The sequence below is a fragment of the Streptomyces sp. MS191 genome, from assembly GCF_008042125.1.
In the GTDB taxonomy this organism is placed as follows: Bacteria; Actinomycetota; Actinomycetes; order Streptomycetales; family Streptomycetaceae; genus Streptomyces.
The window spans coordinates 2,035,076-2,092,746 of sequence record NZ_RDBI01000040.1; the positions used below are offsets into that span (position 1 = coordinate 2,035,076).

A 57,671-nucleotide genomic window follows, 5' to 3' on the forward strand; every position below is an offset into this window, starting at 1 on the left:
CCGCGGCGGCGGCCCCGGCACCCGGGAGACCGACGCCCTCGACCCCCGCAACGTCGTCCAGCGCGTCGAGGCCGTGGTCCTGACCGGCGGCAGTGCCTACGGGCTGGAGTCCGCCGCCGGCGTGATGGCCTGGCTGGAGGAGCAGCACCGCGGCGTACGGGTCGGGCCCGACCCCGCGCACGTCGTGCCGGTGGTGCCCGCCGCCTGCGTCTTCGACCTCGGCCGGGGCGGGGACTTCCGGGCCCGTCCGGACGCCGGGACGGGCCGGGCCGCGGTGGAGGCGGCGGCCGCGAGCGAGGCGCACGCACCCGTGGGGACGGGCGCGGTCGGCGCGGGCACCGGAGCCGTCGTCGGCGGCCTCAGGGGCGGGGTCGGCACGGCCGGCACGGTCCTGGAGTCGGGCATCACCGTCGGCGCCCTCGTCGTCGTGAACGCGGTCGGCTCGGCGGTCGACCCGGAGACGGGAGTCCTCTACGGGGAGTACTTCCACGGCGGGCCGCCGCACCGGCCGGAGCCCGCCGTGCACGAGGAGGCGCGGCGCCGGCTCGCCGAGGCCCGGGCCGCGAGCACCCCACCGCCGCTGAACACCACCCTCGCGGTCGTCGCCACCGATGCCGCCCTCACCCGCGCCCAGGCCCAGAAGTTCGCGGGCACGGCGCACGACGGGATCGCCCGGGCCATCCGCCCCGTGCATCTGCTCAACGACGGGGACACCGTCTTCGCCCTCGCGACCGGGGAGCGGGAACTGCCCCCGGAGCAGGGGCCGCTCGCGCTGAACGACGTCCTGGCGGCGGGCGCGGACCTGGTGACCCGGGCGATCGTGCGGGCGGTGCGCGCCCCGGCCGAGGGGGTGGCGGGGCCGGGCGGAACCTTCCCCGCGTACCGCGAGCTGTACGGCGACGGTGCCTGAGGGGCCTCGCCGCACCTCCTCCCATCCGACGATCGGGCCGCTCGACTCCCTTGCAGGTCAAGGGAGTTGAAAGTTTCATGACCGACCCGGCCGTTACCGGCGGGAACTTCCCGCACGCGCCCTTCGTTTTGCCGAACCCCGGACACGGTGTCAGACCCAGGGGCTACGTTAAGCAAGCACCGAGTGACATGCGGCGACGGCCTGGAGACCCTCTTGAACGATCCGCAGGATCCTCACGATCCGTACGAGACGACCGAGACGCACCTTGAGCGGCTCCTCGGCAGGGCGCTCAACTCCTTCGATCTGCCCGACACCACGGTCGAGCGCCTGGAGTCGGCGCTCGCCCACTCCAGTGCGCTGTTCTCCTCGCACCACAGCGCCTCGCTGCACCGCACGACCCACCGCCACACCTATCTCCTCGCCGACGGCACCGCACTCAGCCTGTGGGAGCTGGTGCACAACTCGGGCCGGGACGGATCCGAGCAGCACGAGCTGTACACGGACGAGGGCGAGGCCCGCCTGGCCGCGTCCCGACTCCCCGCAGGTCTCGACCCGGGCTGGGGCGCGGACCGCCCGGAGGACCGGGAGTCCGGCGATGACGGCGACCTGGAGCTGCTCGGCACGTTGCTGTCCCGGTCGATACCGGCGCAGCCCCGGGCGTACGTCCCGGACAACTCCGCGGACCACGCGCGGCGGGTGCTGCGGCGGGCGGAGAACGCCGACCGGCCGGGCGAGGAGACCGCGCGTCGGCTGAGGGTGGCGTTCGCCCACCACATCACGCAGGCCTTCGGGCGGCAGTGCCCGGTGCGCAGCGGCCGGGACGCCGGATTCACCCTCTACGAGCACGCGTTCCTGCTCCTCGACGGGAGCGAGCTGAGCCTGTGGGAGGTCGAGCACACGGCGACCCCGGACGGCCGCCACATGTGCGAGGTGTACACCGACGAGCACGTGGCGCGCGAGGCGATGGAGCACCGGGCGCGGGTGCGCTGACGGGCTTGCCGTCCGCGCCCGGCGAGGGCCCCGGGGAGGTCTTCTCCCGGGGCCCTCGCCCGTCAGGCCCTGCGCACCAGGAGCGCCACGGTCACGCCGGTCAGGCGCTCGGTTCCGGTCGCGGTGTAGCGCGCCCGCAGTGCCCGGGCCTGCGGGGCCGGGAGCGCGTCCAGCGGGTCCGGCTGGTTGCCGGCCACCACCAGCCAGATCCTGGCCTCGTTCCGCAGGCACACCGCCGGATCGGGGCACTCCGCCGGCCAGAGACCGGCACGGTCGGCGGCCGACTCCGCGAGGAACACGTCGCGGGGCCTGAGGTCGTCCGGCAGGTAGAAGCGGACGCCGACGTCGAGCAGGCGCCAGTAGTCCTCGCCCCGGTCGTAGACGACCGCGTCCCCGGGCCGGTGGTACTTCCGGACGGTCGACGCGGCGCCCTCGTAGTCGACGCCGTGCCAGAAGTGCGCGTAGGGGCGGCGCAGCGCCTGCTGCTCGGAGAGGGTGAGCAGGGCGAGGGCCACCAGACCCGCCGCGACGACCCCGCGGGCCCGGGCGGCGCACAGGCCCGCCCCCGCCAGGACGGCGCAGGCGGGCAGGGTGAACAGCAGATAGCGGTGGAAGAAGTACGAGACGTCGCCGTGCGAGACCGCCCACAGCAGCAGCGGCGGCAGCACGGCCAGGGCCGAGGCGGTGAGGAGCGGGCCCCGGGTCGCCGGACGGCGCTCGCCCCAGGCCAGTAGGGCGGCCGTGGTCACCGCGCCGGCGGCCAGGGCGGAGCCGTACAGTTGCGGCCAGAGTCCGAGCAGGCTCCACAGGTCGGGGCGGGGGATCCAGGAGATCTGCCGGCCGGCCTGCCCCCGGCCGAGGAGGGCGACGGGGGCCGCGACGGCGACCCCGGCGGCGACCGCGAGGACGAAGCGCCCGACGACCGGCCGCTCCTCGCGGGCCTTGAGGGCCACGGCGACCGACTGCCCGGCCAGGGCGGTCAGCGCCACCAGGTGGAGCAGACCGACCGCCGCCACGCACAGGGCGTAGGCGGCCCAGCGGCCTGCGGCCCGCGGCCGTTCCAGGGCGCGCAGCAGCGTCAGCGTGGCGAGGGCGACGGCCAGGACGACGAGGGCGTACGGCCGGGCCTCGTGGCCGTAGCGGGTCACGGCGGGGACGAGCGCGAGGAGCAGGCCGGCGGCCAGTCCGGCACGGCGGCCGAACAGCCGCTGCCCGATCAGCGCCGTGCAGGCGGCGGCGCCGGCCATGGCGAACGCGGACGGCAGCCGCAGGGCGGTGGCGGAGTCTCCGAAGACACCCATCCAGCCGTGCAGCAGCAGGTAGTAGGCGCCGAGGACGGCGTCCACGTTCCGGAGGGCGTCGAGGAGCTGCCCGGTGGATCGCCCGGCCATGTCCCAGGTGTTGAGCTCGTCCTCCCACAGCTGCGGGCTGCCGATCCCGTACAGGGTCAGCGCGAGCGTGAGCAGTGTGGGCCACAGCCAGACGCCGGGCCCGGCCCGGCCGTCGCGTGCGCCGCCCGGGCGGCCTGCGGACGGCCTCGGCTCCCGGACCGGCGTCGCGACGGCCACGGGGGCCGGGGACGGAGAGGAAGGGGGCGACGGTGAGGGGGTTCCCATGTCGGGGCTCAGTCCCTCGCCGGCACGGCCGCGCCGCCGGCCGCGTGCGGGATCGAGGCCAGGCGCCGGACGGCGAACTCCCGGTTGGAGCGGGTCTGCTCGCGGTACGACTCCGGAAGGTCCGGCATGGCCAGCAGCCGGTCGCAGGCGGCGAGCGAACCCGCGTGGTCCCCGACCCAGTACGCCGTGATCGAGAACTCGAACAGCAACCCCCAGCGGTACACCCAGGGCTGCATGAAGAGCAGGTCGTCCGGCTGCTCCCGGTCCAGGACGGTGGCGACCAGGGCGTGGGCGGTGTGGTGGCGGCTCATCGTGCGCAGCCGCGCGGCCAGCTCGTAGCAGGCTTCGAGGCGCTGCGGGCGGGACTCCCAGGCGCGGGTGAAGGCGTCCATCGCACCCGGCCAGTCGTCGGAGTCGGACTTGAGGATGCCGCACTGGAGCAGCGCGTAGTAGACCTCCTCGCCCCAGCCGCCCATGCGGGCCCGGCGCTCGTAGAGGTCGATCGCCTCGGCGGTGCGGCCCATGTCCCGCATGGTCTGGGCGAGGTAGAAGACGGTGCGGGTGTTCGTGGGGTCGCGGTCGAGTTCGGCGCTCAGCAGCCGGGCGTCGCGTTCGAACTTGTCGTGGCGCGAGCCGCCGTCGGCGAAGTGCTCGATGACGAGCGCGTCGAGGTTCTCCTGGGCGTGGTGCCGGTCCGCGGTCAGGTACTCGTGGGTGACACCCTCGTACCGCCAGGGGATGTCGCCCTTGACCAGGCGTTTGATGCGGTACTCCATGGTGCCCGCGTGCCGCAGCATGTAGGCGTCCGCGGTCAGCTCGGGCAGCGGCCCGGCCCGCCGGATCACGTGGTCGGCGTCGAGGAGCAGCAGGTAGTCGGCCTTGCCGCGGGCGTGGGCGATGTTCAGGCTCCGGTTGTGCCCGAAGTTCACCCAGGACTCCTCGTGCAGCTCTCCGGGGATGCCGTCGAGTGCCTTGCGGATGAGTTCCTGGGTGCCGTCGGTGGAACCCGTGTCGGAGATGACCCAGGTGTCCACCAGGTCACGTACGGAGGTGAGGCAGCGCTCGATGACGGCGGCCTCGTTCTTGACGATCATGCACAAGCAGAAGGATGGCTTCACGGCAACACCACTTCCGGTGGGGAGGTCGGGGGCGACCTTATGCAGGGGATGCGGAGGCCCGGTGACGGCACGCCGAAAGTCGGAACAGAATTCGCTGCTGCGCAGGCACCCATTGGTATTTCGCTCGTAGGCCAAGGTGTTGAGAGTGCGCTGAGACCTTCAAGGCTTTGCATCCGCGATCCGATGATCCTATTAGGAAGCTCGAAACCCGCTTCCGGGACATCATTCGAATCGGTTGAAGAAGGAGCAGTGCATGAGTCCTGATGTCAGGACGAGGTCCTCGCTGGGCCCCCTCCCCAAACGCCGCGCCTGGCTCAACGGCGGCGCGCTCGCCTCGATCGCGCTCGTCATCACGGGATTCGCGAGCCCGGCGGCCGTCGCCACCGGAACGGCCGGCCCTGCCGGCCCGGCGCAGAGCATGGGGGCACGGCCCTCCGGCACGGACACGTCGGGCCCGCCGCGCGGCGACGAGTGCGACGACCACGGCCGCCCCCACCACGAGGACCATGGCCGACCGCCGCACGAGGAGCACGGCCCGTACCACCACGGACAGCCCGGTGCGCGCGACTCCGGCGGGGCGCCCCAGGAGGACGCCCTCCAGAGCTTCCTGGACCAGCAGATGCAGCAGTTCGCCGGGGACCCGGGCCGCTACGTGCGGTCGGCGTCCGGCGGGCACGACGAGTGCAAGGTGGGCCCGACGGGCCCCACCGGACCGACGGGCCCCACCGGTCCGACGGGTGACACGGGCGACACGGGAGCCACCGGCGACACGGGTGACACCGGTCCGACCGGCGACACGGGCCCGACCGGCGACACGGGTGCCACCGGCGACACCGGTGCGACGGGTGACACCGGCCCGACCGGCGACACGGGCACCGACGGTGCCACGGGTGACACCGGCCCCACCGGCGACACCGGCCCCACGGGTGACACGGGACCGACCGGCCCGACCGGCGACACCGGCACCGACGGTGCCACGGGTGACACCGGCCCCACCGGCGACACCGGCGCGACCGGTGACACGGGACCGACCGGCCCCACGGGCGACACCGGCACCGACGGTGCCACGGGTGACACCGGCCCCACCGGCGACACCGGCCCCACGGGTGACACGGGACCGACCGGCCCGACCGGCGACACCGGCCCCACGGGTCCGACCGGCGACACGGGTCCGACCGGCGACACCGGCCCCACCGGTGACACGGGCCCGACCGGCCCGACCGGCGACACCGGCCCCACCGGTGACACGGGCCCGACCGGCCCGACCGGCGACACCGGCCCCACCGGTGACACCGGCCCGACCGGCGACACCGGAGCCACGGGTGCGACCGGAGCCACGGGCGCGACCGGCCCCTGCTCCGACATCGACACCTTCAGCAATTCGGCCACCGAGGACTTCCAGGCCGCGCTCACCGGCGGGAAGGCCTACGTCGGCAAGGCCGCCACGCTGGGCGGAGCGATCACCTGGCAGGACCTCACCAACACCGTCGCGACCGCGTCGGACCCCGCCAACCCGGACTACCCGGCGAACGCCTGCGGTATCGCCATCGAGGCGCGGGGGAATGCCGCCTACGTCAAGGTGGTCACCACGACCGGCACGGTCTGGCAGACGGTAGGCAACCTCGCCATGGGGGGCTTCGTCTGGAACCAGGGCTGGCTCCAGCAGGCGACCCCGACACCGGCCGCCCTCCGCGCGTTCAAGCGCAGCATGGACTCGACGGCGGCCCCGCATCAGGCGCCGAAGGGCCTGAAGGGGATCAAGCGCCCCTGACGGAGCGCTGATCGGTGAACGCGGAAAGGTGGTGCGCTCCGGAGCGCACCACCCCCCGCACGGCCGTTCTGCCTCGATCGCGACGCGGCAGAACGGGGAAGGGACCCGGGGCWWGCCCCGGGTCCCTTCCTTCACGCCACGAGCCCTGTCGGTGCCTCAGGCGTCAGTGCGTCAGCACCGGCTGGTCCTGCTTCCCCACGGTCCCGTCGGACGGCTCCACGCCCGCCTCGGTTCCGTCGGTCGCGTCGGCGGTGTCGGCTTCGGCTGCCTCGTCCACCGCGCCCTCCACGTGCTGCTTCGGCTTCGCCGGCAGCGCGAACATCACCAGGAAGATCACGGCGAGCACCGCCGCCACCCACCACAGCGAGTTCCGGAAGGCGTCCGCGAACGCCGTCCCCACCTCCTGGGGGGCCTTGGCCAGCCGCTCGTCGTCGATCACGCCGAAGAAGACCACCGACACGAGCCCGAGCCCGAGCGCGTTGCCCATCTGGCCGGTCGTGTTGATCAGCCCGGAGGCCGAGCCGGCGTGCTCGCGCGGCACCTCCGAGAGCACCGCGTCGGTCAGCGGAGCCACGATCAGGCCCATGCCCAGGCCCATGACGACCAGCGGCGGGATCATCTGCCAGGAGTGGATTCCGGTCCCGTACCGTCCGGCCTCCCAGAGGTAGAGCAGCACACCGGCGACCATCGTCAGGGCGCCGGCCTGCAGCACCTTGCGCCCGAAGCGCGGGACCAGCTTCTGCACCGACATGCCGGCCGCCACCGAGACGGCGATCGAGAACGGCACACCGGTCAGACCGGCCTTGAGCGGGCTCCAGCCGAGCCCGATCTGCATGTACAGCGTCCAGACCAGGAAGAAGATGCCCAGCACGACACCGAAGGTCAGCTGCACCGCGATACCGGCGGCGAAGCTCTTCACCTTGAACAGCGACAGCTCGACCAGCGGCGAACCGTCCTTCTTCGTCTTGTGCTTCTCGTAGCCGACGAGGGCGGCGAAGACGAGGAGGCTGCCCGCCATGCAGAGGTGCCCCCACAGCGGCCAGTCCAGCTCACGGCCGCGCGTGAGGGGGTAGATCAGCATGAGCAGCGCCAGCGTCACCAGCAGGACGCCGACCAGGTCGAGCCGGAGCGCCTTGGGCGCCTTGGACTCGCTGATGAACTTGCGGCCCAGGATCAGGCCCGCGATGCCGACGGGCAGGTTGATCAGGAAGATCGGGCGCCACTCCATGCCGAAGAGGTTCCACTGCGTGAGCAGCGCGCCGAGCAGCGGCCCGGAGACCGCGCCGAGCCCGATGATCGCGCCGAACATGCCGAAGACCTTGCCGCGCTCGTGCGCGGGGAAGGTGACGTGGATGATCGACAGGACCTGCGGGACCATCATCGCGGCGGCCGCGCCCTGGAGGAGGCGGGAGGCGACGAGCATCTCCGGGTTGGCTGCGAAGCCGCAGAGCGCCGAGGCGAGGGTGAAGCCGGCGGTGCCGAGCAGGAAGAGGCGCTTGCGGCCGTAGATGTCACCGAGCCGGCCGCCCGTGATCAGACCGGCGGCGAACGCGAGGGCGTAGCCGGCGGTGATCCACTGAATGGCTCCGAACGAGGCACCGAGGTCGCGCTCGATGCTGGGGATCGCGATGTTGACGATCGTGGCGTCGACCAGATCCATGAAGGCGGCGGTCATGACGATGGCGAGGGCGATCCAGCGCCTTCGATCGGTGGCTTCGTGTGCACTCATACGATGAAGATAGAGGCCATCTAGGTCAGCTGATGTCCTAGATGAACCGCACCCTGGAGGGCATGACGGACACTCCGGCACGACTTCTGAATCTGCTGTCCCTGCTGCAGACGCCGCGGGAATGGCCGGGCAGTGAGCTGGCGACGCGGCTCTCGGTCTCCGCCCGGACGATCCGGCGCGACGTCGACCGGCTGCGGGAGCTCGGCTACCCGGTCGAGGCGACGAAGGGCGCGGTCGGCGGGTACCGCCTGGTCGCGGGCACGGCGATGCCGCCGCTGGTACTCGACGACGAGGAGGCCGTCGCGATCGCGGTGGGGCTGCGGGCGGGCGCCGGGCACGCGATCGAGGGTGTGGAGGAGGCGTCGGTCCGGGCGCTGGCGAAGCTGGAACAGGTGCTGCCGTCACGGCTGCGGCACCGGGTCTCCACCCTCCAGAACGCGACGATCCCGCTGACCCGCGGCGACGGCGCCACGGTCGCGCCGCAGACCCTGACGACGCTGGCGGGGGCGGTCACCGGGCAGGAACGGCTGCGGTTCGGCTACCGGGCGGGGGACGGAACGGAGAGCCGGCGCCTGGTGGAGCCGTACCGGCTCGTGTCGACGGGGATGCGCTGGTACCTCGTGGCGTACGACATGGAGCGCGAGGACTGGCGGACGTTCCGGGTGGACCGGGTGAGCGAGCCGTTCGCGACGGGCGCGCGCTTCGGCCCGCGGGAGCTGCCCGAGGGAGGCGCGGTCGCCTACATGTCCCGTTCGATGGCGCGGGCCACCGCCGAGCTGGACCTGGACGTCGACTTCGAGGCACCGGCCGAGTTCGTGACCGCCCGGCTCCCCGCGCACCTCGCGCCGGAGGCGACCGGGCCGGGGACCTGCCGACTGCGCACCCGTTCCGCGGACTCGCTGGAATGGGTCGCCCTCCGGCTGGCGCTGGTCGACTGCCCGTTCAGGATCCACGCGCCGGATCCCCTGATCGCCTACGTCCGGGACCTCTCGGCCCGTCTGGGTGCGGCGACCTCCGCCTGACGGAGACCGGAAAGGGGGCGCGCCCGGGGCAGGAACCCCGCACGCGCCCCCGTGTCCCGACGGACGATCCGGTCCGGACAGGACCTAGGCGACCGCGTCGAAGCCGGTGTCCCGCGCCATCTTCTTCAGTTCGAGCAGCGCGTGCTTCTCGATCTGGCGGATGCGCTCGCGCGTCAGGCCGTGCTCCTTGCCGACCTCCGTGAGGGTCCGCTCCCGGCCGTCCTCGATGCCGTACCGCATGCGGATGATCGAGGCCGTCCGGTGGTCCAGCTTGTCGATCAGGTCGTCGAGCTCCTCGCTGCGCAGCAGCGTCAGGACGGACTGCTCGGGCGACACCGCCGACGTGTCCTCCAGCAGGTCGCCGAACTGCGTCTCGCCCTGGTCGTCGACGGACATGTTCAGCGAGACCGGGTCGCGCGCCCAGTCCAGGACGTCCACCACCCGCTCCGGCTTCGTGTCCAGCTCGGCGGCGATCTCCGCGGGCTCGGGCTCACGGCCGTGCTCGCGGTTGAACTCGCGCTGGACCCGGCGGATCCGGCCGAGCTCCTCCACGAGGTGGACGGGGAGCCGGATGGTGCGGGACTGGTCGGCTATGGACCGCGTGATGGCCTGGCGGATCCACCACGTGGCGTACGTGGAGAACTTGAAGCCCTTGGCGTAGTCGAACTTCTCGACCGCGCGCACCAGGCCGGCGTTCCCCTCCTGGATCAGGTCGAGCAGCGGCAGCCCGCTGCGCGGGTAGCGCCGGGCGACCGCGACGACGAGCCGCAGGTTGGACTTGATGAAAACGTCCTTGGCCCGCTCGCTCTCGGCGACCAGCGCCTCGAGCTCCTCGCGGGTCGCGCCGCCCGCCTCGCTGTCCACCTCGCCGTCCAGGATCTGCCGGGCGTACACACCGGCCTCGATGGTCTGCGACAGCTCGACCTCCTTGGCGGCGTCGAGCAGGGGCGTGCGCGCGATCTCGTCGAGGTACATGCCGACCAGGTCGCGGTCGGCGATCTCCCCGCCCACGGCGCGAACGCTGCTTGCCCGGCTGCTTCCGCCAGTGGCGGACGAACGACGGGCGACGGCACGGGTTGCCATGCGAGCTCCCTTACTGAGTAGGTCGCGACACCCTTTCGGGTGCCCTGCATCCGACGGAAACAACGACTGGAATCAGGACAGAATTCCCACACGACGCATTGATTTTCGCGATCATGCAGTACCCTGTGCCGCCAACGAGGGGGTCACATGTCGGCGGATACCGCAGAGGTGCAGGTCAGACCGGGCGCGGAGGGCGACCTGGCGTCACTGACCGAGCTGTACAACCACTACGTCCGTGAGACCGCGATCACATTCGACACCGTGCCCTTCACCGCGGAGCAGCGACTTCCCTGGCTCCGCTCCCATCCTGAAGACGGCCCCCACCGCCTCCTGGTTGCCCGGGACGCCGTCGAGGGGGCACAGGACCGGGTCCTCGGCTACGCGACCAGCAGCCCGTTCCGCCCCAAGCCCGCCTATTCCACGTCCGTGGAGGTGAGCGTGTACCTGGCCCCGCACGCCGCCGGCCGGGGCATCGGCACACTGCTGTACGAGCGGCTCTTCGCGGCCCTCGCCACCGAGGACGTCCACCGCGCCTACGCCGGAATCGCCCTGCCCAACGAGCCCTCGGTCCGCCTCCACGCCCGCCTCGGCTTCCGTCACATCGGCACGTACGGCGAGGTCGGCCGGAAGTTCGGCCGCTACTGGGACGTGGCCTGGTACGAGAAGCGCCTCGAGTCCTAGGCCGGACGGCCGGGCCGGGGCCGCGCGACCTAGGACGCGCGGCCGTTACGGATCTCCGAGGACGCGCCTACCGTCGCCCCCATGGACGACACGACCGGAACTCTCGACGAAGCCCTGGAACGCCTCCACGCGACCGGTCCCGAGCGGAACGGCTGGCTCTCCAACCACGCCCCGATGGCCGTCGAGGCGCTCGTCCGCCGCGGGCAGGCACCGGCCGTGCACCGCTGGCTGGACCGCTACCGGCACAAGCTGGAGGACATGCCGTCGCCGTGCTCCCCGGTCACCGACGGCGACTGGCGCGAGGCGCTGGGCGACCCGTCCCGGATCGCCGACTGGACGCGCCACTTCGAGCGGGCCGTCGAGGAGCGGCCCTGGCGCGAGGTGCTCGCCGAATGGTGGCCGCGCCTGCTGCCCGGCATCGCGGGCGGTGCGACCCACCCGGTGATCCGCACGGGCCACGCCGTACGCACCCTGCTGACGACCGGGGAGACCGCACCGCGCCGAGCCGAACTGGCCCACGCCCTCGGCTACTGGGCCGCCCGGCACCGACCGCTGCGGGCCGTCGCCCCGCTCCCGTCGGCGCCGTCCGCCGCGGCGGCGCTGGACGCCGTTCCGGCCGTGCGTTCCCAGGAAGGCGGGATCCGGGTCCGGCTGGAGCAGCTGACCGCCTTCCCCCGCTGGGGCTCGGCACCCGACCCGGACACCGCGCACACCCGGCTCACCGAGCTGGTCACCGCCGCGACCCACCGGTACGCCACCCACGGTCACGGAGAGCCGGTCATGCTGGTGCACGCGGCGACCGCGCCGAACGCCGTGCTGCGCACGCTGCCCGCGCTGCCGCGCGAGCTGTGGGCCGCGAGCCTGGCGGCGGCCTGGGCGGCCTCCGCCGCGGTGACCGCCGCCTACACGCCGCCCGAGCCGCTGCCGTACACCGCCGGCACCCTCGCCCCGGAGGAGATCTTCGAGCGGGCCGCGGCACACGGCGACGATCACACGATCAAGTTCTGCGACACGGCGCTCGACGTCGGCGACCCGACGGCGATGGCCGCCGCCCTCCGCTCGATCGAGCTCAACGAGCCGGTCTTCTAGGTCCTGTCCTGTCCTGTCCTGTCCGGGCGCGGCCGGCCTGATCCGTCCGCCGCCCCGACCCCTGCCGGCCCCGGGAGGGGTTCCGCGGCTCAGCCGAACTGGACCGAGCGCTTCGCCAGCCCCATCCAGAAGCCGTCGATCACACTCCGCCCGCCGTCCAGGTCCCCGGCCGCCTCCGCCGCGCCGAGCGTCACGAACAGCGGCGCGAAGTGCTCGGTACGCGGGTGGGCGAGCCGGCCGGCGGGCGACTTGTGCTCGAAGTCGAGGAGCGCGTCCACGTCCCGTTCCCGCAGGGCGCGGTCGCCCCAGGCGTCGAACTCGGCGGACCAGCCCGGCACGCCGCCGCCCGTGTGCCGCAGCGCGGCCAGGTTGTGGGTGAAGAAGCCGCTGCCGACGATCAGCACGCCTTCGTCCCGCAGCGGCGCGAGCCGTCGGCCGATGTCCATCAGCCGCTGGGGGTCGAGGGTGGGCATGGAGATCTGCAGGACGGGGATGTCGGCGCCGGGGAACATCTCGACCAGCGGCACGTACGCACCGTGGTCGAGCCCCCGGTCGGGGATGTCCTGGACGGGCGTGCCGGGCGCCTGGATCAGCTTGCGCACGGAGGCGGCGAGCTCGGGCGCGCCCGGGGCCGCGTACCGGACGCGGTAGTAGTGCTCGGGGAAGCCCCAGAAGTCGTAGACCAGCGGCACGGGCTCGACCGCGCCGAGCGCGAGCGGGGCCTCCTCCCAGTGGGCGGAGACCATCAGGATGGCCTTGGGGCGGGGCAGCCCGGCGGACCAGGCGGCCAGTTCACCGGGCCAGACCGGGTCGTCGGCGAGCGGCGGCGCACCGTGCGAGAGGTAGAGGGCGGGCATCCGTTCCAGCGTGGCGTCCATGACGACCGCCTCCGTTCGGGGTCCGAGGAGAAGTTCTTTGAAAGTTCAAGCTCTGAGCTCGTGACGAGCTTAGCCCCGATGTAGTTCAACTTTCAAGGATGGGTCGTACGATGGATACATGACCACGGCATCCACTGAAGGGCCCCGCTGGCTCAGCGACGAGGAACAGCACGTCTGGCGTGCCTACCTCCACGCCACCACCCTCCTCGAGGACCATCTCGACCGCCAGCTGCAGCGCGACGCCGGGATGCCCCACATCTACTACGGCCTGCTCGTGCAGCTCTCCCAGGCGCCCCGCCGGCGACTGCGGATGACCGAGCTGGCCAAGGACGCGAAGATCACCCGCTCCCGCCTCTCGCACGCCGTCGCCCGGCTGGAGAAGAACGGCTGGGTGGTGCGCGAGGACTGCCCCTCGGACAAGCGGGGCCAGTTCGCGCGGCTGACGGACGACGGCTTCGCCGTACTGGAACGGACCGCGCCGGGGCATGTCGCGGCCGTCCGGCAGGCCATGTTCGACCGGCTCACGCCCGAGCAGGTGCGGGAGCTCGGCGAGATCATGAAGGTGATGGCGGAGGGTCTCCAGCCGACGGGCCCGAACGCCGACCTGCCCTGGCTGCGCTGAGCGGAAGCCGGTCGGGGGCCCGGGCCGCGCCGGAACGACCGCGGGACCGGCGGCGTAGGCCGACCGGTCCCGCGGTGGGTGCTCATCGCCCGGGGAGGACCTGGGCGATCACGTACCCGTGGCTCCCCCGTGCCGTCAGTGCGCGACGACCGGGATCTTCACCTCGTCCTCGACACCGTCACCGGATCCGGCCACGACGCCGGAGCCCGGCTTCCCGGTGGTGATGAGGGTGACGGCGATCGAGGCCGAGACGACCAGGATGCCGACGGCCCACCAGATGGCCGCCGAGTAGCCCTCGACCATGCCCTGGAGCTGGAGCAGCTTCTGGGCGCCCGGGGTGGTGGCCCCGGCGGCGTGGTCGGCGATGTACGCGGTCGTGGCCGAGGCCGCGATCGTGTTCAGCAGCGCCGTGCCGATGGCACCGCCGACCTGCTGCGAGGTGTTGACCATCGCGGAGGCCACACCGGCGTCCCGCGGGTCCACGCCGTGCGTCGCGAGCGACATCGCCGGCATGAAGGCCGTACCCATGCCGAGGCCGAGCAGCAGCTGCGCGGGCAGGATCAGCCCGGCGTACGAGGAGCCGATCTCCAGCTGGGTGAGCAGCAGCATGCCGACGGCGGCGGTCAGGAAGCCCGGACCCATCAGCCAGCGCGGGGGCACCCGGGTCATCAGGCGCGTGCCGATCTGGGTGGAACCGGTGATCATGCCCGCGATCATCGGGAGGAACGCGAAGCCCGTCTTGACCGGCGAGTACCCCTTCACGACCTGCAGGTAGTAGGTGAGGAAGAGGAACAGGCCGAACATCGCGATGACCGCGAGGCCGAGGGAGAGGTAGACACCGCCGCGGTTGCGGTCGGTCAGGACGCGCAGGGGCAGCAGCGGGGACTTGACCCGGGCCTCGGTGATCACGAAGGCGAGCAGCAGCACGGCCGAGCCGACGAAGAGCCCGATCGTGGTGGCGTCCGACCAGCCCGCGGACTCGGCGCGGGTGAAGCCGTAGACCAGGGAGACCAGACCCAGGGTGGACAGGATGACGCCGGGGATGTCGAGCGCCGAGCGGTTGCGGCCGCCTGCCGGCTCGCGGATCACGAAGTACGCGCCGGCGGCGGCGACGATCGCGAACGGGATGTTGACGAAGAAGGTCCAGCGCCAGTTCAGGTACTCGGTGAGGAAGCCGCCCAGGATCAGGCCGACGGCGCCGCCGCCACCGGCGATCGCGCCGTAGATGCCGAAGGCCTTGGCGCGCTCCTTGGCGTCGGTGAACATCACCGCGAGGAGCGAGAGCGCGGCGGGCGCGAGCAGCGCGCCGAAGGCGCCCTGGAGCGCACGCGCTCCGAGCATCATCGCCTCACCGGTCGCCGCGCCACCCAGCGCGGAGGCGACGGCGAAGCCGATCAGGCCGACGACGAAGGTGCGCTTGCGGCCCCACAGGTCGGCGATGCGGCCGCCGAAGAGGAGCAGGCCGCCGAAGGCCAGGGCGTAGGCCGTGATGACCCACTGCCGGTTGCCGTCCGAGATCCCCAGGTCCTGCTGGGCGGAGGGCAGGGCGATGTTCACGATCGTCGCGTCGAGCACGACCATCAGCTGGGCGAGGGCGATGAAGACCAGGGCCTTCCACCGACTGGGGTCGGCCTGGACCGCCGGAGCGGTCGCGGTGATTTTCGACATGGGGGTAGCCACCTCTTGGTGCGTACAAGGAGCAAACGGGCTTACTGAGCGCGCGGGGCGCGAAGGTTCGGGGTGGGGCGCGGAAGTTCAGGAAGGGGTGCGGGCCGGTCCCGGCTCACGGCCGGCAGGAGTCGCCCCGCAGATCCTCCAGAGTGGTGGCCGAGCCCGGCAGCTCGGAGCGCGCGGGCGCTTCGAGGCCGTCCAGGAACAGCTGCAGGTGACGGTGGACGAAACGGTCCATGGTGAGGCAGGCCGTGCCGGGCAGCGGGCGGGTGAGCTGGGAGACGGCGATCATCAGGTCGCCGACGCCGACGTCGGTGCGGAGCCTGCCCGCCTGCTGCGCGCGGTCGACGAGGCCCTGTACGGCCTCCTCCAGCCGCTCGCGTTCGGCGCGCAGTTCGGGATGGTCCTTGTCGAAGGCGCCGTCGAGCATCGGGCACAGGGCTCCGATGCGCTCGTCGGCCGCGGCGTGGACGAAGCGGCGCAGCGCCGCGAAGGTGTCGTCCTCCTCGGCTGCCCCCTCCGCCAGGTCCGTGGTGCGGGCCATGACGGAGACGACGACCTCCTGCACGAGGTCGGCGCGCTCGGGGAAGTTGCGGTAGAGCGTGGCGTTGCCGACTCCGGCGCGGCGCGCGATCTCGTCGAACGGGACCTGGGGTCCGAACTCGACGAACATCTCGCGGGCCGCCGTCACGATCCGCTCGCGGTTGCGCAGGGCGTCGGCCCGCGGCCGGGGTGCGCGGCGGGCGGGCGCGGTGTCGGCGGTGCTGGTCACGCCACGGCTCCTTCAGGTCGTCTCGGGTGCTCCGGGGAGCGTTCTGCGGTGCGCCGCGACGTTCGCGGCCTCCGAGGCGATCCGTGCCATGCACGGTGTCGCGCGATCCGGGGACTATGTCCCCGCTTCTCTCGGACACAGGCGTAAACGGGGAGCGAGTCCCCGGTTGTTCCTTCCGTCGATGTGACCTGGGTCACCCATGCGGCTCGCGCCTCGACACCCCCTGATCGGGCCAACCCCGCGCGCGCCCCCGCACCTCCCGACACAGGCTGATCGGAGCGCGGAGACGCAGATCGGTCCGCAGATCAGTCCGCAGATCAGAAGGGCGCCGCATGGAGAAGACCCCCCGGCGGATACGCAGACCCGTGGCCCTGGCCACGGCGTCCGCCCTCGCGCTCGCCGCCCTGGTCTCCGCCAGCACGACCCTCCCGGGTCCCGCTCCGGCCTCGGCCGGCCCGGTGGCCGCCGGGCCCGGCGAGGCACCACTGGGTCCGTGCCGGATCGCGACGACGCTGGGCGTGCAGATGTCGGAGGGACTGCCCACCGCCCCGGGGTACGCCCGCTCCACGGGCCGCATCCGCGCCCTCAACCTGATGATCGACTTCCCGGACGCGCCCGGCGACGGCGCGGCGCTCGCACGCTACGAGGAGTTCTTCCCGCAGACCGCCGAGTGGTTCCGCACCAGCTCCTACGGGCGGCTGCACTACTCCCCCGAGGCCCCGATACCCGACTGGCTGCGGATGCCCCGGCCGTTCTCCTCGTACGGGATAGAGCGCGGCTCCCCCTACGAGCCGGGCTACCGCGGGCTCGTCGAGGACGTCGTGAAGTCGGCCGACCCGCTGGTGGACTTCAGCGGGTACGACCTGGTCAACATCCTGGTCACGCCGAACGCCGGCCCCTCGGCCCTCGACACCGTGCTGTCCGTGACCTTCTCCGGCAACGACGACGCCCCGTACGCCGACGGCGTCCCGCTCGCCAACACGTCCTTCGTCTACAGCCGGCAGGACGACGGATCGGGGTCGTACTCCGAGACCGGCTACCGGGTGCTGCCGCACGAGAACGGCCATGTCTTCGGCCTGCCCGACCTCTACACCATGGACGGCGGCGGGACCGTCGGGCACTGGGACATCATGTCCGAGGACTGGGGGGCCAACAACGACTTCCTGGGCTGGCACAAGTGGAAGCTGGGCTGGCTCGACAACGACCAGGTCGGCTGCGCGTCCGGCAGCGGCACCAGCGAGCACATCCTGACGCCGCTCGCCACGGCCGGCGGCCCGAAGCTGGCCTTCGTCCCGCTCGGCGAGCGCTCGGGGTACGCGGTCGAGGTCCGCACCCGGGACGGCAACGACGAGGCCGTCTGCGAGCCCGGCGTCCTGATCTACCGCGTGGAGTCGGACGTGGACACCGGCCACGGCCCGGTGACGGTGGCCGACAGCGACAAGGACAGCGGCGGCTGCACGCGCCGCCCCAACGTCCACGCGGAGCTCTCGGACGCCCCGTTCCGCCCGGGCGAGACCTTCACGGACCGGGCCAACGGCATCCGGATCTCGGTCCTGGAGGAGGACGAGAACGGAGCGTTCCGCGTCCGGATCACCCGGTCGTGAGGACGCCGCATGAAGCGCCCTGCGGGGCGGGCACTGCCGCGGGCACCGGGCCCGTCGGGGGCGTCAGGCGGGCGGCGACGGCCGGCCCGCCGGCGCCCGGTCCCCGGCTGGCCGGCCTCCCGGCCTCCCGAGCGGGCGCCCGGCGGGGTCAGCCCGCCGTGAGCTCCGCCCTCAGCTCCCGCTTGAGGATCTTGCCGGTGGGATTGCGGGGCAGCTCGGCGTCCCGCACGACGACCCGGGCCGGCACCTTGAAGGCGGCGAGTCTCCCGCCCACGTGCGCGCGCAGCCCGTCCGCGGTCACCGTGGCCCCCGTCCGCAGCCGCACCACGGCGGCCACCTCCTCGCCGAGGACCGGGTGCGGGATGCCGAGCACGGCCGCGTCGGCGACGTCGGGATGCGCGTGCAGGGCCGCCTCGACCTCGACGCAGTACACGTTCTCGCCGCCGCGGATCACCATGTCCTTGAGCCGGTCGACGACGGTGACCCGCCCGTCGTGGACCCGGGCGAGATCACCTGTGCGGAACCAGCCGTCCTCCGTGAAGGCCTCCCGGGTGGCCGCCTCGTCGCCCCAGTAGCCGCGGATCAGGGCCTGCCCGCGCAGCAGCAGCTCGCCGACGCCGTCGGCGTCCGGACGGTCGACGCGGACCTCGGTCGCGGGCGTGGGACGGCCCACCGACCCGGGCCACCGGCGGTACTCGGCGCCGAAGTTGGCGAGGACGCCGCCGCAGGTCTCGGTCAGCCCGTAGCCGTTGCGGGGCTCGATGCGCTCCCCGTAGCGGGCGGTGAGCCGGGCGACGATCTCGGCCGGCGCGGCCGCCCCACCGGTGTTGAACATGACGAGCGTGCTCAGCGGGTCGCCGGTGCGCTCGGCGAGGTCGAGCAGCTGGAGCGCGGTGGTCGGCACGCCCGCGTAGTGGGTGACGCCGTGCTCGCGGATCAGCTCCAGCGCCCGGGCCGCGTCCCATTTGCGCATGAGGACGAGGGAGCCGCCGGCGGCCATGACCGAGTAGAACGACGTGAAGGCGGCGACGTGGAAGAAGGGGAAGGTCGTCAGCGAGACGGGGGCGGCGCCCTGCCCGGGGATCGTGCCGCGGCCGAGGGCGGAGGCGGCGGCGTAGTAGCGCGGGTTCATCGCCGCCCCGGCCTGCGCGAGGTGGGTGGCGACGGCCCCCTTGGGGCGGCCGGTGGTGCCGGAGGTGTACATGAGCGTGGCGTCGTGCTCGGGCAGCACGTCGACGAAGGGCGGGCCGAGGAGGGAGTCGGTGTCCCGCACGTACGCCCGGAAGCCGTCGACGGCCTCCCCGCCGGCGGCCCCGTCACCTCCCTGGCCTCCCTGGCCTCCCTGGCCTCCCTGGCCTCCCTGGAAGACGATGCCGGGCACCCGGTGCGCGCGGGCCCAGCCCCGGACCCGGCCGACCCGCTCGGCGTCGACCAGCAGGACGCGGGGCCGGCAGTCGTCGAGGACGTACGCGAACTCCTCCGCGGTCCACCAGGCGTTGAGCGGCACGGCGACGAGTCCGGCGAGCTGGGCGGCCCAGAAGGCGATCTGCCACTCGGGGTGGTTGCGCATGGCGACGACGGCCCGGTCGCCGGGCCGCAGACCGTAGGTGTCGACGAGGAGCCGGGCGAGCCCGCAGGCCGCGTCGAAGAACTCCCGGTAGCCGAGGACCCCGTCCTCGGAGTACAGGAACGGCCGGTCGCCGTAGGCCCAGGTGGCCTCCACGAACTCGCGGAGGGTCCGCGGCCCGTCCACGTACACACCGTCCTCGACGGCGAACGGCGCTCCCGGCGCGGACAGCCGGGCGGCCACCGCCGCGGCGGCCGCGGTCACGGCGTCCTCGCCCGGCGCGGTCTCGGCTCCCGTGGCCGTTCCCCGGCCGGGGGACGGCACGGCCGCGGCGGCCGCGGTCACCGGCTCCGGCGTACTCGCCGGCAGCGGCTCCCCCGCCGTCTCCGGTACGTGCCCTGCCGCTTCCGCGGCGGACGGCTCGGTGTGCGACGCGACCACGATCGTCGTTCCCTTCCCAGCGCCTGCTCGGTCCCGGCGGGCGTGACACCCGCCCTCCCGGACCATCGATTCCGGACTGCACACATAATGCGCGAGTGAGCGACCTTCCCGTCCCCCTGGCCCTGGAGCAGATACCTCCGGGCACCCGCGCCTGGCAGGCGGCAGACGCCGAACGCTGGCGCGCCGCCGGACCCGGGCGCTGGGCAGATCCCCTGTGGCCCTTCCTCGCCCTGCTGGCGACGGCCGTCTGGTCCATCGCGGAGGCCCCCTACCCCGTCTGCACCACCGCCATCCCCTGCACCACGGACTGGCCGGGTGTGTCCCTGGCCACGATCGAGGTGCTCACGCTGGTACTGCTGCGCCGCCACCCGGCGCTCGCGCTGCCCGGCCTGGTGGTGTCCGTCGGCGGGCTGCTCCTCGATGACGCCCCGGACGGTTCGCCGGGCCTGCTGGCCGCGTCGAGCGTGGCGCTGCTGCTGGCGGCCCTCTACGCCGCCGCCACCCTGATCCACCGCCTGGTCTGCGTGAGGCAGCAGCAGCTGGTGGCCCTGGAGGCCGCCGACGGGGCACGCGCCCCGCTGCCCGGACCGGCCGGGACGTTCCGTCGCGGCCGGGGCTCCTTCGCCCTGGCCTCCCTGCTGCTCGCGGTGTCGGTCTTCGCCGTCTGGCAGGGAGAACGGGACGCGTCCGCGTTCGACGAGCGGGTATCACGGGCGACGCCCGCGACCGCCCGCGTCGTGGAGAGCGACGACGAGGGCGGCACGCTGACCGTCCGCTCGGAGGCGCTCGGCACGCACACGGTCGAGGTGCTCTTCCCCGAGGCCCACCCCGTCGGCTCGCACCTGGACCTCCTCGTCGACGGTGACTGGATCCGGCCGGCCGCCGAGCCCTACGACACCTTCGGCTGGGAACTGCTCCTGCTGGTGTCCTCCGTGCCCGGTCTGGCCTTCCTCGTCAACGGCCTGGTGGCCCGCCGCCGCGCCGCGCGGCTGCGCGCCGAGCCGGCGCCGGTCCTGCGGGTGCTGCTCGCCTCCCGGCCGAACGACGCCCGGACGTGGCTGCACGCCGCGGACGACAGGGCCGCCGAACGACCGCTGCTCTCCTTCCACACGCGGTACGTCTTCGAGGAGGATCACCCGGAGGACGACTTCGACCCCGACGACCTCGCGGAGGACGAGGACGACGACTTCGACGAGGCGGGCGAGGCGCCGCGGCTGCGCGAGGCGGTGCTCTACGGCAGCCCGCACGCCGGCGCGGAGCTGGTGCTCGTCTCGGCCCTGGAGGAGGACGGGCCCCTGACGGAGTGCACCGTCTCCCCCGCCCGTCCGGCACCGCTCCTGCGACCCGAGACGACCTCGCGGCGACGCCCCACGGCGGACGTCGTGGCGGCGCTCCCCCTCTCCCGGGAGCCCCTCGTGTGGTCGGCGGACACCGGCGCGCGGATCAAGGGGCTCGGCTTCCTCCTGATGGGGGTGTTCGTCCTCGCGAGCGCGTGGGGCGACGGCTTCTCCTGGCGCTGGATCGTCGCCGGCCTCGCCCTCCCCTGGCACCTCTCCGCGGCCGCCACCACCCTGAACTGGCGCGTCGTCGCGGACGACAAGGGCCTCTGGCTGTGCGGCGCCTGGCGCGTCCGGCACGTCCCGTGGGACGCGGTCAAGGCGGTCTCGCACGTCGACGACGGCATCCGGGTCGGCATCCCGGACAACGAGCTGCGGCTGTCCCCCACCGGCTGGTCCTGGCTCGCCCGCCGCCTGGGCCGCCGCTCCACGGCCCTGGACGCGGCGGAGTCCCTCCGTGTCCTCGTCCACCACCCCGAGCTCCGCCCCCGGACCTCGGCCGGCCACCACGGACTGCCCCTGGGCCCGTACCTCGCCGCCGCCGCCGTCCTCTGGGCCGGCGCCCAGGTGTTCCTCCGCTGACGCGCCGGGGGCGCCGGCCTCCTCGCGCGGAGCCCGCCCGTACGGAGCCCGCCCCCGGACGTGCTCCGCGACGGGGAGGAAGCGGCCCGGCACCGGATCGGGAACCCGTCCCCGACGGCACGGTGCGTAATCCGGTGTGCCACCTGTCGGACACCCGTGCGATCATGCGGCGAACTCCGCGACGAAGATCGCGACGACACCGCTCCTGGGGGGCCGGGAATGCCAAGACCGCCGGTTGCTGCGCCGAGATCCGCGCCGTACACCGCTCTGCTCGCCGCGCTCACGCTGGTGCTGTCCCTGCTGCTTCCGATCCTGCCGGTCGGACCGGCCGGAACGGCACACGCGGAGGACCTGCCCGCCCTCGCCGACTGCGTGACCGTGCCGGTGAACGACTACGGCACCGCACCGACGGCCACGACGTCGGCCGAGACCTGCAAGGCCTTCACCGCGGCCACCACCGGCCCGTACGACGTGTTCGGCGTCGCGCCGGTGGAGGGACGCCGCGCCCGCCTGGCCGTGTACGACGCTGCCGGCGTCGCCGTCTGCGCCGCCGAGGGCGCCTGCCGACTGACGGCAGGCGACACCTACCGCGTGATCACCGATCAGCCGACGCTGATCCTCGACCGTTCGTCGACGCGGGGCTGCTCCCCGATGGCACCCGGTCGCCACACGGGTGCCCTCGAGGCACCCGGTGCGATCGACTGCCTGACGCTGTCGCTGCCCGCGAAAGCCCACGTGGAAGCCCTCACGCCACTCAAGTCGCCGCACACGGTGGAGGTCGTGGACGGAACGGGCACGAAGATCTGCGCGGCGGGCGGGCTGGCCGCCCACACCTGCGAGCTGACCGGTCCCGCCCCGCACCGCGCGCTCGTCTCCACCACCGACGTCGAGGCGCCGACCGGCACCTACCACCTCGCGCTGCATCGCACGGACGTGCCCGACGAGTGCCAGGCCGTCCCTGCGGGCGACTTCACGTCGTCGACCCCCAAGGCGACCGTCGCCCTGGCGGCCGACGTCTTCTCGTACTGCTTCACGATTCCGGCGGACGACCACACCGCCCACGAGTTCGTCCGGCCCGAGGCCCTCGACGGTACGTGGATCAACACGGGGGGCGCCACGGGCGAGCCCACCCGATGGTCCCAGGCCGAGCACACGGTCCTGGACGCGGAGGGCGTGCGTGTCTGCGACACCGACTGCGCCCTCGCGCCGGGCACCGCCTACACCGTGCTCGTCCGTACCACCCTCCGGGACAAGTTCTCCCTCGTACGCCGCGACGTGACCGGCACCGCCCAGGGCTGCCCGGCGCAGTCCGCCGTCCCGGCGGGCGGTTCCTCGAAGAGCGGACCGCTCGGCATCTCGGGCACCGTCTCCTGCCTCCAGGTGACCACCGACGACGCCGCGGACGTGGTGTACCTCGACTCCACGGCACAGACGACCGTGCACGACGGGGCGGGGCGATCGACCCGGTGCGCCGGGCGTTGCACCGTCACCGGCGCGACGCGCTACCAGGTGGTCACGACCGCCTCGTACCGCCCGGCACCCACGTACCGGCTGGACGCGATGCGCATCGCCACACCGGCGGGCCCGGCTCCGCAGTGCGCGAGGGTGCTGAACCTCCGCGACGGCTACGGACCGAGGACGGGGACGCTGGACGACCAGCACGTCGCCGACTGCGTTTCGCTGCCCACCGCCTCGAACGACGACCTCTGGGTGTGGGTCAGGGACCCCGAGGGAACGGCGTACACGGCCGTCGCCTCGCTGTGGGACGCGGAGCTGAACAACACCTGCCGCCCGGAGCGGGGCGGCTCACGCTGCACCCTCGGCGCCGGCTCCGCCACGGCGGCGCCCTCCCCGAGCATCCTGGTGCTGGGACGGAGCGCCACCCTGACCTCCTACCGTGCCGAGGTCGAGTGCAACGCGGACACCACACGTCTCTGCGGCGGGGTGCCGATATCCGTCTCCTCCGTCTCCCCGACGTCCGCCCCGCGCGGCTCGCTCGCGACGCTCACCGTGCACGGCAGCGCTCTGAGCATCAAGGACACGGTGCGGCTGACCAAGGACGGGACGACCCTGACGGCCAAGCCGGTCGCGGTCTCTCCCGACGGCCGGTCCCTGACCGTGACCGTGGGCCTGAGCGTCGCCACCCCCGGTGACTGGAGCGTGCGCGTCATCGCCTTCGGCAAGGTGTATCCCGTCGGCACGTTCACCGTGACGCCCGCCGTCTCGGGCCTCGGCAGCTACGTGCCGCTCACCCCGACCCGTGTGATGGACACGCGCTACGGCATCAACGTGCACCGGGCCAAGGTCGGCCCGGGTGAGACCGTCTCACTGCTCGTCACCCAGGGCTACGTACCGAACGGCGTCAGCGCGGTCGTGCTGAACGTCACGGCGACCGGCCCGAGCACCGCCGGCTTCGTCTCCGTGTATCCGGACGGCACGCCCCGGACATCGGCCTCCAACCTCAACTTCAAGGCGGGGCAGACCATCCCCAACCTGGTGGTCGTGCCGGTGATCAACGGCTACGTGAACTTCTACAACAAGGCGGGCTCCGTCGACCTCGTCGCCGACGTGGCCGGCTACTACGTCACCGACGGTTCGGGAGCCACTTTCAGGCCCACGGCACCGACCCGGCTGATGGACACCCGGGACGGAACGGGCGTGGCCAAGGCGAAGGTCGGGGCGCAGGGGTCGGTCACCCTGAAGGTGACGGGCACCGGCGGGATTCCCGCCACCGACGTCAAGGCGGTCGTGCTCAACGTCACGGCGACGTCGCCCACCGCGGCGGGCTTCGTCTCGGTCCATCCCGGCGACCAGAGCCGCACGTCGGCGTCGAACCTGAACTTCGTCGCCGGCCAGACGATCCCGAACCTCGTCGTCGTCCCCGTCGGGAAGGACGGTGACGTGACCTTCTACAACCACGCCGGATCGGTGGACCTGATCGCCGACCTGGCCGGTTACTTCACGATGGACGCGACGGGGTCCGGGTACCGGCCGCTGGCTCCGACCCGGTTGATGGACACGCGGGACGGGACCGGCGTGGCCAAGGCGAAGGTCGGGGCTCAGCAGACGGTCACCCTCGACGTCGCCGGCAGGTCCGGCATCCCGGCCACCGGGGTCACGGCGGTGATCATGAACGTGACCGCCGTCGCGCCGACCGCGGGCAGCTTCGTCTCCGTGTTCCCCGACGGAGTCGCACGCTCCTCCGCGTCGAACCTGAACTTCACCGCCGGGACGACCATCCCCAACCTGGTCGTCGTACCCGTCGTGAACGGGAAGGTGAACTTCTACAACCACGCCGGGTCCGTGGACCTGCTCGCGGACGTCGCCGGGTACTACACCTCGTAGCGCCGGTACGGAAGCCGCGGCCGCCATCCGGCGGCACGGTGCGAGCTCGGCGTCGCCACCATCCGCTCCGGTGGTGATCACCCCAGCAGATCACCACACACGTCCGCTAGGCTGTCCCCGGTACCTCTCCTGGCTTTCCCACAGGAGGGGCCGGGGACACGCATGACGGCCCCGCCCCACCTGAGGCCGGGGACCGGGTACCACCGACGTGTAGTGATCTTGGGTGGAGAATCCTCGCCGGAACCTCCGCACGGATTTCCACACACCCCGCCTTCGTAGCTCAGGGGATAGAGCACCGCTCTCCTAAAGCGGGTGTCGCAGGTTCGAATCCTGCCGGGGGCACAGGAAGAAGGGCCGGTTCAGGGGCATGTCCCCCTGCCGGCCCTTCGTCGTGGGCGTCCCCAGCATCCACCGCCCGGCGTCCTCGGACCGCGCTCCCCGCGCCCGCGCCGGCATGCAAGGATGCGCACCGTACAGGTGATGATCTTGCAGGGGGGCTTCCACACCTATGACCGTTCGTTCCGCCCGCAGACCGGGCCGCGGCTCGTCGAAGGTTGCGCGGCCCGGCGGCGAAGAGTTCTCGACATGTCGCTGACTCGCCGCACCGTCCTGACCGCCGCGGCGGCCGCGGCCGCCGCTCCGGCCATCGCCCCCGTGGGCACCGCACAGGCAACCGGCCCCGGGGTCCCCCTCGCGGCCGAGCCCGTCGCCGAAAGCCTGCCGGCCGCCGGCCTGGCCGCGGGGCACAGGTTCGACCTGCGCGCCGAGCCCGTCGATCTGTTCGGCAAGGAGGTCCGGCTCACCCAGGGAAGGGTGCACCAGCAGGTCGCCTTCGATCCGGTGACCGGCCTGGCCTACGTGACCCAGGTCATCAGTGACGGCCGCCAACTCGCCGACGAGCCCGCTCCGGTACCCGGCGCCGAGCGCGACCGCCGGGGCGATCTCTGCGTCAACGAGGTCGCTCCCGACGGCACCGTCCGCGCCGTCATGTACCTGAGGCGCGTCGGCCACGGCGGCGGACTCGGCGTCGAGCACGTCGACGGCCGTCCCTGGCTCTGGCTGGAGACCGACGCGGACCCCGTCACCAGCGGCTTCGCGCACGGCAAGCGCATCGGCCGGGTCGCGTTCACTCCCGACGCCGTCGTCGACGCGGGGAGCGGCCCGATCGAGGTGTTCGACCCCGTCCCGGAGCACTCCGCCGTCACCCCGTCCCTGGATGTCGTTCACGGCCGGATCGGGGTACGTACCGGGACGTCCGGTGCCGGGGAGTACCGCGTCTACGACCTGGACGCCTTCAAGCGCCGCGTCTTCACCCCGCTGTACACGTTCCCGGCCATGTACCGCACCCAGTCCTGGTGTCTGTACGGGGACCTCGTCCTGCAGAACGAGGGCGCCGCCTACGGCGCCGACAACCCGCGGCCCGGCAATTCCTGGTGGAACGTCTACGACGTCACCACCGGCCTGATGATCGAGCGGCGCTTCAACGCCACCGCTCTCGACCTCTCCCACCGCGAGACCGAATCACTCACCGTCCGCCAGACGCCCGACGGGCCACAGCTCGTTTTCGGCTTCGCCACCCAAGAACCAGGACCGCGCCGCATGGCTCTCTACGGCATCACCAGCACCACCGACGGCACCGGCGACCACGTGCCGTGGACCAACCTGGACTACGACTCCACCCTCTACACCCCCAACTCGGGCAACTACGTCCCCCAGTACCGCCAGCTCGGCAACCGCATCGACCTGCACCTCCGGCTGTCCCGCGCCGACGGCACCCCGTGGACCAACGGCGAGAAGATCCTGACCCTCCCGCCGCACATCCGCCCCAACCGCACCCAGGGCATGGTCGGTCAGGTCAGCGGCTCCGGCGTCTCCGACTCCCTCACCGTCCGCTGGGAGGTCCTCACCGACGGCTCGCTGGTCCTGTTCGACCAGCGCGGACTCACCAGCTGGATCGGGCTCGACGCCGGATTCTTCACCAGCTGAACGCTTCCACGGTGGGGGCGAGGGGCCCGTCTTCCCCTCGTTGCGTGTGCCGGTCAGCGGTCGAGGAAGGAAGAGCACCGGTACGGGCCGACCGGTGCGGCGTCGGATCGGAGGGTGACCTGGACGTCGTCCGGCCGGACCTCGGGGTGGAGGGCGGACTGGGCGTGGGCCAGGCTGCACACCAGTTGCCCTGTGAGCAGTCGGTTGTGGGCGGCGAGGAGCGCGCCCGGCATGGTCAGCGTGACGCGGTCGCCGTCGCCGACCGCGTCGTACGTGCCGGGTGGCTCGACCAGATTGACGAGTCCGCTGCTCTGCTCCGACGCGTTCGGGCCCGCGGTCAGCAGCTTGACCGCGGAGTTCAGTTCCTTCAGCTCGACGAGGCGCGGGACTCCCCGCAGACCGCTGTCGGTCGCGAAGTAGATCCGCAGGCCGGTCCTCAGCCCGGACGCGGGCTCACCCGCGTCGACCACCCCCGTCGGCCGGACGCCGCAGCCCGCGATCGCGGTCATGAGCAGCGCGACCCCGGCCACTCTCCGTGCGGGAGTCACCGCGTCGCCTCCTTCGCCGGCCCGCGCGGCAGCCGGAGGGTGAAGACGGCGCCGCCGTCCGGCCGGTTGGCCGCCTCGATGAAGCCGTCGTGCAGACGGGCGTTCTCCTGGGCGATGGCCGTGCCCAGGCCACTGCCCTCGGACCGCGTCCGGGCGGTGTCGGATTTGTGGAAGCGGTCGAAGACGCGTGGCAGGGACTCGGGGGGAATGCCGGGTCCCCGGTCCGAGACCTCGACGACGATCTCGTCCTCGGTCGCTCGGAGCACCAGGTCGACGGGCGGCGCGCCGTGCCGCAGGGCGTTGCCGACGAGGTTCGCCACGACGACGTCGATGCGGCGGCGGTCGACCGGGGCCCGCACTCCCTCGGCGAGGTCCGTGCGTATCCCGTCCGTCCAGCCGCGCCGGGCGAGCGTCGCGCGGAGGGCCTCCCCGAGGTCGGTCTCGGTGAGGTTGAGCCGGGCCGCCTTGGCGTCGAAGCGGGAGATCTCGATGAGGTCCTGGACGAGCCGGGTGAGCTGCGCGGTCTCGGCGCTGACGGCACGCGCGGCCGTGGCCGAGTCCGGCGGCATGTGGTCGGCGTCCTCGTCCAGCACCGTCGCCATCATGGTCATGGCGGCCAGCGGAGTGCGCAGTTCGTGCGAGACGTCGGCGACGAAGCGGCGGGCCCGCTCCTCCTGCGTACGCAGCTCGGCGACGGATGCCTGCAGGCTGTCGGCGGTGTGGTTGAAGCTCTCGGCGAGTTCGGCGAGTTCGTCCCGCCCCTTGACCGGGACCCGGGTGGAGAGGTCGCCTGCGGCCAGCTGCCGGGTGGCCCTGCCCAGATCCCGCACCGGACGCAGCACGGTACGGGCGGCCAGCAGGGCCAGGACCGCGGCCAGGAGCACGACGGGGACCAGCCCCGCCCGCACGGTTTCCAGCAGTCCGGCGATGTCCTCCTCTTCCTGCCTGAGCGAGGCCACGGTGAAGACGTCGAGTTCGGACGGACGCCCGTCATCGAAGGCGACGGTCGTACCGACCACCAGGAAGGGGTCGCCGCGCCACTCCACGCGCTGGAAGCTCATCCGGCCCTGGCTGCGGACTCTGGAGCGCAGCTCGGGTGTGATCCGTGTCCGGTCGGCGAGTGTGTCGGAGACGGCCTCGAGATCCCGGTAGCGGGCCACCACGAGGGCCCCGCCGCTCCGGGTGGCGCTGATGCGTCGGGAGACGTCCTCCGCGAAACGGGTGAGCGTGGTCCGGTCGGGTGGCGTGTTCAGGTCGGCGGAGACCTCGCCGACCCGGTTGCGGAAGTCCGTCTGGATCGCGTCCTGGGCCCGTTGGAGCACCGCGTTGCGGGCCACGCGGTAGGCGAGGGTCGTCGCTGTGACGGCGCTGATCAGGGCGACGAGAGCGAAGGTGACGACGAGCCGGGTGCGCAGGCCGCGGGCACGCCGCAGGCGGCTCACAGGATGCTCACAGCGGGCCGAACCGGTAGCCGAAGCCGCGTACGGTCTGGACGTACCGGGGCCGGGCGGGGGTGTCCTCGATCTTGGTGCGGAGCCGGCGGACGGCGGCGTCCACCAGCCGGGAGTCGCCCAGGTAGTCGTGGTCCCACACCTTCTCGAGGAGCTGTTCGCGGCTGAAGACTCTGCCGGGGGCGGCGGACAGCTCCAGGAGCAGCCGCAGCTCCATCGGCGGCAGGGCGATCGGCGTGCCGCGCTTGGCGACCGTCAGAGCGGCCCGGTCGACGACGAGCCCGGCGTGCTCCTCTCCGGGACCGGGGGAACCGGGCGCCGGCTCCGCCCGTCGCAGCGCTGCCCTGATCCGGGCTTCGAGCACTCTGGCCGTGACCGGCTTGACCACGTAGTCGTCGGCGCCCGCTTCGAGACCGGAGACGATGTCGTGGTCGTCACCGCGCGCGGTGAGCATGATCAACGGCATGGTGCTGCGGGCCCGGATGCGGCGGCAGACCTCGAAGCCGTCGATCCCGGGCAGCATGAGGTCGAGGACCGCGAGCTCGACCGAGGCTCCGTCGGGCCCGTCCAGCAGGGCGAGGGCCTCCTCGCCGGTGGCGGCCGCGGCCACCTCGTATTTGTGCCGGCGCAGCACGAGTTCCATCCCGTCGCGTACGGACGGGTCGTCCTCGATGAGAAGCACGTGCGGCATGCCGTCCAGTATGAGCATCGCAGGGAGCCCGCCCGGCCCCCGCCCGATAACGAATGCGCAGTCCGCGCGCATCGTTACGCGCTCATCATGTGCCCATCAATAGCTCATCATGTGGGTCGGCGAATTTTCCGGCATGAACCTTCCGCGCGATTCCCGCGCCTTTTCCCGGCTGCTGTCGGCGGCGCTCATGGCCGTCCCCGTCCTCGCTCTCACCAGTGCCTGCGGTGGCGACGACGGCCGGGGCGAGACCGAGGCCATCGCCTCCGTCCCGGGCACCCCCTCCGTGACCGGCCCCTCCGGCTCCGCCTCTCCTCGGCGTTCGGGGACCGGGGACAAGGGCGCCTTCTACGACGCGCAGCTGACGTACGTCCAGTGCATGCGCGGCAAGGGCGGCGTCAAGGAATTCCCCGACCCGAAGCTGAGCGGTCACCTCGACTGGACCGCGATCGACGAACTCGCGCAGAAGTCCGGAACCCATCCGGTGAAAGGAGGCGGCAAGGAACACGACGTCTGCGGCAGCGAAAGGACCGCGGCGATGATGCTCGAGCCGAAGCGCGACGCCCAGAAGGACTACGAGTCGATGCTGGCGCACGCCAAATGCATGCGGGACAACGGCGTCTCCGCATTCACCAACCCCACCATGTCCGGCGGCAACGTGATGCCCGGCGGTGACCCCAGTCCGGCCTCGCCCCGGATCGACGTCCGCTCACCGGCCTACAAGCAGGCCCGGCAGGCGTGCGAGGACCGACTGCTCGACGGACTGGAGGGCAGGCAGTGACGCGCCGCACGAGGCTCTTCGCCGTGGCAGGGGTGGCCGCCGCCACCGTGGCTGCCGGGGCCGTGGTCCTCGGCGGCGGCCACGAAGCGGGCCCGCGCGCCACGGAGGACAGGCTGCCGCCCGCCACCGCCACCATCACGCGGACCGATCTGGTGGTCAGCAAGACGGTCGACGGCAGGCTCGACTTCGCGCAGCGCCGTGCCGTCAAATCCGCGGTCGAGGGGACGGTCACCCGGGCCGCCGTGGAGGGCCGGACCGTCGCGGCGGGGCAGCGCCTCTACGAGCGGGACGCACGTCCCGTGGTCCTGATGTACGGGCCGACCCCCGTGTACCGCGCGATGAAGACGGGCGACCGCGGCCCCGACGTGCTCCAGCTGGAGCTCAACCTGCGCGACCTCGGCTTCGGCGCGGGCCTGTACGTCGACACCCGCTACGACGCCGGCACCGCGGCCGCCGTCAAGCGATGGCAGAGGTCGCTCGGCATCGAGAATCCGAACGGCGAGGTCGGCCACGGGGACGTCGTCTTCCAGCCCGCCAAGGTCAGGGTGGTCTCGGCGGACGCCGCCCTCGCCGACCGGATCGGTCCCGACGCGCCCGTGCTCACGGTGGCCTCCCTGAAACCGGTCGTCCGTGCCCAGCTCGACCAGAGCGACGCCGTACTGACCTCCAGCGGCACCAAGGTCGACGTCACCCTGCCCAGTGGGCGCAAGGCCACCGGGAAGGTGTCGGGGACCGTCAGGCCCGACACGTCGGGCGACCCCGCCGCCCAGGGCGGTCAGGACGGCATCACGGTGGAGATCGCCCTCGACGGCGCCGGCTCGCCGGCCGCGTCCGAGGACCCCAAGGCCACCGTGAGCGTCACCTTCGTCAGCGAGCGCCGCGAAGGAGTGCTGGCCGTGCCGGTCGAGGCGGTTCTCGCCCTGCGCGGCGAGAACGGCGGCTACGGCCTGCAGATCGTGCAGGGCCGCTCGACCCGGATGGTCCGCGTCGAGACCGGCATGACCACCGGCGGCCGTATCGAGGTCAGCGGCGCCGGCATCACCGCGGGCATGAAGGTCGGTGTGCCCACCGAATGACGATCATCGAACTGCACCAGGCCACCAAGTCGTACCCCGGTGGTGTCCACGCCCTGCGCGACGTGGACCTCAGAGTCGACGAGGGCGAACTCCTGGCGATCGTCGGCCCGTCCGGCTCGGGGAAGTCGACGCTGCTCAACCTGATCGGCACGCTCGACAGGCCCACATCCGGATCGGTCAAAGTGGCCGGGTACGAGGTGAGTTCACTCTCCGACAGTCATCTGTCGGCGCTGCGGGCCCGCCATGTCGGATTCGTCTTCCAGCACTTCCACCTGGCCGCGGGCCGGACCGCGGTGGACAACGTCTCGGACGGTCTGCTCTACGCGGGGGTGCCCTTCAAGCAGCGGCGCGCGCGGGCACGTGCCGCGCTGGAGCGGGTCCGTCTCGGCCACCGGCTCGACCATCGTCCCGGCCAGCTCTCCGGCGGCGAGAAGCAGCGGGTCGCCATCGCCCGCGCCCTGGTCGGCGAACCCCTTCTGCTGCTCGCCGACGAGCCCACCGGCGCCCTGGACACCGCGTCCGGCGAGATCGTCATGGAGCTCTTCCACGAGCTCAACGAGGCCGGCACCACGGTCTGTGTGATCACCCACGACAACGAGATCGCCGCGTCCCTGCCCCGGCGCGTCCGCTTCAGGGACGGCTCGGTGGAGTCCGACTCTCGTACGGCGGAGGTGCGGTCGTGAACAGCCCCGGAGACGGTGCCCTGTCCCCGGCGCCGGGTTCGACGAGCGAACCGAAGCAGCTGTCCGTGCCGCGGCCGGCCCGCCTGGCTCCCGCCGACGTCCTGCGCCTGGGCGCCGTCGGTCTGCGGGCCCGGCGCGCCCGCATCGTGCTCTCCGCCCTCGGCATCGCGATCGGCATCGCCACCATGGTCGCGGTCGTCGGCATCTCCACCTCCAGCCGCTCCGACCTGATGGCGCAGCTCGACCGACTCGGTACGAATCTGCTGACCGCCGAGGCCGGCGAGGACGCCATGGGACAGGCCGTGAAACTCCCCAAGAACGCGGTCGCCATGGTGGAACGCATCGGCCCGGTACAGCACGCCACCGCCACCGCCGAGGTCGATGCCCGCATCCGCCGAAGTGACGTGGTCCCGGAGGAACGGACGGCGGGCGTCACGGCCCAGGCGGCCCGTCCGGACCTCCTGACCGCCCTCAACGCCCGGGTGCACAGGGGCGTCTGGCTCGACGGCGCCAGGGAGCGGCTGCCGGTGACCGTGCTCGGCTCCGTGGCCGCCGAGCGCCTGGGCGTCACCCGGCCCGGCGAGAAGATCATGGTGAACGACGTGGACACCGTGGTCATCGGAATCCTCGAACCCGTCGAACTCGTCCCCAACCTCGACCGGGTCGCCCTGGTCGGCCTCCCCGCGGCGGAGACGTACCTGGGCTTCGACGGCCACCCCACGACCGTGTTCGAGCGCTCCTCGGACGCCTCGGTCGAGGACGTCCGTGCGGTGCTCGCCCGCACCGTCCACCCCGGCAACGAAGGCTCGGTCAAGGTCTCCCGGCCCTCCGACGCGCTGGCCGCGAAGTCCGCCACCGACAAGGGGCTCACCACCCTGATGCTCGGGCTCGGCGCGATCGCGCTGCTCGTGGGCAGCGTCGGTGTCGCCAACACCATGGTCGTCTCGGTGCTGGAACGCCGACAGGAGATCGGCCTGCGCCGCGCGCTCGGCGCCACCAGGCGGGCCGTCCGGCTGCAGTTCCTCACCGAGTCGCTGCTGCTGTCGGCCCTCGGCGGCGCGGCGGGCGCGCTGCTCGGCGCGACGGCGACCTTCGCCTTCGCCCGGGTACAGGGCTGGACGGCGGTCGTACCGCTGTGGTCACTCGGCGGCGGCCTTGCCGCGACACTCGTCACGGGCGTCGCCGCCGGCCTCTATCCGGCGATTCGCGCGGCGCGCCTGCACCCCACGGTCGTGCTCAACGCCACCTGATCCCTGGGCCCTTCCCCTACCGCCGGCACGTCAGGCGCATCTGGCCCGCCGCGTGGTGGGCGTACTCGAGCGACGAACTGCCCCAGTCCTGGCCGCGGTCGAGGAGCCGGACGCTGAAGACCGTGGTGCGCAGGGTGTAGTTGCCGGCCCGGAGCAGCTCCCCGTGGTGCGTGGTCTGGTCGAGGGTGAAGGCGGCGTACGGCGTGCCGTGGTCGAGGAGTTGGTAGACCGAGGGGTCGCCGGCCGCGTCCACCGGCCGGGGCGGGTACGGGATGTGGACCGAGAGTTCGCAGCTCGTGTAGCCCGGGCTGACGTGCCAGGTCCAGGTGGCGGAGTTGTCGGCGTCCTCCGTCGGGCTGCCCGACATCGGCATCGCCGAGAAGCGGCCGTCGCAGCCCCCGCCCCGGTAGCCGCCTCTGGTGACGGTGTACCAGCCCTCGAAGCCGTCGGAGTAGCGACCCGTCTCGTGGTAGTCGCCGCCCGTGCAGCCCGGTCCCGCCCACACGGTGTAGGAGGGCGGGCCGGAGGTGCGCGACGGGTCCCGCGACGGATGGGTGGGCGCCGGGGCGCCGGACGCGGGCGGCGAGGTCCGGYCGGGAGCCGAGYTGCCGGGGGTCCCGGACGGCTCGCCGGGGAACTCGGTGGGGCCGATCCGGGTCGGCAGCGTCCGTTCAGGCGGCTCACCCGCCGCCGGGGGCGGCGCCTCGCCGCCGCTCAGGGTCACCACGGCCACCAGGCAGCCCGCGCCCACGGCGAGCACCGCGAGCACGATCCACGCACGACTTCCCCGGGACGGGGGCTCGGGGGTCGCGCCGCCACACCGGGGGCACACCATGCCCGGCAACGGACCCCGGTGCCCGCCGACGCATTCTTCGCACGCCATAGCGGGACACCTTACGGCCGTTTCCGCCGCGGGGAACCGGCTCTCAGCGAAGTTCCTCCGGGCACGCCGTGCCGCGCGGAAAGATCTTGTACGGTGCGGCGAGCCGGTAGACGCCCGCCTTCGGGGCCACCAGCTCCGTCCATTCGTCGCCGTCCACGTCGGCTTCGGTCTTCAGCAGGCAGCCCTCGGCGTTGCGGAAGACCTTCGGCAGTTCGGTCGCCGACGCCTCGCGGGCCGTCTTCGACGCCTCCGTCTCCTGCGGCGGTTCGATCTTGCCGCCGTCCGCGTCGAGCAGCGCCAGCCAGGGCGAGTACGGGACGCGGATCAGCACCCGGCCCGGGGCGTCGACACGGATGACGACCTGGTCGGCGCCCGCCCGCTCGACCTCGGCGGGGGGCGCGGCGAGCGGCGTCGGGTCGGTGACCCGGTAGAGCCGCCAGTTGGCGTCGGACCAGACCTGCTCCAGGTACGGCAGTCCGTCCGCGACGAGTTCGGCCTCCCGCTCGGCGCCCGAGTCGGGAGCCCCGGTGGGGAGCACCACGTAGTGCACGGCCCAGCGGTCGAGCCAGTCCTGGTAGTTCGCGGCGTTGAGGGTGTCGTCGTAGAAGAGCGGGTTGCGCTCCATGTCCGCCTGCCGGTTCCAGCCGCGGGCGAGGTTGATGTACGGGGTGAGGGCGGAGGACTCGCGGTGGCTCGAGGCGGGGACGACCTCGACGCGTGCCTTCTCGGCCCCGCGCACCTGGAGCTGGTTGATCAGCGGTGCGACCTCACGGGCCCAGGAGGCGTCGGGGGCGGTGCGGATGACGTCGTCGACGCCCTTGAAGCCGATCCAGATGTTCAGGCCGGCGAAGGCGAGCAGGACCGCGTACCACTTGCGCGAGCGCGGCACCGTGTACGGCAGGGCGGCCAGCAGCACCACGCCGGCGAAGAGCATCACGAGCCGCGAGACGTTGGAGCCGATCTGCGAGTCGACGGCCCAGGTCAGCAGGGTGCCCACGGAGTAGACGGCGGCTCCGGTGCGGACGGTCCGCCAGTCGCGCGGGACCAGCAGGAAGACCAGGACGCCGAAGAGGAACGGCAGCGACGTCGAGGCCCAGGACATCGGCTGCGTACCGGAGAAGGGGAACAGCCAGGAGGAGACGGCGACGACGAGCACCGGGGCCAGCCCGAGGGCGTAGGCGCCGGGGCGCCGCCGGTTCAGGAAGAGCGCCGCCGCCGCGACGCCGAGGAAGAGTCCGGCGACCGGGCTGCAGGCGGTGGCGATGCCGGCGAGCGGCGCGGCGACGGCGGCCTTGGCCCAGCGTCTGTGGCGCCACCGGTGCGGCCAGCAGAAGACGGCGGCGACGGCGCCGAGCGCGAACATCATGCCGAGCCCGAAGGTCACCCGCCCCGACAGCGCGTTGCACAGGAAGGCGAAGACACCGGCGAGCGAGCAGGCCAGCGGATTGCGCACGGCCCGGACCCGGACCAGGATCAGCGCTGTCAGACCGGCCGAGACCGTGCCGGCGATCATCATCGTCGTCCGCACCCCGAGGACGGACATGAGGTACGGGGAGACCACGCTGTACGAGACCGGGTGCATCCCGCCGTACCAGGCGAGGTTGTACGCGGAGTCCGGATGACGCCCGACGAACTCGGCCCACGCGTCCTGGGCGGCGAGGTCGCCGCCACTGTTCGCGAACAGGAAGAACCAGAGGACGTGCGTGAGGGCGGCGACCCCGGTGGCGATCATCACCGGGTAGCGGCGCCGGCGTCGTGCGGGGCGCGCCGGGCGGTCGGCCGGGGGCTGCCCGACGGCGGGACGGGGGGCCGGGAGATCTATTCGCGCCGGTACCCGGGTACGCGGATGCGCGGCGGCCTCGTCGGCGCGTGTCGGCTCGGCGGTGGTCACTGCGGCCCTCTCCCGTGCTCCTCGTCCCCGGAACGCTAACAGGTGCCGGGCGCGCGGCGCCCCGGGAATCCGGGGCGCCGTACACATCGGCCGCAGGTCAGCCCAGACGGGTCAGCTTCCTGTCGAAGCCGGGCTCGACCAGGTCCTTCTGCAGCGCGACGGGCGCGCTGACCGCACCGGCGCCGGTGCCGATCGAGATCTCGCCGACGACGTCGCCGGCCTTGGCGGTGTGCGGCACGGCCTTGCCGCCGTCGGTCAGCCGGAGCTGCACCTTCAGGCCAGGCCAGCCGATCGCCTTCAGTTCCTTGGTCGCGACGACCGGGGTCGTCCCGCCGAGCCCGTCGTCGATGTGGCCGACGACCTGGCCCTTGCGGACCACGGCGGCGGAGGTCACGTCCGCCTGCGCCTTCTCGATGATCTTGAGGCTGTAGTCGATGGCGAGCTGGAGCTTCTGGTAGAGCTGGTCGGCGTCCTTGGCCCCCATCACCACACCGAGGATGCGGCGGTTCTTGCCGTCGACGACGGTGTTCGCGGACCAGAGCAGGTTGCCGCCCGCGGGGGTGGACGAGCCGGTCTTGATGCCGCCGACACCCGGCTTCAGCAGGATGTTGTTGTTGTTCTCGATCTGGCCCGGGATGCCTTCGACGGTCAGGTTCGGCATGTTCACGATCTCGCGGAACACGTCGTTCTGCATGACCGCCTTCGCCAGCTTCAGCTGGTCGAGCGGGGTGGAGACGGTGGTCGACTGCAGACCGGACGGGTCGGTGTAGACCGAGTCGGTCATGCCGAGGTCCTCGGCCGCGGCGTTCATCTTCTCGACGAAGGCCGCCTCGGAGCCGGCGTCCCAGCGGGCCAGCAGCCGGGCCACGTTGTTGCCGGAGGGGATCATGAGGAGCTGGAGCAGCTCCTTCTCCGAGTACTCCTGCCCCTCCTTGATCGGCGCGGTCGACTCGTTCGGGGCCTTGGCCTGCTCGCCGGCCTTCTTGTCGACGGGGATCTCCGGACCGCTCTGGCTCCCCTTGATGGGGTGGTCGCGGAGGATCACGTACGCCGTCATCGTCTTGGCGACGCTCGCGATCGGCGCGGGCTTCTGCGCGCCGTACGTGCCCAGCGAACCGACGCCCTCCACCTCGGCGGCACCCTGGCCCTCGGTCGGCCACGGCATCTGCAGTTCGCCGCCCTCGAAGGTGAAGGTGGGCTCGGCGGTGAGGCCGAGCACCGGTGGCGGCAGCGGCCGGACGAACTGCACGATCGCAAAGACGATCAGCAGCAGCACGACGAGCGGCGTCCAGATCCGCACGCGCCGCACGGTGGTGCGGAGGGGGGTCTGCGGCGCGTGCGGATCTGGACGCGGGTCGGGGGGAGCTTCAGCGCGGTCGTCGGCTGGTCGACGGGAGCCGGGCGGACGGTCTTGAAGACGGCCGTGGGCTGGTCGACGGGCTTGGCGGGCGCGCCGGTCCGGTCGGGCCCGGCGTCCGCGTCGGGCGCGGTGGCGGTCTCCGCGTCGGACGCGTCGGGGTCCGTGTCGGGCTCGTCGGACTCCGCGGCGGGCGCGGCGGCGTCCGACGGCTCCTCCTGGGCCTCGACGGGCGCCGTGGCGGGCTTGCGTGAGGCGAACCAGGACTCCGGCGCGGAGGCCGGCTTCGCCGCGGGCTCGTCCTCGGCGGGCTCGTCCTCGGCGGAGTCGGCGACGTCGGACGCGGGTTCGGCGGCGGGTTCGGCGGCGGCGGAAGCGGCCTCCTCGGAGTCGGCCGCGGTGTCGGCCTTCTCCGCCTCGGGCTCGGCGGGCTCGTCGGCGGAGGCGTCGGCATCGGCATCGGCTTCGGCGGCCGGCTCGGCGTCGACCGCGTCGGCCTTCTCGGCCTCGGGCTCGTCCACCTCGTCGGCGGAGGCGTCGGCATCCACTTCCGCTTCCGCTTCGGCTTCGACATCCGCCTCAGCCTCGGCGGCATCGGCGGAGGCGTCCGCCGTGCCCTCGGCACCCTCGGGGCGCTCTTCGGTCCGCGGGTCGTCGCCGGAGGCGACCCAGGCCGCCACCGCCGCCCTCAGGCGGTCGCCGTTGTCCTCGGGAGCGGCCTCGCCGGCGGACTCGTCACCGGCCGGCGCCTCGTCCTCGGTGGCCGCAGTGGCCTCCGAGTCGGCATCGGCCGCGGGGACGTCCGCCTCGGTCTCCGTCTCGGCCTCCGTCTCGGGGGCGGTCTCGCTGTCCGCCTCCGCGGTCTTCTCCGCCGCCGGAGCGTCGTCCTCGGACACGCGCGGGGCCGGCGACCGGAAGACGGCGGTCGGCTGGTCCACGCGGACCGCGGCCGGGGCCTTCGCCGTCGTGGACGAGCCCTCGGCCTCACGGAGGACGGAAAGCCTCGGATCCCGGGCACCGCCGCCCGGAGCCGCCCCCTGCGAGGACTCCTTCTGCTCCGCCTTGTCGGGGGACTCGCCCGCCACCGTGCCTCCTCCATGCGTCATGCGTACGTCCGAACCATGTACCAGTGTCCTGTGTGAACCCCTTGGCTCCCGTGCTAGACGAGAACGACATACCTACTGGTTCCCGTACGAACCACCCAGGCACTCTCGACAGATGAATGTGAGAGGGGTCACCCTGTGACTCATCCACGCGGGGAGGCATGGATGGGCAGGAGCCGCAGAACAATTCCGGAGGAGCTTCTGCTGCTCGCTCTGGACCCGGCCACGGGTACCACAGCGCAGCCGCAGTCGCTCGACCTCGGCCTCGCCGGAGCTCAGCTAGTGGAGCTGGCTCTGGCAGGACGGATAGCCCCTGACGGGGATCGTATCGCCGTGGTGATGCCACGGCCGACCGGAGATCCGACTCTGGACTCCGCACTGGAACTGCTGCGCAGGCGCGGCAGCCCGGTTCGGGCCGTCCACTGGATTGGCGGGCCCCGACTGGGGCTGCGCCAGATTTACCTCGCTCATCTGGAGCGGTGCGGCATGGTGCATGCCGTCGAGGGCCAGATGTGCGGGGTGCTGCCGACGACTCGCTACCAGGCGACGGACACGGCGATCAGCCGGGACATCAGGGCCCGGCTGGACAGTGCGATCCGCACCGGCGTACCGCCGGACCCGCGGACCGCGGCGCTCGCCGCGCTGGCCCACGCGGTCGGTCTCGGCAAGCACCTGTACCCGGGGAACGAAGGACGGTCGTCGCGGTCCCGGCTGCGCGACCTGATCCGACACGACCCCATGGGCGGCCTCGTGGCGCATGCCGTGATGGACGTCCAGAACGGCGTGGCCGCCCAGCCGCGCCGCAACTCCGCGGCGGGTGGCGGACGTCCCTCGGGCGTTCCGGAGCAGCCCCACCGCGGCAGCATGGCCCGCGCCGCCGTGCACTGAGCACCACAGAACCGATCCGGGAGCCGCCGCCGTGTGCGGGGTGGTCACGACGACCGCCCCGCACACGCGCGCCACGGCCCTCGCGTCGGGCATCGTGCCTGCGTGACGGCTGCGTTGTCGTCATTTCCCAGCGCACACCGCACCTTTGGTGGCAGTCTGCCAAGCAGTAGATACTCACAGCTACGCAGGCCGATTGCCGGAGGTGCAGTTTCCGTGGCGTCCAGTGTCAATCCCACCGTAAGGCGACGCCGTCTGGGTCAGGAGCTGCGCCGGCTCCGGGAGCAGAAGAACATGACGGCCGAACAGGTCGCCGAGCGTCTGCTGGTCTCCCAGTCGAAGATCAGCCGCCTGGAGAACGGCCGCCGTTCGATCAGCCAGCGCGACGTCCGCGACCTCTGCGGGGTGTACGAGGTCGAGGACGAGCGGGTCGTCGAGTCCCTGATGCAGATGGCCAAGGACTCGCGCCAGCAGGGGTGGTGGCACGCCTTCGGCGACATCCCGTACAGCGTCTACATCGGTCTGGAGACCGACGCGGAGAGCCTGCGGGTGTACGAGCCGCAGGTCATCCCCGGTCTGCTGCAGACCCACTCCTACGCGGAGGCCGTGATCACCGGCGCGCTGCCCGAGTCCGCCGCGGCCGACATCGACAAGCGCGTCACCGTCCGGACCCGCCGCCAGGAGCGCATCAGGGACGCCGAGCGCCGTCTGCGGCTGTGGGCGGTCATCGACGAGGGAGCGCTGCGCCGGATCGTCGGCAACAAGCAGCTGATGATCGAGCAACTGGAGCATCTCGTCGAGCAGTCGCACCTGCCGCACGTCACCGTCCAGGTGCTGCCGTTCGACATGGGCGCGCATCCCGGCATCAGCGGCCACTACGCGATTCTCGAATTCCCGGACACGTCGGACTCCAGCGTCGTCTACATCGAGGGCGTGACCAGCGACCTGTATCTGGAGAAGGCACAGGATGTCGCGAAGTTCAGCGTGATGTACGAGCACTTGCGGGCACAGGCGCTGAATGTCGAGCAGACCCGGGAGTTCATCTCGGACATCGCCAAGGAGTACGCCACGGGAAATTAGGGAGGAAATGCCGCCATAGGGAGCCACCCCCCGCGGAAGAGGCCCGTACGGTACACCCCGCCCGGGCCCCAGCGGAAGCCCGCTTGGAATATGCCATCCGGTCGAGTGAACGCCCGCCCCACATGGCGGGGCCGACGAGTAGCGTCGATCACGCCAGCAAGAAAGTTGGCGCGACACCTACTGGCAGAACCGGAGTCAAGAACATGGCGATTACTCAGGGCGCTACGGACACCTGGACCAAGTCCTCCTATTCCGGAGGGAACGGGGCCTGCGTCGAAGTCAAGTCCCCCGTCGTGGCCGCGATCGCGGTGCGGGACTCCAAGGCACCCGAGGGCCCTTCCCTCGCCTTCGGCCCCGATTCCTGGAACCTCTTCGTCGGCGAAGTGAGCACCGGAACCCTCTGAGCGCGTGCGCGCCCGGGATCGCACGGTGTTAAGGAAAGAGCCCTCTCGACCGGTCCGCCGTCCTGGCCGAGGGGGCTCGGCTTCGTTCGTGACCGTTCCTCACCTGAGTTCGTCGACGTAGCGGTCCGTCCCCGGCACCGTCGGGACGAACGGTGCCAGCAGCTCGACCCGTCCCGCCTCCCCCGCCAGGGACTCCAGGCCGGCGAAGTGCTCCTGCCAGCAGTCGCGGGGATCGCGCTCCAGGAACCACAGCAGCGTCAGCCGGTTGTCGACGCCCTCGACCTGCTTCACGTACGTCATCCGGTCCCCGGGCAGGGGTGTCGGCCGGAAGATCGTGACCATCGCCGCCGGTGAGCCGGCGAGCCGCTTCGGGAGTTCCCGTGAGCGCAGCCGCTCCAGGAGCTCCGCCCGCTCCGCGGGCCCGTCCGCGTCGACGACCTGGAGCACCAGGCCCGCGTAGGGGTGGTCGAGGGCGTGGAAGTCGCGGGGGCCGGCCGCGCCGTCGCGGTAGACGGTGGCCACGTGGTCCTGGAAGGCCGTGAAGACGTGGGTGCGGTCGTGGTAGACCCGGCCGTCGCGGTTGAGGCGCTTGTTGATGCCGACGGTCCACTTCATGTGCTCGTCGTAGCGGCCGTCGGTGATCCAGTAGGTGGAGAGGTAGCAGCCGGCGGTGACCGGCTGGGCGATCGCCGACTTCTCCGGGCGGCGCAGCTCCTGCAGCTCCCGGGTGGCGACCCAGCGGCGGCCGGCGTACATCCAGGGCATCGCCATCGCGCCCGCGTAGTAGTGGTCGTCCTCGTACCAGCGGTTGTACGCGAACTCGTGGCCCGGGTGCGGCTCGACCATGGTGATCAGGGCGTGCCCCGGGCGGACCCCGTAGGGACCCACGGCCGCCAGTTCCGCGTACGTCTCGCTGCGGGTCTCCCCGCGGTCCTCCGCGCGCGCGTCCTCGCCCATTCCCGACCCCTTCCCAAGTCCGGTGGAGCCACCTACTCTGACGGGCCGTCAGATAATTGGCCAGACTCGGGAGGCGCCCGGATGCTGCTCCAGGGAAAGACCGTGGTCGTGTCGGGCGTCGGCGCCGGACTCGGTCACCAGATCGCCGCCGCGGTCGTCGCGGACGGGGGCAACGCCGTCCTCGGCGCGCGCACCGAGGCCAACCTCGCCAAGTCGGCGGCCGAGATCGACCCGGCCGGGCACCGCACGGCGCACCTGCCCACCGACATCACCGACGAGGCGCAGTGCGAGGCCCTCGCCGCCCTCGCGGTCGAGCGCTTCGGCGGGATCGACGGCGTGGTCCACGTGGCCGCCTGGGACAGCTACTTCGGCGGGCTGGAGGACGCCGACTTCGCCACGTGGCAGGGCGTCCTGGACGTGAACCTGCTGGGCACGCTGCGGATGACCCGGGCCTGCCTGCCGGCGCTCAAGGAGCGGGGCGGGGCGGTCGTCCTGATCGGCACCCAGTCGGCCGTGGCGGCGCCCTCGCAGGTCCGGCAGGCGGCGTACGCGGCGTCGAAGGGGGCGCTGACGTCGGCGATGTACTCCATGGCGCGGGAGCTCGGTCCGCACCGGATCCGGGTCAACACCGTGCTGCCGGGCTGGATGTGGGGTCCGCCGGTGCAGGCGTACGTCCGGTTCACCGCGCACACCGAAGGGGTGCCGGAGAGCGAGGTGCTGTCCCGGCTGACGGAACGGATGGCGCTGCCCGAGCTGGCGACCGACGCGGACGTCGCCCAGGCCGCGGCCTTCCTCGCCTCGGACCGCGCTCGGGCCATCACGGGACAGTCCCTGCTGGTCAACGCCGGTGAACTGATGCGGTAGCACCTCGCGGGACCGTACACCCAGGAGCCGCACGGCGCGGGATGCCGTGCGGCTCTCTCGTGCTCTGAGTTGTTCACAGTCATGAACACAGGTCAATGACTCGAACGATTTTACCTGCTCTTGACCCTCCGGTCCGTTGTCGTGAGCGCGCGATTCCCCACACCATGAACGGCGTTCACAAGGCGGACCGGACCCCTGGAGGGGGCTCAATGAACAGTCTCGACTGGGCCGTGCTCATCGGCTATTTCGGCGTGATGGTCGCGATCGGCGTCTGGTCCCACAAGCGCGTGGACAACGTCTCCGACTTCTTCACGGCGGGCGGCAAGATGCCCTGGTGGCTCTCCGGCATCTCGCACCACATGTCGGGCTACAGCGCGGTGATGTTCACCGGATACGCCGGTATCGCCTACACCTACGGCGTCACCTCCTACGTGACCTGGTCCTTCCCCATCGCGGTCGGCATCGCCATCGGCGCCCACCTCTTCGCGCCCCGGCTCAACCGGCTCCGCTCCCGGCTCCACGTGGCGTCGCCGCTGGAGTATCTGAAGACCCGCTACAACCTGCCCACCCAGCAGGCCCTCGCCTGGTCCGGCGTCCTGCTGAAGATCGTGGACGTGGGCGCCAAGTGGGCCGCCATCGCCACCCTGCTGTCGGTCTTCACCGGCATCTCCCTCAACCAGGGCATCCTGATCACCGGCGTGATCACCGGCATCTACTGCACGGTGGGCGGGCTGTGGGCCGACGCGCTGACCGAACTGGGCCAGTTCGTCATCCAGTTCTTCGCCGGCATCGCGATGCTGATCGCCGTCCTGGCGAAGCTGGGCGGCGTGAGCGCGCTGTGGACGGTCTGGGACCGGCCCGAGCTCCAGGGACACACCGAGCCGACCGCCGGCCCGTACACCCTGACCTTCCTGCTGGCGTTCCTCTTCATCAAGACCTTCGAGTACAACGGCGGCATGTGGAACCAGGCCCAGCGCTACATGGCGACGCCGAGCGCCCGCGAGGCCACCCGCTCCGGACGGCTCTCGTCCCTGCTGTGGTTCGTCTGGCCGCTGGTGCTGTTCTTCCCCATGTGGGTCGCGCCGCTGCTGGTCGACCCGAAGAAGCCCGACGCCTCCGACTCGTACGCGCTGATGACCGAACAGCTGCTGCCGCACGGACTCCTGGGCCTGGTCATCGTCGGCTTCTTCTCGCACACCATGGCCATGTGCTCCTCCGACGCCAACGCCATCGCCGCCGTCTTCACCCGTGACATCGCCCCGGCCCTGAGCAAGGCGGCGCGCGGCTGGACGCACCGGGCCGGGCTCATCGCGGCACGCTGGTCGACGATCGCGTTCCTGGCGCTGTCGATGGCGATCGCCACCCAGGTCAACTCCCCCACCTTCAAGGACATCATCACCGTCGTCATCAAGTGGGTGGCCGGTCTGATGGGGCCGATCGCGATCCCGTTCATGCTCGGCCTGCTGCGGGCCTTCCGGAAGTCCGGCCCGACGGCGGCGCTCGTCTCCTGGGCCGCCGGCCTGTTCGCCTTCTGGCTGACCAACTACGGCCTGGACGGCGTCGAGCTGCAGATCCAGATCGTCTCGCCGCTGGCGACCTCCCTCGTCCTGTACGTCCTGATCGGCTTCGTCAAGCCGGAGGACACCCCGGAGCGGGACGCGGTGCTCGACACGATCCACTCCGACGGCGGGGCCGCCGCCGTCCCGGCGCAGACCGGCGGCGACCGGTCCGGTCAGCCCCTCGGGTAGCGGGCCAGCCAGCCCGGGGACGACTCCGAGGGGCTGTGCAGGGCGGCGCCCTGCGTCATCTCCATCGCGAAGTCGTCCGAGATCTCCAGGACCGTGGAACGGCCCTCCAGTTCGGCCAGCCAGGCCGGCGGGAGGGCCGTCTCGCCGTGCAGCGCGCCGAGCAGCGCACCGGTGAGGGCCCCGGTGGCCGCCGAGGGGCCGCTGTGGTTGACCGCGAGCCGCAGGCCGTGCCGGATGTCCTCGCCCACCAGGGCGCAGTAGACGGCCACGGCGAGCTGGTTCTCCGCCCGGTCCACGTCGGCGCCCAGCGCGATGACCCGGGCCGCGTTCGGCATCCCCTGGCGTACGGCTCCCAGGGCCTGCTGGAGCGCGTCGGTGACCGGCTCGTGGCCCGGGCGCGAGGTGAGCTGGCCGAGGGCCCGCTGGACCGAGCCGTCCACGGTCTCGCCGCGCGCGAGGCCGTGCACGACGACGGCGAGTGCGCCGGCCGAGAGGTAGGCGGACGGGTCGCCGTGGCTCTGGGCCGCGCATTCCACGGCCAGTTGGCACACCAGCTGCGGCTCCCAGCCGACCAGCAGGCCGAAGGGCGCGGAGCGGACCAGCGCGCCGGAGTCGGTCGCGTCCGGGTTCTTGGGCCGGTCGAGCGTGCCGAGGACCTCGTCGCCGAAGCCGGTCAGGCAGGCGCGGGCCGGATCGCGGCGGGTGTAGAGCCACTCCTCGCACGCCAGCCAGCCGTTGTCCTTGCGCCGTTCGTCGGGACCCCAGTCGCGCTGTGTCGCGGCCCAGCGCAGATGGGCCCGGTGCACGTCGGTGGGCGGGTGCCAGGCGCCGGTGTCGCGGCGGACCTGGGCCCGGACGAGCCCGTCGACGGTGAAGAGGGTCATCTGCGTGGCTGCGGTGACGGCGCCCCGCCGCCCGTAGGCGGGCACGGGCTCGGTCAGGCCCTCGTCCCCGTGTGCCGCCCGGATCTCCTCCAGGGAGTGCGCCGCGATCCCCGCGCCGAAGGCGTCGCCGATGGCCCCGCCCAGCAGACAGCCCCGTACCCGGGCCCGGAAGTCCTGCTGTTCGGCACGGCCCCACACGGCCGCGGCGGTCGTGGTCACAACGTGCCCTCCCCCGGTGAAGCAGGTCTGCCGCAGCACTGTAATCGACCGGGTACGCACGTTCGCGATGCGGAACGTTATGTGATCTGACGCCCTTCAGGCCGGATTTGACCGAAGTTCACCCGGGGTTCCCTCGCGACGCCCCGAGCCCGGGAGCCGGCGCCGGGGCCCACCGCGCCCGGAGCCCGGGAGCCTAGGGGCCCGGGAGCCCGGGAGCCCGGAAGCCCGGGAGCCGGGGAGCCGGGGCCGCCGCACCACGCCGGGAGCCGGGAGCCGGCGCTCGGGCGGTCAGTCCCCCTCCGCCGGGGTCAGCTCGGCCAGCCGCGAGCCCAGGGGGCGCGCCAGCTCCGCGAACCGGCCGGTGTCGGCGCCCCGGGACGCGGCGAGGTCGTCGAGGACGTCGCGCACGTCGACGACGCCCGCCCACAGGTGGGGGAGCCGGAGCATCCGCTCCAACGCCTTCCCGGCCTCCTCCCACCGGCCCAGGGCCGCCCGGGTCACGGTCAGGGCCCCGAGCTCGTCGACCGTGGGCTCGTCCGCGACCACGAAGGCGCGCTGTTCCTCGTACTCCCGCCACAGCGCCGCGGCGGCCTCGATCCCGGACATCCGGCTCTCCACCCGGGCCAGCAGGAACAGTCCGTCCCGCGGCTTCGCCTCGCGCAGCCGCACCGCGGCCTCCCGGGCCTCGCCCGGCCGTCCCAGCCCCAGCAGGGTCCAGGCGATGAGCTCCCACCGGTCGGCGCGGTCTCCCGGTGCCAGCGAGGCGAGCAGGTGGTGCGCCTCCCGGAGGCGTCCGAGGTGGAAGAGGGCCATCGCGCGACGGCCCGTGAGCCACGCGGAGTCGCGGTCCGGGCAGCGCTCCAGATCGGCGAGCGCCTGCCGCGAACGGCCGACCGCCTGGGCGAGCCACGCCCGGTCCGCCAGCGCGACCGTGCCCTTCAGCTCGACCAGCCGGTCCATGTCCGCCAGGCCGCCGCGCACGTCTCCGAGCAGGCACCGGACACGTGCCCGGCGCTCCCGGGCCCCGCGGTGGTCGGGGGAGAGCTCCAGGGCCCGGTCGTAGTCGGTCAGGGCCTCGGTGAGCCGGCCCGCGGCCGTCCGCGCGGCCGCGCGTGCCAACCGGTCCACGACGGACTCCGGGTCCGCCTCGGCCAGCGCGTCGCAGCGGGCCCGCCCCCCGGGGGTGGCTCGGACCTCCCGGAGCAGGAGGACCGCCAGGGCCCATGCGGCGCCGTCGGGCGCCAGTTCCCACAGCCGCTCCAGATCGTCCAGCGCCCCCTCGGTCCGGCCCCGGGCGCGACGGACCTGGCAGCGGACGCCGAGCGCCCCGGCGTGGTCCGGGTTCAGCGCGATCGCCCGGTCCAGGTCCGCCAGCGCCTCCCCGAGCCGGCCCGCCCGCTGGTGCGCCTGGGCGCGGTCGACGAGCGCCGTCGCCACGTCGTCGCCGCTCGCGACCGCCCGGTCCAGCACGGCGGTCTCGGCGTCCGGGTTCCCGAGCCGGCGCTGGAGCTCCGCCAGTTGGGACAGGGCCCAGCCGTAGTCCGGCCGGGCCGCCACGGCCTCCTCCAGGACGGACAGCGCCTCCTCCAGGCGGCCCAGGTCGGCCAGGACGAGGGCCTTGCTGCCCAGGGCCCAGGCGTAGGCGGGGTCGAGTCGCAGGGCGCGGTCGAGGTCGAACAGCGCCTGGCCGTGGCGGCCGGAACGCCAGTGCAGGTAGCCGCGGTTGGCGGGCAGCCAGGCCAGGTCCGGCCGTCTCTCCTCGGCGCGGTCGAGATCGGCCATGGCCCCCGCCTCATCGCCGAGCGCGAAGCGTACGTCGGCCCGGCGCAGCAGCGCCCACCAGTAGTCCGCGTCCTTCTCGATGGCGCGGTCGAGGTCGGCCAGCGCGCCCCGGAGGTCGCCGAGCTGGAACCTCGCGTGGCCCCGCGTCGCCAGGACCACGGCCTCCTCCGGCCCCGACTCCAGTGCCCGGTCGCAGTCGGCGACCGCGAGCGCGTACCGGCCCGCCCTGCGGTGCAGTTCGCCGCGTTCGGCGAGGATCCACGGGCTGTCCGGGGCGTGTCCGTCCGCGCGGTCGAAGTGCTCCAGCGCCGCGGGCAGGTCGCCCCGCCGCTGGCCCACCATCCCGAGCCCGAAGTGCGCGCGGGCGCATGCCGGGTCCAGGGCGAGGGCCCGCTCGTAGTCGGCGGTCGCGGCGTCGTACTCCTCGGCGTGGCGCCGGCGTTTGCCGCGGGCCACGAGCGCCGCCACCTGCCCGGCCGCGCCGAACGCCGCCCGGGACAGCAACAGGTCGAGCAGGGCCACGACGGGCTCCGGCCCGGTCTCCAGGGCGTTCGTGGCGGCGTCGGCCCATGCCCGCAGAAGCGGGGCGTCCGCCGCCTCGCCCGCGTCGGCGAGCGTCCAGGTCCAGCGGCGGGCCGTGGCGGGCCCGTCGTCGCAGGCGTCGACGCCGTCCCGGAGCGCCTCGGCCAGCGCGGCCTCGGGCCGGGCGCAGAGCCGGTGGTACGTCTCCTCCAGGCGCGCCGCCCGCCACTCCTCGCGTCCCCACCGCTCGTCGTCCCGGACGCCGTCCGCCGCCGCCACGGCCCGGCCGGCGAACGCGTCCGCGAGGCGTTCGTGGTCCTCGGTCCACTTCCGCGGCGAGCGGGTGCGCTGGAGGTAGAGCATGGGGCCGCGGACGACGTCGTGGTACTGGAGGCGTCCGTCGTGGGCGGAGACGAAGGGCAGGGTCCGCAGCCAGTCGAGGAGTCCGGGGTCCGCGTCCGCGCCGACGGCGGCCAGGAAGACGTCCTCGTCCAGCCGCCGGGGCAGGGCGCAGGCCAGGGCGGCCGCGTGCCGGTCGGGGTCCGGCTCCCCGCGCAGGAAGCGGTCCACGGCGGTGGCGCTGGGGACGCCGGCGTCGCCCGGGTTCTCGGCCAGGGTGGACACCAGGACCGGAAGGCCGCCCGACAGGCGCAGGACGTCCTGGACGACGTGCTCGTCCACCACGCCCCGCCCGGTGAGGAGCCTGCGCGACTCGGCCTCGGTGAAGGGCCGCAGTGCCAGTTCCCGGGCGTAGAAGGCGCTGTCCGGCCAGGAGGCCGGGTCGAGGCGGTCGCGGCCCGCGATCACGAAGACGGTGGTGGCGGGCAGGGCCCCGTACCGCTCGGTGGTGACGAGGTCGCGCAGCCAGGTGTCGAGGTAGGGCGCGGTGCGTTCGTAGGTGTCGAAGAAGAGGGTCAGCCAGGGGACTTCGGCGGCGACCCGGTCCAGTTCGGCGACGAGGACGGGGGTGAGGCTGCGGACCGGGTCGAGGACGAGCCGCACGTCGTCCTGGTTGCGGAAGCGGGCGCTGAGTATGCCGCGCAGCCGGTCGGCGCCGTGGGCGAGCGGGCCCGGGTCGACGGCCCCGGCGAAGGCCCCCACGACGGGGATCATGCCCGCGCCGACCAGCCCGGCCTGGGCCAGCGCCATGCTGCCCGCGCTGGGCGGGGCGTCCGGTCCCGTCCCGGGCCCGGCCTCGGCCGCCGCGGACGCTGCCTCGGCCTCGTGCCGTCGCTGCTCGTAGGTGGCGAGCTGCCGGTCGAGGGCCTTGAGCGGGTGCCCCTGCCGGGCGAAGCAGGCGCTGATCACGGCCAGCACCTCGGGGACGCTGTTCGGCTCCTCGTCGGCGTACGCGGTCACGGCGCCGTGCCCGGCGGCGACGTCCAGGAGTTCGCGCAGGAGGGTGGTCTTGCCGACGCCCGCGTTGCCGCGGACGTGGAAGAGGAACCGGTGCCGGTCGTCCTCCACGGGTAGCTCGAAGTTGGCCCGGAAGGCGGCGATCTCCTCCTGGCGGCCGACGAACCGGGCGCGCTTGCGCCCTTCCATCAGGGCCTGCATCGACGGTCGGGCGGTGGCGGCCATGCGCCTCAGTCTGGCAGCACCGGCAGCAGCTCCGGGAGGTGTCCGTCGGACTCCTCGGCGGCCCGAACCCGCTCCTGCGGCACCTCGCCGTAGAGCGTCGTGCGGGGCCGGGCGGGCCGGCCGGCCGCCTCGGCGATGGCGACGAGGTCCTTGACGGAGCGGTACGACCCGTAACCGGAGCCGGCCATCCGGGAGATGGTCTCCTCCATCAGGGTGCCGCCCAGGTCGTTCGCGCCCGAGCGCAGCATCTCGGCGGCGCCGTCCGCGCCCAGCTTCACCCAGCTGGTCTGGATGTTCGGGATGTGCGGGTGGAGCAGGAGCCGCGCCATGGCGGTGACCGCGCGGTTGTCGCGGACCGTCGGGCCGGGGCGGGCGATGCCCGCGAGGTAGACCGGCGCGTTGGTGTGGATGAAGGGGAGCGTCACGAACTCGGTGAAGCCGCCGGTCTCCTGCTGGATGCGGGCGAGCGTGCGGAAGTGGCCGAGCCAGTGCCGGGGCTGGTCGACGTGGCCGTACATCATCGTGGAGGAGGAGCGGATGCCCAGCTCGTGGGCGGTGGTGACGACCTCGATCCAGGTGGCGGTGGGCAGCTTGCCCTTGGTGAGGACCCAGCGGACCTCGTCGTCGAGGATCTCGGCCGCCGTGCCGGGGATCGAGTCGAGGCCGGCCTCCTTCGCCGCCGTCAGCCATTCCCGTATGGACAGCCCGGTGCGGGTCGCCCCGTTGACGACCTCCATCGGGGAGAAGGCGTGCACGTGCATGCCCGGGACGCGTTCCTTGACCGCGCGGGCGATGTCGAAGTACGCGGTGCCCGGCAGGTCGGGGTGGATGCCGCCCTGCATGCAGACCTCGACCGCGCCGACCTCCCACGCCTGCTGGGCGCGGTCGGCGACCTGGTCGAGGGAGAGGGTGTAGGCGTCGGCGTCGGTGCGGCGCTGGGCGAACGCGCAGAAGCGGCAGCCGGTGTAGCAGACGTTGGTGAAGTTGATGTTCCGCGTGACGACGTACGTGACGTCGTCGCCGACGGCCGCCCGGCGGACGTCGTCGGCGATCCGGGTGAGGGCGTCGAGCGCGGGTCCGTCGGCGTGCAGGAGGGCGAGCGCCTCGTCGTCGGTGAGCCGCGTCGGGTCGTCGGCGGCGGTCGCCAGCGCGGCGCGGACGTCGGTGTCGATCCGCTGCGGGATCATGCCGGGCGCGGCGGCCTCGCGCAGCGACTCCCAGTCGCCGTAGACCTCGTCGAAGTCGTCCCGCCGGTCATGGGTCCGGCCGGTGGTGTCGATGGTGTGGTGCAGGTCGGTGCGGCCGGTGGCGGTGAACGCCTCGTCCGGCTCCTGCCAGGGCAGGCCGCGCACGACCGCGTCCGGGTCGGCGAGCCCGGTCTCCGGGTCGGCGAGGGCGCGCACGTGCGGGAGCAGCCGCGGGTCGAGCCAGGGCTCGCCCCGGCCGACGAACTCCGGGTAGACGCAGAGGCGTTCGCGCAGCTCGAAGCCGGCCGTGCGGGACTTCCCGGCGAGGGTGTCGATCTGCGGCCAGGGCCGCTCGGGGTTCACGTGGTCGATGGTGAGCGGGGAGACGCCGCCCCAGTCGTCGATGCCGGCGCCGATGAGCCGCCCGTACTCCTCGTCGACGAGGTTCGGCGGGGCCTGGAGGCAGGCGGAGGGGCCCATGATGTGCCGGGCGACGGCGATGGTCGCGACGAGGTCGTCGAGTTCGGCGTCGGGCATGCCGCGCATGGCCGTGTCCGGCTTGGCGCGGAAGTTCTGGATGATCAGCTCCTGGATGGAGTGGTAGGCGCGGGAGATGCGGCGCAGCGCGAACAGCGAGTCGGCGCGCTCCTCGTACGTCTCGCCGATGCCGATGAGCAGCCCGCTGGTGAAGGGGACGGAGGAGCGGCCGGCGTCCTCCAGCACCCGCAGCCGCACGGCCGGTTCCTTGTCCGGGGAGCCGTGGTGCGGGCCGCCGGGCTCGGACCAGAGCCGGGTCGCGGTCGTCTCCAGCATCATGCCCATGGACGGGGCGACCGGCTTGAGGCGCTGGAAGTCCGTCCAGGACAGCACGCCCGGGTTGAGGTGGGGCAGCAGGCCCGTCTCCTCCAGGATGCGGATGGCCATGGCCCGGACGTACGCGATCGTGTCGTCGTAGCCGTGCGCGTCCAGCCACTCGCGCGCCTCGGGCCAGCGGTCCTCCGGCTTGTCCCCGAGGGTGATGAGCGCTTCCTTGCAGCCCAGTTCGGCGCCGCGGCGGGCGATGTCCAGGACCTCGTCGGGCGACATGAACATCCCGTGGCCGGCCCGGCGCAGCTTGCCCGGCACGGTCACGAAGGTGCAGTAGTGGCACTTGTCCCGGCACAGCCGGGTGAGCGGGATGAAGACGCTCTTCGAGTACGTGATGACACCGGGCCGCCCGGCGGCCTCCAGCCCGGCGTCCCGCACCCGGCCGGCGGACGCCACGAGGTCGTCCAGGTCCGCCCCCCGCGCCTGCAGCAGCACGGCGGCCTCGGCGACGTCGAGGGCCACCCCGTCCCGGGCGCGCCTCAGGGCGCGGCGCATGGCGTTCTCGGTGGGGCGTTCGGCGCGTACGGGCTGCTGATCCGTCATGCACCGAGCATACGAGCGGGCCGCGGGATTGAGTACGCGTACTCAATCCCGCCCACCTGCGGATTCGTACGATGATCTTCCGCGAGGACGAGGACCCGACCTCCGGACTGGCCGTCACCGTCGTCTCCCGCTGCTTCCAGGAGACCCCCGGCGCCTCCCCTGCGCCCTGGACATCTGAGTACCCGCGCACGGCCCGTCTGAGATGTCGCCCCCATCCGGGCGGTACCCGGCCGGACGTAGCGTCCCGGTCATGACGAACGAGCTCATGGACGACGTGGCGGCGCCGCAGGCGCCGCTGCTGCGCAGCGCCCTGCGCGGCACCTTCCACCTCCTCCTCGCGGCGGTCGGCGTCCCCGTGCTGCTCGTGGTCGGGCTCGTCGTCGTGTACGCCGTCGAGCGGGGCACCGGCGAGGGGTTTCCCGAGGTGGCCCCGGCCGTGATGGCCGAGCGGGCCGCGTCGCGCACGCAGGAGCTCTACGACGTCGCGGGACTCGGGGGCGAGCTGCCCGCCGGGCAGGCCGGCGGGGACAACCGCGCGGCCGAGAACACCCTCTCCGCCGAGGTCTGCCACCCGGACGGACTGGAGAGCATCGCCGACGAGCCGGAGAAGGGCTCCTACCGACTCGGGCACGACTGGCGGATCGCCGGCGTCTCCGAGGCGGAGGGCGTGCCCGCGCTGCGCCGGCTCCGTGACCACCTGGAGAAGACCGGCTGGGACGTGACCGCTTTCCGTGAGAGCGGTCAGGACCGGGAGCTGCGGGCCGAGCGCCGCGACGGGGTGGGCGACGACCCGGAGCGGGTCGTCGTCACCTGGTGGTCGTACTGGCGGACCCTCGACGGGTTCACCGCGATGCCCTGCGCCTACGACCCCTCCGGGGTCGGCGGCGAGGACGCCGCGGACTCCCTGGAGCCCCCGACTCTCCGGTGACGCGGGCGGTCAGAGGAACCGCGCGTACGTGTCCAGCACCCCCAGCACCTCCGCCTCGTCGCCCGGCGGGAGTTGCAGCACGACCTCCTCGCAGCCCAGCTCCGCGTAGTGCGCGAGCTTGCCGGGGCTGGGCAGGACGGCGTACGGCACCACCTGGAGCGTGGCCGGGTCCCGGCCCGCCTTCTCGAACGCCTCGCGCAGGACGGGCACGGACTCGGTCAGGCCCCGGCCGCCGATCGGCATCCAGCCGTCCGCGTAGGCGGCGATGTGCGCGAACAGCTTCGGGCCGGCCGCGCCGCCCAGCAGGATGCGGGGCGCGCCGCCGCCCGGCTTGGGGTGGACGTGCGAGGCGCGCACCGAGACCCCCGACTCGCCTTCGTAGGCGGTCGGTTCCTCGGCCCAGAGCGCCTTCATCAGCGCCATCCGCTCCCGGCCCAGTTCGCGCCGGGTCGCCCATCGCACGCCGTGGTCGGCGGCCTCCTCCTTGTTCCAGCCGAAGCCGACGCCCAGGGTGAACCGGCCTCCGGAGAGGTGGTCGAGCGTGGCGACCTGCTTGGCCAGCCCGATGGGGTCGTGCTGCGCGATCAGGGTGACCCCGGTGCCGAGCGCGAGCCGTTCGGTGACGGCCGCGGCCTGCCCGAGGGCGACGAAGGGGTCGAGGGTGCGGGCGTACTCCGGGGGCAGGTCGCCGCCCGCCGGGTACGGGGTGGCCCGTTCGACGGGGATGTGCGTGTGCTCGGGGAGGTAGAGCCCGGCGAAGCCGCGCCGCTCCAGTTCGCGCGCGATCCGCACGGGCGTGATGGTCTCGTCGGTCAGGAAGATCGTGGTCGAGATCCGCATACGGGCACGGTAGGGGGTGCGGCCGGGATTTCCGAGAGTCACGACGTGAGGGGGGCGTGCGTTGTCCGGGAGTTCACGGGCTTCGAGCAGGGTGCCGGGCATGAGCGAACCGAGCAGACGGACGCTTCTCACGACGGGCGCCGCGTCCGCCCTTACCGTGGGTGGGGTGAGCTTCGCGCACGCCGGGGAGCAGGACCCCGGGGAGCGGGACGGCGGCGACCGTTCGGAGACGGTCGGCGGCACGCTGCCGCCCGGCTCCCCCGACTGCGTGTACCTCCCGGTCGAGATCCCGCGCGGGGTCCGCGAGATCCACGTCTCGTACACGTACGACCGGCCGGCCGTGCCCGCCGGGACGCAGGGCAACGCCCTGGACATCGGCCTCTTCGACCAGCGCGGAACGGCGCTCGGGGGCGAGGGGTTCCGGGGCTGGTCGGGCGGGGCGCGCAAGGAGTTCTTCCTGCGCACCGACGAGGCGACGCCCGGCTATGTCGCCGGTCCGCTGCGGGCCGGGACCTGGTGGGTGGTGCTCGCCCCGTACACGGTCGCGCCGCGGGGGCTCACGTACGCCGTGACGATCACCCTCCGCTTCGGTCCCTCGCTGCCCGCTGTCCGGCCCGTGTACCCGCCGGACCGGGCCGCGGGCAGGGGCAGGTCCTGGTACCGCGGCGACAGCCACCTGCACACCGTGTACTCGGACGGGCGCCGCACGCCGGCCGAGGTCGCCGCGCTCGCGCGCGCCGCCGGGCTCGACTTCCTGACCACCACCGAGCACAACACCCATGCCGGGCACGGCGCGTGGGCCGAGGCGGCCGGGGACGACCTGCTGGTCCTCCTCGGCGAGGAGATCACCACCCGCAACGGCCACGTGCTGGCAATCGGGACGGCGCCGGGCACGTTCGTGGACTGGCGCTACCGGGCGCGGGAGAACCGTTTCGGGCACTTCGCGCGCGAGATCCGCCGGGCGGGCGGCCTCGTCGTCCCGGCGCACCCGCACGCCACCTGCATCGGCTGCAACTGGAAGTTCGGCTTCGGCGACGCGGACGCGGTCGAGGTGTGGAACGGCCCCTTCACCCCGGACGACGAGGTGTCGCTGGCGGCCTGGGACGCGGCACTCGCCCGGGGCCGCCGGACGCCCGCGATGGGCAGCAGCGACGCCCACCGCGACCCGGACCGCGTGGGCACCCCGCAGACCGTGGTCCTGGCCGACGACCTGAGCCGGGAGGCGATCCTGGCGGGCCTGCGCGCGGGCCGCGCGTACGTCGCCGAGTCCTCGTCCGTCTCCCTGGACTTCGCGGTGACGGACGGCCGGGGCCGCTCGGCGGGGATCGGCGAGCGTCTCGCGGTCCCCGCGGACGAACCCGTCACCGTCCGCCTCACCGTGACGGGCGCCCCGGAGGGCGGCACGGTCCGCTTCGTCACGGACCAGGGCGTCCTGCACACGGCCCGGGCCACGGGCCCGGTGGAGTGGGTGACGACGGCCGCGTACGCGGGCTACGTCCGGGCGGAGGTCCGGCACCCGGCGGCGGCGCCCCCGCTGCCGGGTGCGCTCGCCGCCTTCACCAACCCGGTGTTCCTGGAGGTCAGCCGTCGTACTCCGTGAGGTCGATGGCGTGCACGCGCAGCGGGACGCGGAAGACCGGGTGCTCGGTGTCGCGCTCGGGGGTCATGCCGAGCTTGCGCATCACGTTCTCGGAGGCCGTGTTGCTGATGTGGGTGATGCTGATCACCCGGTCCAGACCGCGGTCCTGCAGGGCGAACTCCAGGGCCGCGTGGGCGGCCTCGGAGGCGTAGCCCTGGCCCCAGAACGGGCGCCCGAGCCGCCAGCCGATCTCCACGGCAGGCAGCACCTCGGGGAGGAAGTCCGGCACGGACAGACCGGCGAAGCCGATGAGTTCGCCGGAGGCGATGAGCTCGACGGCGAAGAGCCCGAAGCCCTCGTCGTCCCACTCCTCCTCCCAGCGCTCGATGTCCTCGGCGGTCTCCTCCAGGTCGCGGACCGACCCGTCGCCGATCCAGCGCATGACCTCCGGGTCGGCGTTGATCTCGGCCATCGGGACGAGGTCGTCGTCGGTCCAGCGTCGGAGGATGAGGCGGGGGGTGCGGATCTCGGTCATGACACCATCTTCCGTCATGCGGAGCGGGTCGGTCCGAGCGCCCGCTGCGTCGCGGCGAGGTCGCCGTAGCCCCCTTCCTGCCAGACGCGCTCGCGGAACTCCTGGAAGGTGAGCGGCCGGGTGTCCTCGCCGGGCACGTCCCGGAAGTGCACGGTGCCGCAGCGGTGGCAGTACCAGGCTCGTGACCAGAGGCGTTCGGCCTGGGCCCGGCCGCTCGTCAGCCGCGTGAACGCGCGGTGGCCGCGGACCTGCCGGACGAGGACCAGCACGGCCGCCGTCAGGGCGAGCGCCGAGACCACCGCGAGCCAGGCGAAGTCCGGCCACGCGGGACCGGCGGTGGGCAGCGCCTCCCCCGGTGCGTGGAAGATCCCGTTCTCGTCGAAGAACCCGCCGCCCTCGGCCACCGGGACGTCGTCGAGCCAGTGGCCCGCGCCGGCTCCGGCCACGAAGGTCCCGATCGCCACCAGGAGGGCCAGCACGCCGAGGCACCCGATCGCCCGGGACGGGGGGTCCGGCACGGGCGCCAGGGCCTCCGAGAGGGCGGTCGTCACCGGGCGGTCGACGGTGCGGTCATGGTGGTCGCCGGGATTGCGCTCTCGCACCCTGACCGTGTCCCGTCCCGCGAGGTACACGGCCGGTACGGCCTGCAACCGGTCCTCCCGGCCGCACCCCGGGCACTGCGGTGTCCTGGTCATGATTCCCCCTCGGACACGGCGGGCGCGTGTCGTCGGCACAGTGTCGTCGGGGACATGCCACAACGACGTCCGGCGTGTGTCACGACTTCGCATCCGCCGTGCGCGGCGGCCCACGCGGCGCCCGGGGAAGGGAAGGCCGTCCGGCGCCGCGGGCGCCGACCCCGCGTCATCGGAGGACGGCGAAAACCACCCGTGGGCAAGGCCGTTCGGCTGCTTGGATGACCGTCATGCTGAACCGACTCGAGACGTACTACGACACCGCGCCCCGATCCGCCGCCCGTGCGGAGGAGTTCGGGCCGCTCACCCTGTTCGTCCGGGAGGGCGAGGGCTGGCCGTTCTACGCCCGGCCCACCCTCGGGCACTCCGGGGAGGTGACGCCGGCCGAGGTGGACCGGGTCCGGGCGAGGCAGCGGGAGCTGGGGGCACCCGAGGCGTTCGAGTGGGTGGCGGAGACGACGCCGGGACTGCGGGCTGCGGTCGAGAAGAGCGGGCTCGTGGTCCACGAGCACCCGCTGATGGTCCTGACCGACGAGGACGTCCTCGCGCCCCTCCCGCTGCCCGAGGACGTCACGGTGCGGATGGTGGGCGCCGGCGATCCGGTCCTGCCGAGCGCGGTCGCCGCCCCGTACGCGGCCTTCGGCGCCGAGGCCACGCCGTCGGCCGTCGCCCAGGTCGCGGTGCGGATCGCCGAGGGGGCGACGCGCCTGGCGGCGGCGCTGGACCCGGAGGGCCACGCGCTCTCGGCCGGTCAGCACCAGCCCGTGGGGGCCGTCTCCGAGGTCGTCGGGGTGGGCACCCTGCCGTCCGCCCGCCGCCGGGGCCTGGGGCTCGCGGTGACCGCCGCCCTGGTGGCCGACGCCCGGGCCCACGGGGTGGAGACGGTCTTCCTGACGGCCTCGGACGCGGACGTGGCCCGGCTCTACGGGCGGCTGGGCTTCCGCACCGTCGCCACCGCCCTGATCGCGGAGCCCGCCGAACCGGCCGCCTGAACCCGGGTCGGGGAAGAAGCCGCCGAACCGGCCGCCCGACCCGGCCCGGCCGGCCCG

At 73.0% G+C, this 57,671-nt stretch carries 45 protein-coding genes and 1 tRNA gene; 24 read left to right on the top strand and 22 right to left on the bottom strand.

Going from position 1 to position 57,671, the window contains the following annotated elements:
• Both EAO71_RS16295 and EAO71_RS16300 read left to right on the top strand, forming a co-directional pair.
• Positions 1-910 (top strand): P1 family peptidase (locus EAO71_RS16295; protein ID WP_147979337.1); only part of this gene is annotated, 910 nt, incomplete at its 5' end.
• Positions 911-1,123: 213 nt separating this feature from the next.
• Positions 1,124-1,900 carry a DUF6227 family protein gene (locus EAO71_RS16300; protein WP_147978388.1) on the top strand — a complete coding sequence of 259 codons (777 nt, stop codon included), beginning with the start codon at positions 1,124-1,126 and terminating at the stop codon, positions 1,898-1,900.
• Positions 1,901-1,962: 62 nt separating this feature from the next.
• On the opposite strand, the gene EAO71_RS16305 is transcribed toward EAO71_RS16300, so the two are convergent.
• On the bottom strand, positions 1,963-3,468 hold the full coding sequence (locus tag EAO71_RS16305) for a glycosyltransferase family 39 protein (protein WP_187282685.1): 1,506 nt from the start codon (positions 3,466-3,468) through the stop codon (positions 1,963-1,965).
• Positions 3,469-3,524: 56 nt separating this feature from the next.
• The gene (locus EAO71_RS16310; protein ID WP_147978390.1) at positions 3,525-4,610 is read right to left on the bottom strand and encodes a glycosyltransferase; all 1,086 of its coding nucleotides are present in this window, start codon (positions 4,608-4,610) and stop codon (positions 3,525-3,527) included.
• A gap of 277 nt (positions 4,611-4,887) precedes the next feature.
• On the opposite strand from EAO71_RS16310, the gene EAO71_RS37720 reads away from it, so the two are divergent.
• Positions 4,888-6,405: a collagen-like domain-containing protein gene (locus EAO71_RS37720; protein ID WP_222723557.1), complete on the top strand. Its 1,518-nt coding sequence runs from the start codon at positions 4,888-4,890 to the stop codon at positions 6,403-6,405.
• Positions 6,406-6,568: 163 nt separating this feature from the next.
• Here the strand turns inward: EAO71_RS37720 and EAO71_RS16320 are convergent, their stop codons facing one another.
• A complete protein-coding gene (locus EAO71_RS16320; protein ID WP_261992157.1) occupies positions 6,569-8,134 on the bottom strand; it encodes an MFS transporter in 1,566 nt (521 codons plus the stop codon).
• A 62-nt stretch (positions 8,135-8,196) separates the two neighbouring features.
• On the opposite strand from EAO71_RS16320, the gene EAO71_RS16325 reads away from it, so the two are divergent.
• The gene (locus EAO71_RS16325; RefSeq protein ID WP_147978391.1) at positions 8,197-9,156 is read left to right on the top strand and encodes a helix-turn-helix transcriptional regulator; all 960 of its coding nucleotides are present in this window, start codon (positions 8,197-8,199) and stop codon (positions 9,154-9,156) included.
• A gap of 84 nt (positions 9,157-9,240) precedes the next feature.
• Here EAO71_RS16325 and EAO71_RS16330 read toward each other — a convergent pair whose 3' ends face one another.
• Positions 9,241-10,239 carry a sigma-70 family RNA polymerase sigma factor gene (locus EAO71_RS16330; RefSeq protein ID WP_147978392.1) on the bottom strand — a complete coding sequence of 333 codons (999 nt, stop codon included), beginning with the start codon at positions 10,237-10,239 and terminating at the stop codon, positions 9,241-9,243.
• Between the two features lie 147 nt (positions 10,240-10,386).
• On the opposite strand from EAO71_RS16330, the gene EAO71_RS16335 reads away from it, so the two are divergent.
• On the top strand, positions 10,387-10,920 hold the full coding sequence (locus tag EAO71_RS16335; RefSeq protein WP_147978393.1) for a GNAT family N-acetyltransferase: 534 nt from the start codon (positions 10,387-10,389) through the stop codon (positions 10,918-10,920).
• A gap of 81 nt (positions 10,921-11,001) precedes the next feature.
• Positions 11,002-12,009: a questin oxidase family protein gene (locus tag EAO71_RS16340; RefSeq protein ID WP_147978394.1), complete on the top strand. Its 1,008-nt coding sequence runs from the start codon at positions 11,002-11,004 to the stop codon at positions 12,007-12,009.
• 89 nt (positions 12,010-12,098) lie between these two features.
• On the opposite strand, the gene EAO71_RS16345 is transcribed toward EAO71_RS16340, so the two are convergent.
• Positions 12,099-12,887 (bottom strand): dioxygenase family protein, encoded by a 789-nt coding sequence (locus EAO71_RS16345; RefSeq protein WP_147978395.1) that lies wholly within the window; start codon positions 12,885-12,887, stop codon positions 12,099-12,101.
• A gap of 118 nt (positions 12,888-13,005) precedes the next feature.
• Here EAO71_RS16345 and EAO71_RS16350 point away from each other — a divergent pair, with 118 nt between their 5' ends.
• Positions 13,006-13,509 carry a MarR family winged helix-turn-helix transcriptional regulator gene (locus EAO71_RS16350; RefSeq protein WP_147978396.1) on the top strand — a complete coding sequence of 168 codons (504 nt, stop codon included), beginning with the start codon at positions 13,006-13,008 and terminating at the stop codon, positions 13,507-13,509.
• 135 nt (positions 13,510-13,644) lie between these two features.
• Here EAO71_RS16350 and EAO71_RS16355 read toward each other — a convergent pair whose 3' ends face one another.
• Both EAO71_RS16355 and EAO71_RS16360 read right to left on the bottom strand, forming a co-directional pair.
• A complete protein-coding gene (locus EAO71_RS16355; protein ID WP_147978397.1) occupies positions 13,645-15,177 on the bottom strand; it encodes an MFS transporter in 1,533 nt (510 codons plus the stop codon).
• Positions 15,178-15,292: 115 nt separating this feature from the next.
• The gene (locus EAO71_RS16360; RefSeq protein ID WP_147978398.1) at positions 15,293-15,952 is read right to left on the bottom strand and encodes a TetR/AcrR family transcriptional regulator; all 660 of its coding nucleotides are present in this window, start codon (positions 15,950-15,952) and stop codon (positions 15,293-15,295) included.
• 332 nt (positions 15,953-16,284) lie between these two features.
• Here EAO71_RS16360 and EAO71_RS16365 point away from each other — a divergent pair, with 332 nt between their 5' ends.
• Positions 16,285-17,556, top strand: a complete 1,272-nt coding sequence (locus EAO71_RS16365) for a M6 family metalloprotease domain-containing protein (RefSeq protein WP_147978399.1) — start codon at positions 16,285-16,287, stop codon at positions 17,554-17,556.
• A gap of 148 nt (positions 17,557-17,704) precedes the next feature.
• Here EAO71_RS16365 and EAO71_RS16370 read toward each other — a convergent pair whose 3' ends face one another.
• Entirely contained in the window at positions 17,705-19,387 is a 1,683-nt protein-coding gene (locus tag EAO71_RS16370; protein ID WP_261992243.1) for a class I adenylate-forming enzyme family protein, read from the bottom strand.
• 272 nt (positions 19,388-19,659) lie between these two features.
• Here EAO71_RS16370 and EAO71_RS37725 point away from each other — a divergent pair, with 272 nt between their 5' ends.
• The 4 genes from EAO71_RS37725 to EAO71_RS16390 all read left to right on the top strand — a co-directional run bounded on the left by EAO71_RS37725 (position 19,660) and on the right by EAO71_RS16390 (position 26,814).
• Entirely contained in the window at positions 19,660-21,483 is a 1,824-nt protein-coding gene (locus EAO71_RS37725) for a hypothetical protein (protein WP_187282686.1), read from the top strand.
• Positions 21,484-21,702: 219 nt separating this feature from the next.
• A complete protein-coding gene (locus tag EAO71_RS38850) occupies positions 21,703-24,828 on the top strand; it encodes a hypothetical protein (protein WP_147978400.1) in 3,126 nt (1,041 codons plus the stop codon).
• A gap of 269 nt (positions 24,829-25,097) precedes the next feature.
• Positions 25,098-25,170 (top strand) — tRNA-Arg (locus EAO71_RS16385).
• 138 nt (positions 25,171-25,308) lie between these two features.
• A complete protein-coding gene (locus EAO71_RS16390; RefSeq protein ID WP_261992158.1) occupies positions 25,309-26,814 on the top strand; it encodes a signaling protein in 1,506 nt (501 codons plus the stop codon).
• 53 nt (positions 26,815-26,867) lie between these two features.
• On the opposite strand, the gene EAO71_RS16395 is transcribed toward EAO71_RS16390, so the two are convergent.
• The 3 genes from EAO71_RS16395 to EAO71_RS16405 are packed head-to-tail and all read right to left on the bottom strand — an operon-like array spanning position 26,868 to position 29,504.
• A complete protein-coding gene (locus EAO71_RS16395) occupies positions 26,868-27,362 on the bottom strand; it encodes a hypothetical protein (RefSeq protein ID WP_261992159.1) in 495 nt (164 codons plus the stop codon).
• Complete coding sequence (locus EAO71_RS16400) at positions 27,359-28,804, bottom strand: ATP-binding protein (RefSeq protein WP_261992160.1); 1,446 nt, start codon at positions 28,802-28,804, stop codon at positions 27,359-27,361. Before EAO71_RS16400 ends, EAO71_RS16395 begins: the two co-directional genes overlap by 4 nt.
• Positions 28,805-28,811: 7 nt before the next feature.
• Positions 28,812-29,504, bottom strand: a complete 693-nt coding sequence (locus tag EAO71_RS16405; protein ID WP_147978402.1) for a response regulator transcription factor — start codon at positions 29,502-29,504, stop codon at positions 28,812-28,814.
• 133 nt (positions 29,505-29,637) lie between these two features.
• On the opposite strand from EAO71_RS16405, the gene EAO71_RS16410 reads away from it, so the two are divergent.
• The 4 genes from EAO71_RS16410 to EAO71_RS16425 are packed head-to-tail and all read left to right on the top strand — an operon-like array spanning position 29,638 to position 33,291.
• Entirely contained in the window at positions 29,638-30,282 is a 645-nt protein-coding gene (locus tag EAO71_RS16410) for a hypothetical protein (RefSeq protein ID WP_147978403.1), read from the top strand.
• Positions 30,279-31,358 carry a peptidoglycan-binding protein gene (locus EAO71_RS16415; protein ID WP_261992161.1) on the top strand — a complete coding sequence of 360 codons (1,080 nt, stop codon included), beginning with the start codon at positions 30,279-30,281 and terminating at the stop codon, positions 31,356-31,358. Before EAO71_RS16410 ends, EAO71_RS16415 begins: the two co-directional genes overlap by 4 nt.
• Positions 31,355-32,041 (top strand): ABC transporter ATP-binding protein, encoded by a 687-nt coding sequence (locus EAO71_RS16420; RefSeq protein ID WP_147978404.1) that lies wholly within the window; start codon positions 31,355-31,357, stop codon positions 32,039-32,041. Before EAO71_RS16415 ends, EAO71_RS16420 begins: the two co-directional genes overlap by 4 nt.
• A gap of 59 nt (positions 32,042-32,100) precedes the next feature.
• On the top strand, positions 32,101-33,291 hold the full coding sequence (locus EAO71_RS16425) for an ABC transporter permease (RefSeq protein ID WP_147979343.1): 1,191 nt from the start codon (positions 32,101-32,103) through the stop codon (positions 33,289-33,291).
• Positions 33,292-33,307: 16 nt separating this feature from the next.
• Here EAO71_RS16425 and EAO71_RS16430 read toward each other — a convergent pair whose 3' ends face one another.
• The 4 genes from EAO71_RS16430 to EAO71_RS39665 form a co-directional block, all read right to left on the bottom strand.
• On the bottom strand, positions 33,308-34,051 hold the full coding sequence (locus EAO71_RS16430; protein WP_261992162.1) for an adhesin: 744 nt from the start codon (positions 34,049-34,051) through the stop codon (positions 33,308-33,310).
• 166 nt (positions 34,052-34,217) lie between these two features.
• Positions 34,218-36,065 (bottom strand): MFS transporter, encoded by a 1,848-nt coding sequence (locus EAO71_RS16435; protein ID WP_147978406.1) that lies wholly within the window; start codon positions 36,063-36,065, stop codon positions 34,218-34,220.
• Between the two features lie 97 nt (positions 36,066-36,162).
• Entirely contained in the window at positions 36,163-37,365 is a 1,203-nt protein-coding gene (locus EAO71_RS39660; protein ID WP_315986597.1) for a D-alanyl-D-alanine carboxypeptidase family protein, read from the bottom strand.
• Positions 37,329-38,528, bottom strand: a complete 1,200-nt coding sequence (locus EAO71_RS39665; protein WP_315986598.1) for a hypothetical protein — start codon at positions 38,526-38,528, stop codon at positions 37,329-37,331. The genes EAO71_RS39660 and EAO71_RS39665 overlap by 37 nt, the downstream gene beginning before the upstream one ends.
• 162 nt (positions 38,529-38,690) lie before the next feature.
• Between EAO71_RS39665 and EAO71_RS16445 the strand changes: the two genes are divergently transcribed.
• The 3 genes from EAO71_RS16445 (at position 38,691) to EAO71_RS16455 (ending at position 40,894) form a co-directional block, all read left to right on the top strand.
• Positions 38,691-39,413 carry a GOLPH3/VPS74 family protein gene (locus tag EAO71_RS16445; RefSeq protein ID WP_147978407.1) on the top strand — a complete coding sequence of 241 codons (723 nt, stop codon included), beginning with the start codon at positions 38,691-38,693 and terminating at the stop codon, positions 39,411-39,413.
• Positions 39,414-39,626: 213 nt separating this feature from the next.
• A complete protein-coding gene (locus tag EAO71_RS16450; protein ID WP_147978408.1) occupies positions 39,627-40,490 on the top strand; it encodes a helix-turn-helix domain-containing protein in 864 nt (287 codons plus the stop codon).
• Positions 40,491-40,693: 203 nt separating this feature from the next.
• Positions 40,694-40,894, top strand: a complete 201-nt coding sequence (locus EAO71_RS16455; RefSeq protein ID WP_147978409.1) for a DUF397 domain-containing protein — start codon at positions 40,694-40,696, stop codon at positions 40,892-40,894.
• Between the two features lie 99 nt (positions 40,895-40,993).
• On the opposite strand, the gene EAO71_RS16460 is transcribed toward EAO71_RS16455, so the two are convergent.
• On the bottom strand, positions 40,994-41,851 hold the full coding sequence (locus tag EAO71_RS16460) for a hypothetical protein (protein ID WP_147978410.1): 858 nt from the start codon (positions 41,849-41,851) through the stop codon (positions 40,994-40,996).
• 81 nt (positions 41,852-41,932) lie between these two features.
• Between EAO71_RS16460 and EAO71_RS16465 the strand changes: the two genes are divergently transcribed.
• The gene (locus tag EAO71_RS16465; RefSeq protein ID WP_147978411.1) at positions 41,933-42,715 is read left to right on the top strand and encodes an SDR family oxidoreductase; all 783 of its coding nucleotides are present in this window, start codon (positions 41,933-41,935) and stop codon (positions 42,713-42,715) included.
• Between the two features lie 209 nt (positions 42,716-42,924).
• Positions 42,925-44,463, top strand: coding sequence for a sodium:solute symporter family protein (locus EAO71_RS16470; RefSeq protein ID WP_147978412.1), 1,539 nt, complete (start codon positions 42,925-42,927; stop codon positions 44,461-44,463).
• Here the strand turns inward: EAO71_RS16470 and EAO71_RS16475 are convergent.
• The 3 genes from EAO71_RS16475 to EAO71_RS16485 form a co-directional block, all read right to left on the bottom strand.
• Positions 44,448-45,566 (bottom strand): ADP-ribosylglycohydrolase family protein, encoded by a 1,119-nt coding sequence (locus EAO71_RS16475; RefSeq protein WP_147978413.1) that lies wholly within the window; start codon positions 45,564-45,566, stop codon positions 44,448-44,450. The genes EAO71_RS16470 and EAO71_RS16475 overlap by 16 nt on opposite strands.
• A 288-nt stretch (positions 45,567-45,854) precedes the next feature.
• Positions 45,855-49,451 carry an ATP-binding protein gene (locus EAO71_RS16480; protein WP_147978414.1) on the bottom strand — a complete coding sequence of 1,199 codons (3,597 nt, stop codon included), beginning with the start codon at positions 49,449-49,451 and terminating at the stop codon, positions 45,855-45,857.
• A 5-nt stretch (positions 49,452-49,456) separates the two neighbouring features.
• Positions 49,457-52,048: a bifunctional FO biosynthesis protein CofGH gene (locus EAO71_RS16485; RefSeq protein WP_147978415.1), complete on the bottom strand. Its 2,592-nt coding sequence runs from the start codon at positions 52,046-52,048 to the stop codon at positions 49,457-49,459.
• Positions 52,049-52,298: 250 nt separating this feature from the next.
• Here EAO71_RS16485 and EAO71_RS16490 point away from each other — a divergent pair, with 250 nt between their 5' ends.
• The gene (locus EAO71_RS16490) at positions 52,299-52,976 is read left to right on the top strand and encodes a hypothetical protein (protein WP_147978416.1); all 678 of its coding nucleotides are present in this window, start codon (positions 52,299-52,301) and stop codon (positions 52,974-52,976) included.
• Between the two features lie 9 nt (positions 52,977-52,985).
• Here EAO71_RS16490 and EAO71_RS16495 read toward each other — a convergent pair whose 3' ends face one another.
• Positions 52,986-53,816, bottom strand: coding sequence for an LLM class F420-dependent oxidoreductase (locus EAO71_RS16495; protein ID WP_147978417.1), 831 nt, complete (start codon positions 53,814-53,816; stop codon positions 52,986-52,988).
• A 100-nt stretch (positions 53,817-53,916) separates the two neighbouring features.
• Between EAO71_RS16495 and EAO71_RS16500 the strand changes: the two genes are divergently transcribed.
• Complete coding sequence (locus EAO71_RS16500) at positions 53,917-55,416, top strand: CehA/McbA family metallohydrolase (RefSeq protein WP_147978418.1); 1,500 nt, start codon at positions 53,917-53,919, stop codon at positions 55,414-55,416.
• On the opposite strand, the gene EAO71_RS16505 is transcribed toward EAO71_RS16500, so the two are convergent.
• Positions 55,397-55,930 (bottom strand): GNAT family N-acetyltransferase, encoded by a 534-nt coding sequence (locus EAO71_RS16505; RefSeq protein WP_147978419.1) that lies wholly within the window; start codon positions 55,928-55,930, stop codon positions 55,397-55,399. The two genes, EAO71_RS16500 and EAO71_RS16505, sit on opposite strands and share 20 nt — an antisense overlap.
• Before the next feature lie 14 nt (positions 55,931-55,944).
• A complete protein-coding gene (locus EAO71_RS16510) occupies positions 55,945-56,625 on the bottom strand; it encodes a COX15/CtaA family protein (RefSeq protein ID WP_147978420.1) in 681 nt (226 codons plus the stop codon).
• A 218-nt stretch (positions 56,626-56,843) separates the two neighbouring features.
• Between EAO71_RS16510 and EAO71_RS16515 the strand changes: the two genes are divergently transcribed.
• Positions 56,844-57,614, top strand: a complete 771-nt coding sequence (locus tag EAO71_RS16515) for a GNAT family N-acetyltransferase (protein WP_147978421.1) — start codon at positions 56,844-56,846, stop codon at positions 57,612-57,614.
• The last annotated feature ends 57 nt before the right edge of the window (positions 57,615-57,671 follow it).

Coding starts and splice junctions, on each gene's coding strand:
- EAO71_RS16445 (WP_147978407.1), top strand. CDS start 38,691: ATGGGCAGGAGCCGCAGAACAATTCCGGAGGAGCTTCTGCTGCTCGCT.
- EAO71_RS16365 (WP_147978399.1), top strand. CDS start 16,285: ATGGAGAAGACCCCCCGGCGGATACGCAGACCCGTGGCCCTGGCCACG.
- EAO71_RS16355 (WP_147978397.1), bottom strand. CDS start 15,177: ATGTCGAAAATCACCGCGACCGCTCCGGCGGTCCAGGCCGACCCCAGT.
- EAO71_RS38850 (WP_147978400.1), top strand. CDS start 21,703: ATGCCAAGACCGCCGGTTGCTGCGCCGAGATCCGCGCCGTACACCGCT.
- EAO71_RS16335 (WP_147978393.1), top strand. CDS start 10,387: ATGTCGGCGGATACCGCAGAGGTGCAGGTCAGACCGGGCGCGGAGGGC.
- EAO71_RS16465 (WP_147978411.1), top strand. CDS start 41,933: ATGCTGCTCCAGGGAAAGACCGTGGTCGTGTCGGGCGTCGGCGCCGGA.
- EAO71_RS16325 (WP_147978391.1), top strand. CDS start 8,197: ATGACGGACACTCCGGCACGACTTCTGAATCTGCTGTCCCTGCTGCAG.
- EAO71_RS16340 (WP_147978394.1), top strand. CDS start 11,002: ATGGACGACACGACCGGAACTCTCGACGAAGCCCTGGAACGCCTCCAC.
- EAO71_RS16330 (WP_147978392.1), bottom strand. CDS start 10,239: ATGGCAACCCGTGCCGTCGCCCGTCGTTCGTCCGCCACTGGCGGAAGC.
- EAO71_RS16390 (WP_261992158.1), top strand. CDS start 25,309: ATGATCTTGCAGGGGGGCTTCCACACCTATGACCGTTCGTTCCGCCCG.
- EAO71_RS16480 (WP_147978414.1), bottom strand. CDS start 49,451: ATGGCCGCCACCGCCCGACCGTCGATGCAGGCCCTGATGGAAGGGCGC.
- EAO71_RS16485 (WP_147978415.1), bottom strand. CDS start 52,048: ATGACGGATCAGCAGCCCGTACGCGCCGAACGCCCCACCGAGAACGCC.
- EAO71_RS16505 (WP_147978419.1), bottom strand. CDS start 55,930: ATGACCGAGATCCGCACCCCCCGCCTCATCCTCCGACGCTGGACCGAC.
- EAO71_RS16345 (WP_147978395.1), bottom strand. CDS start 12,887: ATGGACGCCACGCTGGAACGGATGCCCGCCCTCTACCTCTCGCACGGT.
- EAO71_RS16455 (WP_147978409.1), top strand. CDS start 40,694: ATGGCGATTACTCAGGGCGCTACGGACACCTGGACCAAGTCCTCCTAT.
- EAO71_RS16460 (WP_147978410.1), bottom strand. CDS start 41,851: ATGGGCGAGGACGCGCGCGCGGAGGACCGCGGGGAGACCCGCAGCGAG.
- EAO71_RS16500 (WP_147978418.1), top strand. CDS start 53,917: ATGAGCGAACCGAGCAGACGGACGCTTCTCACGACGGGCGCCGCGTCC.
- EAO71_RS16410 (WP_147978403.1), top strand. CDS start 29,638: ATGAACCTTCCGCGCGATTCCCGCGCCTTTTCCCGGCTGCTGTCGGCG.
- EAO71_RS16470 (WP_147978412.1), top strand. CDS start 42,925: ATGAACAGTCTCGACTGGGCCGTGCTCATCGGCTATTTCGGCGTGATG.
- EAO71_RS16490 (WP_147978416.1), top strand. CDS start 52,299: ATGACGAACGAGCTCATGGACGACGTGGCGGCGCCGCAGGCGCCGCTG.
- EAO71_RS16515 (WP_147978421.1), top strand. CDS start 56,844: ATGACCGTCATGCTGAACCGACTCGAGACGTACTACGACACCGCGCCC.
- EAO71_RS37720 (WP_222723557.1), top strand. CDS start 4,888: ATGAGTCCTGATGTCAGGACGAGGTCCTCGCTGGGCCCCCTCCCCAAA.
- EAO71_RS16420 (WP_147978404.1), top strand. CDS start 31,355: ATGACGATCATCGAACTGCACCAGGCCACCAAGTCGTACCCCGGTGGT.
- EAO71_RS39665 (WP_315986598.1), bottom strand. CDS start 38,528: ATGACGCATGGAGGAGGCACGGTGGCGGGCGAGTCCCCCGACAAGGCG.
- EAO71_RS16510 (WP_147978420.1), bottom strand. CDS start 56,625: ATGACCAGGACACCGCAGTGCCCGGGGTGCGGCCGGGAGGACCGGTTG.
- EAO71_RS16495 (WP_147978417.1), bottom strand. CDS start 53,816: ATGCGGATCTCGACCACGATCTTCCTGACCGACGAGACCATCACGCCC.
- EAO71_RS16320 (WP_261992157.1), bottom strand. CDS start 8,134: ATGAGTGCACACGAAGCCACCGATCGAAGGCGCTGGATCGCCCTCGCC.
- EAO71_RS16350 (WP_147978396.1), top strand. CDS start 13,006: ATGACCACGGCATCCACTGAAGGGCCCCGCTGGCTCAGCGACGAGGAA.
- EAO71_RS16405 (WP_147978402.1), bottom strand. CDS start 29,504: ATGCCGCACGTGCTTCTCATCGAGGACGACCCGTCCGTACGCGACGGG.
- EAO71_RS16310 (WP_147978390.1), bottom strand. CDS start 4,610: ATGATCGTCAAGAACGAGGCCGCCGTCATCGAGCGCTGCCTCACCTCC.